The following is a 53,587-nucleotide window of genomic DNA, read 5'->3' on the forward strand; positions in this document are numbered from 1 at the left end:
CTGCCAGAGGATCACCGTGCTCCACGCGACCACCTGGACGAGGATGCTCGGCAGCACGAGGGCGAGCGAGCGTCGGGTCGGGATGCGTCGCGACAGCATGCCGAGCACCGGGCTCAGGGCCATGCTGACGAGCACGTTCACCGACAGGATGCCGGCGGCGCCTGCGGGGGAGAGCCCCTGCCCTGCGGTGAGGAACGGCATGCCCCACAGCAGCAGGAAGGCGGTGCTGGCGAACGGGGTGGTGAAGTGCGACCAGAACGCCAGTCGGGTGCCGGGATGCGCCCAGGCGGCGCGGATGCCGACGCCGGTGTCGATCGCCGAGGTGATCACCTGAACCACGCCCGTCTCGGTGTTGACCGTGACGTCCGCGCTGCGCTCGGGTGGGTGGTTGCGCACGAGCATCCAGACGAGGATGGCGAAGAGCAGACCGAGCCCGGCGACGCTGCCGAAAGTGATCGTCCAGTTCGTCGAGTGCAGCAGCGCGGCCAGCGGCGTGAGCGCGATGAGCTGGCCGGTCTGGCCGACGAGGCCCGTCAGCTGTCCCATCACGGGTCCGCGCTGGGCGGGGAACCACGTGGCGACGAGGCGCAGCACAGCGGGAAACACCGCCGCGTCTCCGGCGCCCAGCAGCACGCGCGCGATCAGAGCGATGCCGATGCTCGGGGACACCGCCATCACGAACTGCCCGAGGGCCATGAGCAGCATCCCGATCACCATGATCGGACGCGACCCGTACCGATCGAGCAGCACCCCGATGGGTATCTGCAGGCCGCCGTACACGGCGAGCTGCACGACCGCGAAGAGCGAGAGCGTCGCCGCGTCGGCCTGGAAGCGCTCGGCGGCGTCGACGCCCACCGCGCTGAGCGAGCTGCGGTTGGTGATCGCCAGGACGTATGCGGCAACGGCCACACCCCACACCAGCCAGCCTCTCCAGCCGGGAGTCGCGCGGGGGAGGGGAGTATGGCTCACCCGTCAAGGCTAGTCCTGGCGAGCGGGTGACACGACGCAGCTGTCAAGGCCATCAGCCCGCCGCTCCCGTCGACCTAGAGTGGTGTCGTCGCCGGGCACCGGACAGGCGACGGGAGGACTCGATGACCAACGATGATTCGCTGCCCACGTCGGGCATGCTCGACGCGCGGTACGAGATCCTCGAATGCGTCGGCCAGGGCGGCATGGCACGGGTGTACCGCGCAAAGGACACGCTTCTCGGACGGGTCGTGGCGATCAAGCTGCTTCGCGGCGAGCTCGACGGCGACGACGCGTCGGCCGGGCGTGCGCGGGGAGAGATGACCGCGCTCGCGTCGCTCAACCACCCCGCGCTCGTCACGCTCTACGACGCGCAGCTGCAGCCGGGGCGACCGGAATACCTGGTCATGGAGTTCGTCGACGGACCGACGCTCGCCGCCCGCATCGCCCAGGGGCCCCTCGCCCCCTCGGATGTCGCCGCGCTCACGGCCGACCTCGCTGAGGCACTGCACGTCGTGCACAGCGCGGGTATCGTGCACCGCGACATCAAGCCGTCGAACGTGCTGCTCTCCGACGCCGCGTTCCCCGCCAGCCGCTCGGGTGCGAAGCTCGCCGATTTCGGCATCGCCGCCCTGGTCGACGCGGCGCGCCTCACCTCGCCGGGGATCGTGATCGGCACCGCGGCTTACATCGCCCCCGAGCAGCTGCACGGGGCGATGCCCGCGCCTGCAGCTGACATCTACTCGCTGGGGCTGGTGATGCTCGAGGCGCTGACCGGCCGTCGCGCGTTCCCCCAGTCGGAGGGCATCGGCGCGGCGATGGCGAGACTGACGTCAGCGCCGGACGTGCCGGTCGAGTTCGGGCCGGCGTGGTCGAGCCTGCTGACCGCGATGACCGCCACCGACCCGGGCGAGCGGCCGAGCGCGTCGGACGTGTTCGACGCGGCATGGGCTCTGGCCGCCGCTCCCGCCTCGCCGCCGCGACCGACGGTACCGGCGGCCGTCGCCGCGGCCGCGCTGGCGGCAGGTGCTGTGCCGTCGGCCGCGGCCGAGGCTCAGACAGCCGCGATGACCGCTCCGACCCGCCTGCTCGCGGCGGAGACCGGGGCCCCTCCCGCCACCCCGGTGCCGCCGCCGGCGTCCGGCGAGACAGACGCTGCCGCCCCGGGTGTCAGGGGCCGCCGCCTCGGCGTCGTCGCAGCGGCAGCCGCGGTGACGGCTGCCGCTGCCGTCGTCGCCGGGGTGTGGATGACGGGTGGCGCCGTACCCGAGCCTGCGTCGACCAACCCGGCGGATACCCGGTCGTCCGCTCCGGCGACGCCGCCCGTGCCCGCGAGCACGCCCGACCAGGACGCCGAGCCGCAGCCCGACCAGGGCGCGAATCCAGATCGCAAGGCGCAGGAGAAGGCGGCGAAGGAGGCCGAGAAGGCCGCGGAAGAGCAGCGGAAGGCCGCAGAGAAGGCGGCCGAGGAGCAGCGCAAGGCTGCCGAGAAGGCCGCGGAGGACGCCGAGAAGGCACAGGAGGAAGCGGAGAAGGCGAAGGAGGATGCGGAGGATACGACGCAAGACGTCGAGGATACGACGGAGCAGCCGTCGCCCTCGCCTACCGCGTGACGAGCAGAAGCGCGTAGCTTCTCGTCATGAGAATCGTCGTCATCGGAGGCAGCGGCCACATCGGCTCCTACCTCGTTCCCCGTCTCGTCCGCGCCGGTCACCAGGTGGTGTCGATGAGCAGAGGCCAGGCCGGCCCCTACACCGACGGCCCGGAATGGGGTGAGGTGATCCCGGTCGCCGTCGACAGGGGAGCGGCGGAAGCCGACGGGTCGTTCGGACGAACGGTGCTCGCCCAGCGCGCCGACGTCGTCATCGATCTGATCTGCTTCACCGAAGAATCGGCGGCAGCTCTCGTCACCGCACTCCGGGGCGGCGTCGACCACCTGCTGCACTGCGGGTCCGTGTGGAGGTACGGCGCGAGCCGCAAGCTGCCGATCACAGAGGATTCGGCGTGCACCGATGAGCCGCACGATGAGTACGGCATCCACAAGGCGCGGATCGCCGATCTGCTGAAGCGGGAGAACGGGAACGGGGGACTGATCACCACCTCGATCCACCCTGGCCACATCGTGGGGCCCGGCTGGCATCCGATCGGCCCGGTCGGCAACGTGGACGAGACGCTGTGGACGGCGCTGTCATCGGGCCGGACGATCGACGTGCCCGGCAGCGGCACCGAGACGCTGCATCACGTGCATGCCGACGACGTCGCGCAGGCCTTCGAGCGAGCTGTCGCGAACCGGGACGCAGCCGCGGGGGAGGACTTCAACATCGTCGCGCCGACCGCGTTGAACGTCCGCGGATACATCCAGATCGCCTCGGGCTGGTTCGGGCACGCCTCGGCGCTGCGCAGCGTGAGCTGGGATCGCTTCCGCGAGCTGACGACGCCCGAGCACGCGGACGTCAGTCGCAGTCACCTGGAGCGCAGTCAGGTGTTCAGCATCGAGAAGGCGAGGGCGCGTCTCGGCTACGAGCCGCGCTACGAGCCGGAAGCAGCGATCCTGGAGTCGGTGCGCTGGCTCATCGAACAGAACCGGCTGCCCGTGCGGGCACCGTTGCGCTGACCCGCAAGCCCGGTACGCCGCACCTCTCTGCGGGACTACTCTCAGATCATGAAGGGGCACTCGCATCCGATCATCGCGCTGCGGCGCGTGCGCATCCTGCCGCGCTGGATACGGCACATCGACGCGCGGGCGGCGCATGCGGTGAATCGCCAACGCCACCTGCCCGCACTCGACCGCAGGCTCGCACGCCTGTCGCATCGCGCGGATCGCAGTCGCCTCTGGTTCGAGATCGCGGCTGCGCTCTACCTGCTCGGGGGCAAGCCGCGCCGAGGTGCCGTTCGCGGGATCGCATCGCTGATCGTCGGCAGTGCGCTGGCGAACCTCGTCGGCAAGCGGATCTTCGGCGGCGACCGGCCGCTGCTCAAGGACGTGCCGGTGCCTCGCCGGCTGAAGCGGACACCCACTTCCGGCTCGTTCCCGTCGGGGCATTCATCGTCGGCGGCGGCTTTCGTCACGGGTGTCGCCCTCGAATCGGGCCGCTCCGGTGCGGTGCTCGCGCCGCTCGGCGCAGCCGTCGCATACTCGCGTCTGCACACGGGGGCGCACTGGCTGTCGGACGTGATCGGGGGAGCGGCGCTGGGCTCCGCCGTCGCCGTCGTCGGGCGGATGCTCGTGCCGGCACCTGCTCGGTCTGAACCCGCGCATCTCGGTCCGACGATCGACCTGCCGTCACTGCCCGAGGGCGACGGCGCGCTGATCTTCGTGAACGTCGCATCCGGCATCGATCCGCTGCGCCCGGAGCCGCGTGACTTCATCTCCCGCGAGCTTCCCCGCGCACACATCCACGTTCTCGAGGAGGGCGAGCGCATCTCGAACCTCGCGCGCGATGCTCTGACGGGGACGAACCCGCCCCGGGTCGTCGGTGTCTGGGGTGGCGACGGCACGGTCGCCGCCGCGGCCGACGCGGCTCGCCGTGCCGGCCTTCCGCTGCTGATCTTCCCGGGCGGGACGTTCAACCACTTCGCGCGCACGGCCGGCGCGGAGACGATCGACGCCGCCGTGCAGGCAGTGCGTGACGGTGCGGGGCGGCGCGTCGATGTCGCCGAGCTGATCATCGACGACGAGCCGCCGGTGACCGTGATGAACGTGGCCTCGGTCGGGGTGTATCCCGGTTTCGTCGCGGAGCGCGAGGAGATGGAAGGGGCGCTGGGCAAGCCCGTGGCGGCGCTGATCGCCGCGGTGCGGGTGCTGGCACGGGCGCACACGCTGCACGTGCGCGCCGACGGGCGCGCAGCGCGGGTGTGGTCGATCGCGGTGGCCGCGGGGCAGAACTCGTCGGCGTCGATGGTGCCGCTCCAACGTCGCCGCCTCGACGACGGTGTTCTCGACGTCCGGGTGCTGCACGCGCGGGGTCGGATGCCGCGGCTGCGCGGACTCGTCGCACTGGCGTTCGGGGTGAAGGCATCCGCTCTTCTCGACCGGGTGCCTGGGCGTGCTGCCCTCGCGACGATCGAGGCGTTCACCGCCGAGCAGGTGCGGATCGAGGCACGATCGTCGACCGGCGAGGCGGTGAACGTGGCGCATGACGGTGAGGTGTCCGTGCTCGAACAGGGCAGCACGGTGGCGACGGTGCGCATCGTTCCCGGTGGACTAAACGTCTACGGCGCTCCCGCGTCGAGCGTGAATGCGTAGGGGTCTAGGACAGCGGGAGAGCGGCCGAATCAGATGTTCTGACATAATGTGCATTATCGGTTATTCCGTGCGAACGCCCCAGCAACGTCGATGCGGCCCGGCGGGCTCACGCGACGTACTCGGCGAGATGCTCGCCGGTGAGCGTCGACCGCGAGGCGACGAGATCACCCGGCGTCCCCTCGAAGACGACACGTCCGCCGTCGTGACCGGCGCCAGGTCCGATGTCGATGATCCAGTCGGCGTGCGCCATCACCGCCTGATGGTGCTCGATGACGATGACCGTCTTTCCCGAGTCGACGAGGCGATCGAGCAGACCGAGCAGGTTCTCGACATCGGCGAGATGCAGGCCGGTGGTCGGCTCGTCCAGCACATAGACGTCGGCGGCCTCACCCATCTGGATCGCCAGCTTCAGGCGCTGTCGCTCACCGCCGGACAGCGTCGACAGCGGCTGACCGAGGGTCAGGTACCCGAGGCCGACATCCGTCATCCGCGACAGCACAGAGACCACGGCGGGGATCTTCGTCTCGGATGCCGAGAAGAACTCCCGCGCCTCGGCGACCGGCAGGTCCAGCACCTCGGTGATGTCCAGCCCGCCCAGCTTGTACTCGAGAACGCCCAGCTGGAACCGCTTGCCGCCGCAGTCCTCGCACGGCGTCTCGATCGTGTCCATGAATCCGAGCTCGGTGACGATCACGCCCGAGCCCTTGCAGCTCGGGCAGGCGCCCTCGCTGTTCGCACTGAACAGGGCCGGTTTCACGCCGTTGGCCTTCGCGAACGCCTTGCGGATCGGCTCCAGCATCCCCGTGTAGGTGGCGGGATTGCTGCGGCGCGATCCCTTGATCGCCGTCTGGTCGATCGCGACCACGCCGTCCATCGGGCTGATCGAACCGTGCACCAGCGAGCTCTTGCCCGAACCCGCCACGCCTGTCACGACGGTCAGCACCCCGGTGGGCACATCCACGTCGACGTCCCTCAGGTTGTTGGCGTCGGCGCCGCGCACCTGGATCGCGCCGGCCGCCGGCCGCACGGCACTCTTCAGGGATGTGCGGTCGTGCAGATGACGACCGGTGAGCGTGTCGCTGCGGGTCAGCTCGTCGACGGTGCCCTCGAAGCAGACCTCTCCCCCGCCGCTGCCGGCTCCCGGTCCGAGGTCGACGACGCGATCCGCGATCGCGATCGTCTCGGGCTTGTGCTCGACGACGAGCACGGTGTTGCCCTTGTCGCGCAGCTGCAGCAGAAGCGTGTTCATGCGCTGGATGTCATGCGGATGCAGGCCGATCGTCGGCTCGTCGAACACGTAGGTCACATCGGTCAGCGACGAGCCGAGGTGACGCAGCAGCTTGATGCGCTGCGCCTCTCCCCCGCTGAGGGTGCCCGACGGACGCTCGAGGCTCAGGTAGCCCAACCCGAGCGTCACGAACGCATCGAGGTTCGCGCGCAGCGCGTCGAGCAGGGGACCCGCCCCGCTCAGAGACAGGCCGCGCACCCACGCCGCCAGATCCGTGACCTGCATGCGACAGGCGTCGGCGATGCTGATCCCGTCGATCCTCGATGATCGCGCTGCCTCGGTGAGCCGGGTGCCGTCGCACTCCGGGCACGTCGTGAAGGACGCCACCCGCTCCACGAACGCTCGGATGTGCGGCTGCAGGGCGTCGATGTCCTTCGAGAGCATCGATTTCGTGATCTTGGGGATCAGGCCCTCGTAGGTCATGTTGATCCCCGAGATCTTCACCTTGGTGACCTCGCCGTACAGGAACATGTGCCTCTGCTTCTCGGTGAACTCCGCGATGGGCTTGTCGGCGGGGTAGAAACCCGACTGCGAGAAGCCCTTCACCATCCATCCGTCCGCCGTGTACCCGGGCACCATGATGGCGCCGTCGTCGAGCGACTTCGACTCGTCGATCACCTGGGTCAGGTCGATGTCCGACACCGCTCCCCTGCCCTCGCACCTCGGGCACATGCCGCCGAGGTACACGGCATCCTTGACGATCTTCTTCTCACCTCTCGGACCGGTCATCACCCCGCTGGCCTTCTGGGTGGGGATGTTGAACGAGAACGCGGTGGGTCCACCGATGTGCGGCGTGCCGAACTTCGAGAACAGGATGCGCAGCATCGCGTTCGCGTCGGTGACCGTGCCCACCGTCGAGCGCGGATTGGCGCCCAGACGCTCCTGGTCGACGATGATCGCGGTGGTCAGCCCTTCGAGCACGTCGACGTCGGGGCGGGGAACGGACGGCATGAACCCCTGCACGAACGCACTGTACGTCTCGTCGATCAGCCGGCGCGACTCCGCGGCGATCGTGTCGAACACGAGCGAGCTCTTGCCCGACCCGGAGACGCCGGTGAACACCGTGAGGCGCCTCTTGGGCAGGCTGACCGAGACGTCCTTGAGATTGTTCTCGCGCGCGCCCTCGACGCGGATGACGTCGTGGCTGTCGGCGGGGTGGTCCTGCGGCACGGTGCTTCCTTCGTCGGAGGGGATCGGATGCCGGGCGGCGCACGCGTCAGGCGACGGCCTGGTTGATACGCACGAAGTTACCGGCAGGGTCACGGAATGCGCAGTCGCGCACGCCGTACGGCTGATCGATCGGCTCCTGCACGACGTCCGCGCCCTTCGCCTCGATCTCCGCGAAGGCGGCGTCGACGTCGTCGGCGGTGAGCACGATGCCGGCGTAGCTTCCCTTCGCCATGAGCTCGAGGATCGTCCGACGCTCGTCATCGCTGATGCCCGGGTCGACCGCGGGAGGGGTGAGCACGATCGACGTGTCGGGCTGACCGGCCGGCCCTACGGTGATCCACCGCATGTCCTCGTATCCCACGTCCTTGCGGACCTCGAAACCGAGCACGTCGCGATAGAAGGCGAGGGATGCCTCCGGATCGATGTGCGGGAGGAAGCTGACGCTGATGGTGATGCTGTTCATGACCTCGACGCTACTCACGCCCGTGCGACGCCGCTTCTCGATTCCTGATCGGTCTGGTCGCCTGCTTCTCGATCCACGACGGGATGCCGGGGCCGAGCCCTGGCTCGCGTCGGTAGGCGCTCGGTGAGAGGCCGACGAGTTCGCTGAAGCGGGTGCTGAACGTGCCGAGCGACGAGAAGCCGACGGCGAAGCAGGCATCCGTCACACTCACGTCACCGCGGCGCAGCAGCGCCATGGCCCGCTCGATGCGTCGCGTCATGAGATACGAATACGGTGATTCGCCGAACACCTGGCGGAACCGCCGGCTGAGATGACCGGCGGACATGTGCTCTCCGCGTGCCAGCGTCTCGACGTCCAGTGGGCGAGCGTACTCGCGATCGATCCGATCGCGCACCCGCCGCAGTCTGATCAGTTCGGCGAGTCGGTACTCGTCCTCCACATCGTGTGCCACATCCCGATCCTGGCATCCGATAGCGTGTGCGCGAAGGGCCCGTTGTACGAAAGGACCACCATGGACACGTTCCGCTTCACCGAGCCGGGTTTCCTGCGCTCCGTCCGTCTCTTTCTCGCCATCGCCGGTGCGATCACGCTCATCGCCGGGATCGTGCTGCTCATCTGGCCCGCGAAGTCGGCGGTGATCGTCACCGGCATCTTCGCGAGCTACCTCATCATCGGCGGGCTGGTCTATCTCGGTCTCGCCGTGTTCTCGGGCAGAGGGGGCGGCTGGGTGCGCGCCGGGCACGTCGTCCTGGGTCTGCTGTACGTGGTCACCGGCGTCGTCGCCTTCGCGAACCTCAGCGCCGCGACGGTCACGCTCGCGATCATCGTGGCGATCTTCATCGGCGTGAGCTGGATCGCCGACGGAGTCGTGGCCCTGAGCCTCATGGGCCACGATGCGTCGAGGGCATGGACGCTGCTGTACGCCCTGCTCGGCATCGTCGCGGGCATCGCCGTGCTGCTCTCGCCGCTCTACGCCGCGACGGTGCTCTGGCTGATCCTCGGGGTCTCCCTGGTCGCGCTGGGCGTCGTGCAGCTGGTGCGGGCATTCACCCTCACACAGGCCGAGGCCGTGCAGACGCCGGACGTGCTCATCTGAGCCGAACCCGCGACGCGAAGAGGGAGGCCACCGACGGATGGCCTCCCTCTTCGCCGGAGCGTCACTCGGCGGCGAAGTCCGAGGTGTCGCCGACGAGGCGCGTGTTGTCGGCGGGCACCGGCTCGACGGCGGCCTTGGCGACCTCGGCGGCGAACTCCGAGACGTTGTAGAGCTTTCCCGCCGATTCGCGACGCCCGGCGATCGCCCCGGGGTTCGCGCGCTCGAGCAGGGTCGCCGTGATGGTGCCCTCGATCATGTCGCCGGAGACGACGGTGAACCCGACACCCTTCTCCGCGAGACCGGGGATCAGCTCGCGCAGAGCGTCCTCGCCCGCGCGCTTCGAGCGAGCGACGGGCTCGTACTCCGGCATGGTAGGCGTGGTGCGGATGAAGTGCGCCTGGTGGCTGGTCACGAACACGACCCTCGCCCCGTCGCCCAGCAGCGGCTCAGCAGTCTGGAGCACGTTCACCTGCGCGTCGCGGTTGAGTTTCAGGGCGTAGTCCTCGGCCATCCCCGACTCCATGCCTCCGGAGGCGTTGAGCACGAGCACGTCCAGACGACCGAACTCCTCGCGCACGCGGTCGAACATCGCCGACACGGAATCAGGATCGGTGAGATCGGCGCCCACGACCAGAGCGCGACGGCCGAGGGCACGCAGCTCGTTCGCGAGCTTCTCGGCGCGCGGAGCCTTGTTGCGGAAGTTGATGACGACGTCGGCGCCCGCCTCGGCGAAGTAGCGGACGGTGTCGGCGCCGATGCCTCGCGACGATCCGGTGACCAGAGCCACCTTGCCGTCGAGGGATCCGGCGGGAAGGACCTGGGTCATCTCTGCTCCTCGGGATGCGCGAAATCGCCCGGATGGCGACATTCCACCCTACAACGGTGCGCTGTCCGGACCGGGTCGTGAGCCCCGTGGTAGGTTGACGCTCAGGAGGGCGCATGGACGGTCTGGCGACATTCTTAGCCGACATCGGGCAGTGGGCGTGGATCGCGTGGCTGGTGCTCATCGCCCTCTTCCTGGTGATCGAGATGCTCACCCTCGACTTCACGTTCCTCATGCTCGCGTTCGGCGGTCTCGTCGGACTCGTGGCAGGGCTCCTCGGGCTCCCCTGGTGGGCCCAGCTGATCGTCGCCGCCGTCGCCGCCGCGATGTTCATCTTCTTCCTGCGGCCTCCGCTGCTGCACCGCCTGCGCCGGGGCGAGGACCCGGCGAAATCGAACGTGGATGCGCTGATGGGCCTCCGCGGCACAGCGCTTCTCGACATCACCCAGATCACCGGCCAGGTCAAGCTCAGCAACGGCGACATCTGGACCGCGCGCAGTGTCGACGGCGCGCCCATCATCACCGGCACCCGCATCGCCGTGGTCGACATCAGCGGAGCCACCGCCATCGTCCGACCCGTCACCGAATAGGAGCATGATGAACGACTCCTCGTTCGTTCCGACCGCCATCGCGTGGATCCTCGCCATCGCGGTCATCATCTTCGTGCTGGTCACGATCGCTCGCGCGATCCGGATCATCCCGCAGGCGACGGCCGGCGTCGTGGAACGCCTCGGCCGGTATCACAAGACGCTCCAGCCGGGGCTGAACCTCCTCGTGCCGTTCATCGACCGGCTGCGTCCGCTCATCGACATGCGCGAGCAGGTCGTCTCGTTCCCGCCTCAGCCCGTGATCACCGAGGACAACCTGGTGGTGTCGATCGACACGGTGGTGTACTTCCAGGTGACGGATGCCCGTGCCGCGACCTACGAGATCGCGAACTACCTCGGTGCGGTCGAGCAGCTCACCACGACGACGCTGCGCAACGTCGTGGGTGGGCTGAACCTCGAGGAGGCGCTCACCAGCCGCGACAACATCAACGGCCAGCTGCGCGTCGTGCTCGACGAGGCGACCGGCAAGTGGGGCATCCGCGTCTCCCGCGTCGAGCTGAAGGCCATCGACCCGCCCGTGTCGATCCAGGACTCGATGGAGAAGCAGATGCGCGCCGAGCGCGAGCGTCGCGCCACGATCCTGACCGCGGAAGGGTCGAAGCAGTCCCAGATCCTGGAGGCGGAGGGTCAGCGCCAGGCGGCGATCCTCAAGGCGGAGGGCGACAAGCAGGCCGCCGTGCTGCGCGCCCAGGGTGAGGCGGAGGCGATCCAGAACGTGTTCGGGGCGATCCACCAGGGCCGGCCCGATGACAAGCTGCTCGCGTATCAGTACCTGCAGATGCTGCCCAAGATCAGCGAGAGCGAGTCGAGCAAGCTCTGGATCATCCCCAGCGAGCTGACCGAGGCTCTCAAGGGCATCGGGTCGGCGTTCACTCCCCGCGGTGAGGCGGCCGACGAGCCGCCGCGCGCCCAGTGACGCACCCGTTCTTCGCCGGCAGCAGGCACCCGCGGGTCTTCGCTCACCGCGGGCTGGTGCTCCCCGACACCCGGAGCACGGTCTGGGAGAACACGGCGGCGGCGTTCGCCGCAGCCCACGCAGCCGGTGCGGAGTACATCGAGACGGATTGCCGGGTGACGGCAGACGGTGATGTCGTGCTCTTCCACGACGAGACACTGCAGCGCGTCGCGGGCGACCCGCGCGCGGTGCGTTCGGTGAGGACGAGAGAGCTGGCGGACATGTTCGCCGGGCACGGCGGACTGCTCACCGTGGCGGACGCGCTCGACGCCTTTCCCGACACGAGGTTCAACATCGACGTGAAGACCGCCGAGGCGTCGGCCCCGCTCGGCGCGGTGCTCGCTCCGCACGCGCACCGCGTGCTGATGACGAGCTTCTCCGACCGGCACCGCCTGCACGCGCTGCGGGCGACCATGGACGCGGGAGCGGAGATCCGCCCCGCCACCTCGGGTGGCCGATCGGTGATCGCGCGTCTGCGCGCACTCTCCGCTGCCCGCCTCTCCCCCGCCCGCGCGCTGCGCGACATCGACGCGGTGCAGATCCCGGAGTCGCACCGCGGCATCCGCCTGTTCACCCCCGCCCTGCTGCGGGCCGCACGCCGCAGCGGAGCCGAAGTGCACGTCTGGACGGTCAACGACCCCGACGAGATGACGCGACTGGTCGCCGGCGGCGCTGACGGCATCGTGACCGACCGCGCCGACGTGGCCGTGCGCGTACTCTCCTGACGACCTGCCGCCGACGCGTGGCGGCCCTGGGATTACCCTGTGAGTTCGCACCGGTTGTCGCCGCTGTGGATGAAGCGCACAGGCGCGAGCGTTATACCTGACAGCGACGAGAGGACCACACAATGGCAGATCGCAGCCTTCGCGGCATCCGGCTGGGTGCCCAGAGCCTTCAGAGCGAGGAGGGCGTCGTGTTCATGGAGCGACGCGCCACCGAGTACAAGTGCGACACGTGCGGTCAGGAGACCACCCTGATGTTCGCGGCGGACGCCGAGGCACCGCAGACCTGGGAGTGCCGTCACTGCGGCGCCGAGGCGGTGCTGCAGGTCGACGGCGCGTCCGTCAAGCTCGAGGACAGCGACGAGAAGGTGGCGCGAACCCACTGGGACATGCTGCTCGAGCGCCGCACGCGTGACGAACTCGAGGAGCTGCTCGCAGAGCGGCTCGCCTATGTCCGCGCCCGTCGCGGTGCGGGAGACGACCCCACCCGCCACCGCATCGGCGCGTGACTCAGCGTCGCCGCCGAGACAGCAGTCCCGCGACGACGAGCACAGCCGGCGTGATCAGCATCCCCAGCTGAATCCACGGACCCAGCACGACCCCAGCCGTGAGGCCGGAGCGCAGTTCGACTTCCTCGAGCAGCGCTCCGGCCTCATCGGCGTCCAGGGTCGACACCGTCGACCCGTCCGGCCGGATGATCTGGCTCGTGCCCACGGTCGAGACGTTCACCACGCTGCGGCCGGTCTCCACGGCGCGCATGCGCGCGAACGCGAGCTGCTGCAGGTTCTCGTCCGTCCCGCGGAAGTCGGCGTTGTTGGTCTGGAAGACGAGCACCTCGGCGCCCTGCATCACGCTCTCGCGGATGACTTCGTCGTAGATCACGTCGAAGCAGATCGCGAGACCGACTCCGGTCCCGCCCACCTGCACGAGCGGCGGGTTGGTGCCCGGGGTGTATTCGCGGCCGATGAGCCCGATGAGGTCGGGGGCGAGCGCGTAGTAGAAGTCGCGGTCGGGCACGTACTCGCCGAAGGGCACCGGATGGCGTTTGTCGTGCAGCTGCGTGGCGTCGCCGTCCTTCGTCCACAGGAACGACGTGTTGAAGATCTGCTCACCGCGCTCGGTGGCGGTGTTGGCCAGCAGCGGTGCATCGAACTCGTTCACCAGGCGGGTGAGCCGCCGCGCCGTCGTCTCGTCCTGGAACGGGTCGTAGTCGATGCCGCCCTCGGGCCAGACGAGCAGGTCGACGTCCGCATCGTCGATCATCCTGGTGGCGTCCGTCTGAGCGCTGATCACCCCGTACGGCTCGCGTTCGTCGAAGTAGCCCGTGGCGCCGTTGCCCTGCACCGCGGCGATGCGCATCTCGCCGGATCGCGCGGTGGGGAACAGCGGAGTCAGCAGCAGCACGATCAGCGTCACGGCAGGAGCGACGAGGTGCATCGGACGGATCCGTCCGCGCATCCGGAACAGCTCGATCAGCAGCGCGACGAGCGCGACCATCAGGAACGTCAGCCCGCTCACGCCCAGCCATGAGGCGACCGGCGCGAACGGACCCTGCGCCTGGGTCATGCCCAGCCGCGACCACGGGAATCCGCCGTACGGCCAGTTGCCGAGGAAGAGCTCGTGCGTGGTCCAGAGACCCGCAACGACCACGGGCAGGACAACCGGTGCGCTGCGGGGCCAGACGCGCGGAAGCCAGCGGTACGCCAGCGTGATCGGCACGAGCGCCACCGCCGTGAGCACGCCCTCCACGACCGTCAGCGCGATCCACGGCACCGGGCCGAGATAGCGCGCCGTGAAGGACACCTGCAGGGCGAAGAACACCAGTCCGTAAGCCAGGCCGACCAGCAGAGCACCGCCGACGCGGCGTCCGCGCAGCATCGGCAGCAGCAGCGCCAACGCGACGAACACGAGAGGCCAGATGGCCGCCGCAGGAAACGCGAGCGCCATGAGCAGCCCCGCGACCGCGGCCACTCCGGCAGCCGCCCACAGCGGCACGGCGGGGCGTGCCGAAGGCGGGTCGGTGTCGTTCATCCGGTTCACACCGCGGTGTAGACGACGATGCCGCGACGCACCCCGTCGAGCGCTCGGCGGGCCGTGCGGGCCAGGTCGCCGTCCTCGGCGACGATCGAGAGCTGGTCGAGCAGATCGATCGTCTGCTTGGCCCAGCGCACGAAGTCGCCGGCCGCCATGTCGGCGTCGATCAGCACCCGATCGAGCGATCCGCCGCGGGCCCACGCGTGCATGGCTGCGGCAAGTCCCGGCGCCAGCGGCTCGGTGCGCGGCAGCGAGTAGTCGTGCTCGAGATCGTCGAGCTCTGCCCACAGCCTCGTCGTGGCGTCGTACGCGATGCGGAACGCGCCGCGCGGCAGGCCCCGCTCCCCCATGTTCTGCTCGTCGCGCCGCGGCTCGTAGACCAGGCAGCTGGCCATCGCGGCGAGCGACGGCGCGTCGAGGGTGCGCCACAGCCCCTGGCGCAGGGATTCGGCGACGAGCAGGTCGCGCTCACCGTAGATACGGCGCATGGTGCGGCCCGCGTCGGTGAGCGAGAGGCGATCGCCCTCGCCGTCGAGATAGCCGACGACCTGGAGCACGTCGATCACCCGGTCGAAGATCCGCGCAACCGTGCCGGTGCGCGTCTCGATCTGTCGGCGGATGCGGTCGGTGTCGCGCTTGAGCGAGAAGTACCGCTCCGCCCAGCGCGCATGCGCCTCACGGTCGGGGCAGCTGTGGCAGGCATGCCGACGCATGCGCGTGCGCAGCCCCTGGATCTTCTTGAGGCGCTTGTCACGCGCGGCACGCCCTCCGGCATCCCGTCGGTCCTTCTTCTCGAGATCGCTGAGCTCGCGCCGCATCGCGGCGTATTCGAGGAAGTCGCCGTGCTCGCACGTCATCGCGTCGCGGTAGCCGGAGAGGGATTCCTCCGCCTCGCGCACCTTGCGCGCGAGGCCCACGACAGACCTGTCGGCCTGGAACTGCGCGAACGACGACTCGAGGATCTCGCGTGCCCGTGCCCTGCCGAACCGATCGATGAGATTGACCGCCATGTTGTAGGTCGGGCGGAAACTGGAGTTGAGCGGATACGTGCGGCGGGATGCCAGGGCGGCGACCGCCTGAGGATCCATGCCCTCGGTCCATTGGACGACGGCGTGACCCTCGATGTCGATCCCACGGCGTCCCGCGCGGCCGGTGAGCTGGGTGTACTCCCCCGACGTGATGGCGACCCTGGCCTCGCCGTTGAACTTCTCCATCTTCTCGAGCACCACCGTGCGCGCCGGCATGTTGATGCCCAGAGCTAGCGTCTCGGTCGCGAAGACCGCCTTGACGAGCTTGCGCTGGAAGAGCTCCTCGACGACCTCCTTGAACGCGGGCAGCATGCCCGCATGATGGGCGGCGACGCCGCGCTCGAGGTCGTCGCGCCACTGCCAGAAGCCGAGCACGTCGAGGTCTTCGTCCTGCAATGCACGGGTGCGATCGGTGACGATCTCGCGGATCAGGGTGCGCTCCTCCTGCGTGGTCAGACGCACGCCGGAGCGGCGCACCTGCTGCACGGCCGCATCGCAGCCGACCCGGCTGAAGATGAAGAAGATGGCGGGCAGGAGATTCGCCCGCTCGAGCAGCCGCACCACCTCGGGTCGGTCCATCCGCTCGACGCGGCCCATGTTCGACGGCCGCACGGGGCGCTTGCCGCCCCGGGGCGCCCGGTGCGCCTCCCTGCCGGCGTGTCTGCTGCTGCGGTGCTCCTGCGCGCGGCGGTTGCTCTCGTGGCGGGAGCCGGTGAACGAGCGGATGCGCAGCAGCTCCTGGTTCACCTGGGCGGTCGCGATGCCCGCGCGCTCGTCGAAGAGGGGCAGCAGGTCATCGCGCACGAGGACGTGCTGCTCGAGGGGCACCGGACGGATCTCCGACACGATCACGTCGGTGTCGCCGCGGACGGTGTCGAGCCAGTCGCCGAACTCCTCGGCATTCGACACGGTCGCGCTGAGCGAGACGAGGCGCACCTGCTCGGGCAGATGCAGGATGACCTCCTCCCACACCGGACCGCGGAACCGGTCGGCGAGGTAGTGCACCTCGTCCATGATGACGTAGCGCAGCCCGCGCAGCGCGTCGGAGTCGGCGTACAGCATGTTGCGCAGCACCTCGGTGGTCATCACCACGATGCGCGCGTTGCCGTTGATGTTCGTGTCGCCTGTGAGCAGCCCCACCTGATCCGCGCCGTACACGTCGACCAGCTCGCGGAACTTCTGGTTCGACAGCGCCTTCATGGGCGTGGTGTAGAACGCCTTGTCGCCGGCCGTCTGCATCGCGAGGTGGATCGCGAACTCGCCGACGATCGTCTTGCCCGCACCCGTGGGAGCGGCCACCAGCACGCTGCGGCCGCGCTCGAGCGCATAGCAGGCGTCGACCTGGAACGGATCGAGCGCGAAGCGCTGCCGCGCGGCGAACGCCTGTGTGTGCGGGTGCTCGGCCGCGGCGCGGGCGGCCGCATAGCGCTCGGCGGGTGAACTCATGCTGTGCGCAGGTCCGGGTCGAGGCCTTCGGCGATCCGTCGCTTGCGCCGCCGTCTGTCGAGCAGGAGGGTGAGGCCCGCGGCCGCGAAGTACAGCACCGTGAGCATGCCGGCCAGCATCAGCATGCTCACGACATCTGCGGCGGGCGTCGCGAGTGCCGCGAATGTGGTCGCGATGAGCACGGCGACCCGCCATCCCTTGAGGATCGCCTTCCCGGACAGGACGCCGGCGAAGTTGAGCACCACGAGGAACACGGGCAGCACGAAGGCGACGCCGATGACCATCATCATCTTGAAGACGAAGTCGTAGTACTTCTTCGCCTCGTACAGGTTGGTGGCGCCCTCGGCTGTGAAGGATGCCATCAGCTCGATGACGTGCGGGACGACCAGCGTGCCGACGTAGCATCCGGCGAAGAAGAGCGGCAGGGCCGCGCCCAGGAAACCGACCGTGTACCTGATCTCCTTGCGTGTCAGCCCCGGCATGATGAACGCCCAGAGCTGCCACATCCAGATCGGTGCCGACAGGAAGATGCCGATGGAGAAGGCGATGCGCATCCGCAGATCGAACGGCGCCGTGACCGAATCGTAGGTGAGCGCGACGAGCGTGTCGCTCGTCTTCGCGACCTGGTTGATCGGCTCGGTGATGAAGGCGATGATCGGGTCGGTGATGAGGAACGCGACGATCATGCCGACCAGCAGGCCGGCAGCCGCGAGCATGAGCCGCTTGCGGAACTCGAGAAGGTGAGCTCCCAGCGACATGCGCCGTTCGCCGCGTGGCTGGCTGTCCTTCGCGGCGTGGGAATCTACCGCAGCCACGCTGATCAGACTGTGCGATCAGGCCCGGCGGGCGCGTCGGGGTCGACGTCGCTCACGGCGTCCTTCTTCTTGGCGGGGTCGGCGGCGTCTTCCTCGCGCATGGCCTTCATCTCGCCCTTGAAGACACGAGCCGACTGGCCCATGCTCTTGGCCAGCGCCGGCAGCTTCGCCGCACCGAACAGAAGAAGGATGACGACGAGGAGTATAACCAGGTGCCATCCGTTGAGGTTGCCGAGCATGAAGGACTCCTAGATCGAGGTTGCGGTCAGTCTACCTGGGCGTGCTGCCGCTCAGACGTCTTGTAGAGGTCGAGTCCCGCCGCGGCCCAGTCGCGGGTCGTCGTGCGCGCGAGGGGCGGGTCGAGCACCTCGAGGGCACCGCCGAAGCGTGCGGCGACGCGCTTGATGCCGCGCGGGTCGGCCATCCGGATGCGGAGTGTCACGAGGCCCGCGCCTCGATCGACCTCCTCCTGCGGGAACGATCCGATCAGCGGCACCAGCCGCTCCGGGATCCGCACGGTCACCTCACCCTCCGGGCCGTCGCCGTCGCCGAACTCGGCGGGGACGGCGGCGTCGCCGTGCGTGATCGGGATGTCGGTGAGCCGCGCGTCGCTGACCCGGTCGAGGTGGAATGTGCGCATCGCGGTGCGCAGGTGACACCAGCCCTGCAGGTACCACTGGCCGTTGTCGATGCGGATCTGAGCGGGATCGACGGTGCGTGTGGTGGGCTGCGCGTCGGGAGCCTGGTAGCGGAACGACACGGCGACACCGTCGTGCAGCGCCTGCGAGACCACGCGCTGCACCTCCGTCACCGCGGCCGGCGCCACGACGAGGTCGGGTGGGGCACCGGCCGAGCCGCGCGACAGCTTGGCCATGAGACCGGTGACCAGGCCCGATTCGGCGACCGCCGGCACGGATGCGACCATCTGCAGTCCCGCCAGCAGCGCAGCAGCCTCGCGCGCGGTCAGACGCGGCACGCGCCGCAGCGCGACGTCGTTGGTGATCTCGATGATGTCGTGCTCGTCGAGCAGCTCCCAATCGATGTCGAACATCTCCTGCGGCAGCTGCCAGTAGCCGGAGTCTCCGGGCAGGCCGATGACCGTCAGCTTCTCGACCATCCCCCGGAGAGCCTCGCGGGTCACCCCGAAATCGGCGGCGGCTTCGTCGAGCGTCACCTGCCCGCGCTCGAGCAGGTAGGGCACGAGGGTGAGATAGAGCCGAACCTGCTCGGCAGCGAGAAGCGGGGCGCCCTGGGTGCTCATGATTCCTCCCGATCGGCGCCGTCCAGGGCGGCGGCGTGGCGCTCGGCGATCGCCCGAAGCCGCTGGATCACGGCACCGCGCAGATCCTCGGGATCCACCACCCGCACCTCTGGCCCGTATGACGCCAGCTCGTCGGCGAAGATGTCGCGGTCGACGTATCCGACGGCGATGCCCTGTGCGCGCGGTGTGGCGCGCCGGCCGAGCCGCAGCGCGGCCTCGGTGCCCGGCGTGACCTCGAGCAGGGCGCGCTGGGCGGCCGCGACGTCCTCCAGACCCGCGAGTGCACGAGCCGCGGCGCCCTCACGCAGCGCGACGTCGAAGGTCTGCGCTGTCACCTTCACATCGCTGACGATGCGGCTGAGCAGGAAGGTGCGCTCGGCGTCCGCGTCGACGTCGATCCCGAACAGATGCCAGCGCGCCTCGTACTCCACCTGCGCGAGCGGACGGACGCGTCGGCGGGTGGGCGACTTCTCCCCCGGCTTGAGGTACTCGAAGACGACCACCCTGCTGCGCTCTATCCCCTCCTGCAGCGCGGGGAACGCAGCATCCCGGGCGGCGATGCGCGGTGCGAAGCCGATGATCGGCTCGTCGCCGTCGATGCCGAGTGCGCGGATCTTGCGCACTCCTGACCGGGCATCCATCGACACCGACTCGGTGCTCCACACGCTCCCGGCGAGACGCAGCACGGCGAGCTCGGCCGGTGTGAACTCGATGTCGGTGGGCAGGTCGTACTCGGCCTGCGGGATGCGGTAGCGGGCCTCGCGCAGATCGTGCGGATCGGCGGGATCGCCGATCGTCTCGATCGGAACGCCGAGCGAACGCAGCTCGTCCTTGTCGCGCTCGAACATCTTCTCCAGCGCATCGGTCTTCGCGCCTGCCTCGACGCGCTGCCGGTAGCCGGACACGTTCTCGATGATCTGCTGCTTGGTGAGCCCGATCTCCGTGGCCATCAGCGCCACGACGAGATTCGTCAGGCGCTCTTCGGCGGGGATCCGGGCAGGCGTCACCGGCCCATCAGCTCCTCGGGGATGACGCCCAGCACGTCGACGACGTACACGGTGGCGTCGTCACCGGACTCGGTCGGCACGATGACCATCAGCTGCGATCCCACCCGCGAGCTCGAGACCGCGTCGATGACCTCGGCAGGAAGACCGTCGGTGCCGGTGAGAGTGGCGTCCCAGGTGGTCTGGCCGACGCTGCGGCTCGTCCAGCCGACGGAGGTGGAGCGGATCAGGGCGGTGCCGTCGCCGACCTTCTCGTGCTCTCCCTGCAGCAGCGTCTCGGTGATCGTCTTCTTCGGCGCGGCCGTGTCGGGGATGATCACGCCGGGGCGACCGTCGGGTGCGCGCACCACCGAAGGGAGGCCGGGTGCGTCGTTGAACACCGCGGAGCCGTCCGCCTTGGCCAGGGCGGTGTAGCGCACGTCGTAGACGGCGACGAGGCTGTCGTTCGCATCGAGCCCGATCTGCTGCGCGGCGCCCTCGGGAAGCTCCGAAGCGGGGATCGATGCGACGATGCGGCTGCCTGCCGTCGCGCACGCCAACGCCTCGTCGACGCCCGACAGCTCGGCGCCGGCGGACTCCGGGCTCCACAGCTTCAGCTGGGCGTCCAGCGTCTGTCCGGTCGTGCCGTTCACCAGCACCCGGGTGAGGATCGCCTCCTGGCGGCTGTCGGTGATCGCGCGGCCGTCACCGGTGATGATGTCGGCGTATGCGGGCTTTCCGGTGTGCACGGGCAGCTCGATCTCGACCTGCGGAGCGCCGAGATCTCCGGTCACCGTCACCGATCTCTCCAGCGCCGCCGAGCTGTCGCGCTCGCACGCGGCTCCGTCGAAAGTCGGCGCCGCGGCCGAGCATCCGGTCAGGACGAGGGTGGAGAGGGCGAGGGCCGAGAGGGCAGCGGTCGTTTTACGCACGCGCCCCAGTCTATTCCGATGCCCGCTCGCCCTCGCGCGACGCCGCCGCGACCCGCGCGCCGCCCGCGGCCTTCTGCGCCTCCCGCACGCGCTTGCGCAGGTTCTTGTCGGTGATCTCACGGTCGCCGACCGCGCCTGGCGTCCACAGCTCGACGTCCTCGTCACCGTAGCTGGACTTCGACGCGCGACGACGCACCTCGGGGGGCACGGCCCCCGGCGCCAGGCGACGTGCGGTGAGCAGGAAGCCGGTGTGCGCGACCATGCGGTGATCGGGGCGCACGGCGAGGCCCTCGACGTGCCAGCCGCGCACCATCGTCTCGGACGCATCCGGATCGGTGAACAGCCCGGTGCCTCGGATGTACTCCGCGACGCGCGACAGCTGGGTGGCCGTGGCGATGTAGCAGATCACCACTCCCCCGGGGGTGAGCGCCTCAGCGACGACGTCCATGCACTCCCACGGAGCGAGCATGTCGAGCACCACGCGATCGACCGTGCCGGCCGGGTGGTGAGCGCCCAGCTCCTCGGCCAGGTCTCCGACCACGACCTGCCACGTCGCGGGGGTCTCGCCGAAGAAGGTCTCGACGTTCGCCTTCGCGACCTCGGCGAAGTCCTCACGGCGCTCGAACGAGGTGAGCGTGCCCTCGGAGCCGATCGCGCGCAGCAGCGCCAACGACAGCGCACCCGAGCCGACACCGGCCTCGACGACCACGGCGCCGGGGAAGATGTCCGCCTGCATCACGATCTGCGCGGCGTCCTTCGGGTACACGATCGCCGCGCCGCGCGGCATCGACATCGCGAAGTCGCGGAGCAGAGGGCGCAGCGCCAGGTAGTCGTGGCCCGAGCTGTTGGTCGCGACGGATCCGTCGGGCTGGCCGATCAGATCGGCATGACGCAGCACCCCATGATGCGTGTGCAGCTCGCCGTCGGCACGCAGCGTGATGGTGTGCAGGCGCCCCTTCGGGCCGGTGAGCTGAACGCGGTCGCCCTCCCGGAAGGGACCGCTGGGACGTGCGGCGCTCATCGGGCGCCCTCCCTCGCGAATCGGGCGTGCAGGTCTGCGAGGTCGGCCGTCGTGCGGCCCTCGAGGGTCGACCACAGCTCGTCGGCACCGCACCCGTCCAGCGCGACGATGTGCGGCACGCCGAGGGTGACCGCGCCCGATGCCGCGCCGGCGGCCACACCGGTCGGCGAGTCCTCGATGACGACGGTGTCGACGATGTCGATGCCCAGCTGGGCGGCCGCGGCCAGGTACGGATCGGGGAACGGCTTGGGCCTGTCGACCTCGTCGCCGGCGATGACGAGGTCGAACGCGGGGAAGTCGATCTGATCCAGGACGTCGAGCGCCATGCGACGAAGCGACATGGTCACCAGTGCCGTCGGGATGCCCTGCGCCCGCAGGTCGGCGAGAAGCTCGCGCGCGCCCGGTCGGAACGGCACCCCCTGCGTGCGCAGGAGCTCCGCGACACGATCGGTCATCAGGTCGACGATCTGCTGAGGTTCGAGGTCGACCCCCGCCTCCCGAAGCACGCGCCCGCTCTCGAGCAGACCGCTGCCGATCAGCTGCATCGCGTCGTCGTGCGTCCAGGTGCCCCCGTAGGACTCGACCAGCTCCGTCTCGACGGACATCCAGTAGGGCTCGGTGTTGACGAGGGTTCCGTCCATGTCCCACAGGACTGCGGCGGGCTTTCTGCTCATTGCACCCATGCTAGCCGGGTCGACGCGCCTCGCTTCACGGTGAGGTCTAGCCTGGAGGGATCGACTCGGCTTCCGGAAGGAGAGGGATGGACGTCCTCGGCTCTCGCATCATCGTCGCCGCGTTCGACGGCTGGAACGATGCCGGCGAGGCGGCCAGCGGTGCGATCGCGGCCCTGCGGGCGGCCGGCGAGTACGAACAGGTGCACGCCGTCGACCCCGAGCTGTACTTCGACTACCAGTACACGCGTCCCTCGACGCAGGTGAACGCCGACGGGCGTCGAGAGCTGCGATGGCCGGAGGCGACGCTGTGGCGGCCGACCCGACCCGTCGACGCCGGGCCCGAGCTCTGGCTGCTGACCGGCTCCGAGCCGGCGCGCGCGTGGCAGGCGTTCGTGAACGAGTTCCTGGATGTCGCACTGCGCGACGACGCCACGGGTCTGGTCACGATCGGGGCGATGCTCTCCGACGTGCCGCACACCCGCCCGATCTCGGTGTTCGCCTCGAGTCAGGATGCGCGGGTGCGCGAGGTGCACGGGCTGGACAAGTCCAGCTACGAGGGCCCGGTGGGCATCCTGAGCGTGTTCGACCAGTTCTTCAGCCAGGCGGAGATCCCGGCGGCGAGCCTGTGGGCGAGCGTGCCGCACTACGTCGCGACGGCCGCCCCGTCGCCGAAGGCGACGCTGGCGCTGCTGGATCGTCTGGAGGAGCTGACCGGTGTGGGCCCCGCGCGCGAGCACATGCGCACCGAGGCCGCGGCGTGGGAGGCATCCATCGACGCGGCGGCCGCGGAGGACGAGGACATGGCGGAGTACATCCGCCAGCTCGAGCGCACCCGCGACGCGTGGGATTCCCCCGAAGCGTCAGGCGACGCCATCGCGCAGGCGTTCGAGCGCTATCTGCGCCGCCGGGGCGACGGCTTCGACAAGCGCTGATCGATCAGACGGCGGGCACGACGCCGGTCGCGAGCAGCACGATGAGGACGACGCCGAGCAGCACGCGGTAGATCACGAAGGGCAGGAAGCTGCGCTTCGAGATCCAGTTCATGAAGAACGCGATCACCCCGAGCGCGACGACGAACGCGACGCCGGTGGCGGCGAAGGTCTCACCCAGCCCGAAATGCTGATCCGGGTCTCCCCCGTGCTTGAACAGCTGGTAGAAACCGCTGCCGAAGACGGCGGGGATCGCCAGCAGGAACGCGTACCGAGCGGCCGCGGCGCGCTCGTATCCGAGGAAGAGACCCATCGTGATGGTGCCGCCCGAGCGGGACACACCGGGCACCAGTGCGAGCGCCTGCGCGAAACCGAACGCCGCGCCGTGCCCGTAGGTGAGCTGGTCGAGCTTGCGGCGCTTCGCACCGACATGGTCGGCGACGCCGAGCAGCACACCGAACACGATCAGCATGATCGCGACGATCCACAGGGAGCGGAACACCGTCTCGATCGAGTCCTGGAACAGCAGCCCCAGCACGACGATCGGGATGCTGCCGAGGATGATCAGCCAGCCCATCCGCGCGTCGGGATCGTTGCGCGGCGCCTTCCCGGTGAGGGAGCGGAACCACTGGGTGATGATGCGCACGATGTCCCGCCAGAAGAACACGACGACCGCGGCCTCGGTGCCGATCTGTGTGATGGCGGTGAACGCGGCGCCCGGGTCCTCGCCGGACGGCAGGAAGGTGCCGACGATGCGCAGGTGCGCGCTCGAGGAGATGGGCAGGAACTCCGTGAGTCCCTGCACGATGCCGAGGATGAGCGCTTCGAGCAGGTTCATGCGTCGCTTTCTGACAGGGCTTGGTGGAGACGGGCCGCGAGCGTGGGCTGGTCAGCAGCCGCGCAGCAGATCGGCCAGAACGCGCTGGCCGAAGACAAGCGATTCTACGGGGACGCGCTCGTCGACTCCGTGGAACATCCCGGTGAAGTCCAGATCCGCGGGCAGACGCAGCGGCGCGAATCCGTATCCGGTGATGCCCAGCGATACGAGCGCCTTGTTGTCGGTGCCGGCACCCAGAAGATACGGGATCACGGGAACTCCGGGGTCGTGACGCCCGAGCGCTGCGACCATGGCGTCGACGAGGTCTCCCTCGAATGCGGTCTCCATGCCGATGTCGCGCACGACCGTCTGGATCTCGACGTCGTCCCCGACGATGCGCTGCAGCTCGGCGAGCACGTCGTCCTCGGTCCCCGGGATGACGCGGACGTCGATGAGCGCCTCTGCCGTCTCCGGGATCACATTGTGCTTGTACCCCGCGGTCAGCGCCGTCGGGTTGGTCGTGGTGCGGAACGTCGAGCGCAGGAACGCCTCGGCGGGACCGGCCGCGGCGGCCAGGGCATCCGGGTCGTCGGTCGACCGGCCCGTGAGGGCGCTCAGCCCGTCGAGCAGCGCCCGCGTCGTCGGGGTGAGTCGGATCGGCCAGCGGGTGCGCCCGATCGCTGCCACCGCCTCGGCGAGCCGCGTCACCGCGTTGTCGTCGTGATAGCGGCTGCCGTGCCCGGCACGCCCCTTCGCGACCAGCCGCAGCCAGAGCATCGCCTTCTCCCCCACCTGAAGCAGATAGGCGCGGTGATCGTCGACGGTGATCGAATATCCGCCGACCTCGCTGATCGCCTCGGTGGCGCCGGCGAACCAGTCCGGACGCTCCTGCACGACGAGGGCCGAGCCCTCGACGCCGCCGTTCTCCTCGTCGGCGAAGAACGCGAGGATCAGGTCGCGCTCGGGCTGCTCGCCGGCCCGCAGGATGTCTGCGACCGCGGTGAGGATCATCGCGTTCATGTTCTTCATGTCGACGGCGCCGCGCCCCCACAGCATCCCGTCGCGCACCAGGCCCTCGAACGGGTCGACGCTCCAGTCGGCGGCGACAGCCGGGACGACATCGAGGTGCCCGTGCACGACCAGCGCCGGACGCTCGGGATCGCGGCCGCGCACGCGTGCCATGACGTTGGTGCGCCGCTCGATCGGCTCGTAGTACTCCGGTTCGAGGCCCAGATCGGTCAGGTACGCGCCGACGTACTCGGCTGCCTCGCGCTCGCCGTTCGCCCGGCCTCCCCCGTAGTTCGAGGTGTCGATGCGGATCAGGTCGCGGGCGATGCGGACGACTTCGGGCAGCTCAGACTCGGGCATGTGCCCAGGCTACCCAACCCGGGTGGCGCGCCCGGGAGTCGGGCTGGTTCGAACAGGTGCGCGGGGCGTGCTAGAGTCGATCTTCGTTCGGCAGCGAACATCTGCGCGGGTGGCGGAATAGGTAGACGCGCTAGCTTGAGGTGCTAGTGCCCGCATAGGGCGTGGGGGTTCAAGTCCCCCCTCGCGCACAGAACGAAGAAGACCCGGGTCCTGAGGATCCGGGTCTTCTTCGTCTCAGCTCCGCTCCCGCAGACGCCGCCAGCGGTACGGCGGGAAGTCCTCCGGCCAGTGCATCCGCACGGTGCGGAATCCGCGCCTCACCCGGCGGCGGAAGCCGCGACCCCGCCACAGCGGACGCATCGAGATGCCCATCCGTCCTCCCCTGATCCGACCGATGCGCCCCACCTCGCCGAGGTGGTAGGACAGGTCGAGGTCGTCGTGGGTCTCGGCATCGTGGCGGTGCACGTCGGCGCGGACCGCGCGCCAGGCATCCTTCCGCATCGCCAGACTCGAGCCGAACAGCGGACGATGTCCGAGCGCCGCGCCGGCGGCGGCCGTGTACGCGCCGAGGTAGACCTCCGCCGTCCAGCGCAGGGCACGCGGTCCGTCGATGAATCGCGCACCGCCGGTCGCCGCGACGGTCGCCGTCGAGGACAACGATGCCACCGCGTCGTGCACCCACGTCGGCGGCGGCACGCAGTCGGCGTCCAGGCGGAGGATGAGGTCTCCGGCGGCTTCGTCGTACCCGGCTGCAGCCGCGGCAGGGATGCCGATCTCGGGACACGTCACCACACGCGCGCCGGCGGACGCGGCGATCGCCGCCGACGCATCCGAGGATGCATTGTCGACGACGATCACCTCATCGGCCTGTCGCGTCTGCTCGCGCAGGGCGTCGAGACAGCGCGTCAGCAGCTCCGCGTCATCCCGCACCGGGATGACGACCGACACTCGCAACGACGCTCAGGCTTCGACGTCGCCGCGCCACGCGCCGGTCTCGCCGCCCCGGCCCTCGATGAACTTCTTGAAGTTGTCGAGATCCTTCTTGACCGCGTGCGAACCGGCACCGACCAGTGCGCCCACCTTCTCGAGCAGACCCTGCGGGTCCCAGTCGATCTGCGCGGTCACTCGCGTGGTGCGGTCGTCGAGCTTGTGGAAGGTGACGACACCGGCGTGCTCGGTCTCGCCGCCCACGCTGCGCCAGGCGACGCGCTCATCGGGGTGCTGCTCGGTGATCTCGGCGTCGAACTCGCGCTGCGCACCGCCGACCTTGACGACCCAGTGGTTGTGCGTGTCATCGATCTGGGTGATCGAGACGACCTCGTCGAGGAAGTGCGGGAAGCTCTCGAACTGCGTCCACTGGTTGTAGGCGACGGTCACGGGGACGTTCACGTCGACGGTCTCGATGATCTGGGGCATCTTCAACTCCTCGCTTCGGGGATGGACCTCCCAGTCAGCCCGATCAGCGGGCGGCGCGGGAGGGGGTTGACGGCAGGGCCCGCGAGGGTCGACTCAGACCGCGCCGACGCCGAAGACGAGCCCCAGCGCGTAGGTGATCGCCGCCGCGCCCACGCCGATCGCCAGCTGGCGCAGGGCGCGCTTGAGGGGCGGCCCGCCGGAGAGGATGCCCACCATCGCGCCGGTGGCGAGCAGGGCGATCCCGACCAGCACGAGGGCGACGATGATCGCCGTCGTGCCGCTGAGGCCGAAGATCCACGGCAGCACGGGGATGATCGCCCCGGAGGAGAACAGCAGGAAGCTCGAGATCGCCGCGGCCCAGTCGCTGCCGATCACCTCGTGGTCGGAGTGCGTTCCGATCGGTCCTGTCGAGTCGCGGCGGATGCCCGCCTGCGCGGCCTGCACGACGCGCTGCGCGCGGATCAGCGACTCGTCCTGACCCATGCCGCGCGCGCGGTAGACGAGGGCCAGTTCGTTCGCGTCGATGTCGAGGTCGCCCGCGTTCGCATCGGCATCGCTGTTCTCCTCGGTGGATGCCAGCAGCTCGCGCTGCGATCTGACGGAGACGAACTCGCCGGCACCCATCGAGAGGGCACCCGCCAGGAGTCCGGCGATTCCGCTGAAGAGCACGAACGGGCCGCTCACGCCGGTGGCGCCGATGCCGAGCACCAGCGCGAGGTTGGAGACGAGACCGTCGTTCGCGCCGAACACGGCCGCGCGGAACGAGCCCGACAGTCGTCGGCGTCCGCGCGCGGCGAGCCCGCGGACCACCTCGTGGTGCACCTTCTCGTCGGCGCGCATCGCGGCCGTCGCGAACTTCTCGGTGTCGTACGGCGATCGGGCTTCCGCGCTCTGCGCGAGGGCGAGCACGAAGATCGATCCGAAGCGCGAGGCCATCCAGCCGAGCATCCGCGAGCGCAGGCCGGCCCTCGGCAGCCTCTGCGGCTCTCCCCCGAGAAGGTCGAGCCAGTGCTGCTCGTGACGGCGCTCCGCGTCGGCGAGCGAGAGCAGGATCTCGCGCTCCTCTCCGCGGCGACGTGCGGCGAGGTTCGTGTAGACGGCGCCTTCGGCGCGCTCTTCGACCAGATAGCGTGCCCACTGCCGGCGATCGGCGGGGGTGGGCTGTGCGGGCGCGTTCATGCATCCTCCGTGCTGTGGGGAACAGTCAACGGTATCGACGGCCACGCGCAGGAACCGCGTCAGGACAGCGATTGACAGGATTTCGGATGCCCGAAGCGCAGGCCGCTCAGGAGCGCACGCGCTTGCGCAGCACGTCGATCCGTGACTGCAGCTGAGTGACGGTCGCCTGCGCGACGGCGGGTCCGCCGCACACGCGCCGCAGCTCGGCATGCACCGCACCGTGCGGCTCGCCGGTCTGCCTGGCGTACAGTCCGACCAGGCTGTTGAGCAGCTGCCGCTGCTCGCGCAGGGTGCGGTGCAGCGGCGCCGGCAGGGTCGACTCCTGCTCGGGAGGAGCCGCCGCCTCACGCGCCTGGCGCAGCTTGCTTTGCCGAGCCTGACGCTGCATGAGGAGGTCGTGCACGTGCTCGGGCTCGAGCAGCCCAGGAAGCCCGATGAACTCCTCCTCCTCCGGGGTGCCGGGTTCGGCCAGCTGGCCGAAGTCCTTGCCGTCGAAGACGACGCGGTCGAAGTGCGCGAGCGAGGAGATCGCCTGGTAGCTGAACTCCTGCGTCAGGGCATCCGACGCATCGTCCTCGCGATTGGCGCTCTCCAGGAGCGAGTCCTCGAGGCCGTCGTCGTCCTTGGTCTGACGGTCCAACGCGTGATCGCGCTGCTTCTCCATCTCGTTCGCGAGCGTCATCAGCACGGGGACGTTCGGCAGGAACACGCTCGCCGCCTCACCACGCCGGCGGGCGCGCACGAAGCGCCCGATCGCCTGCGCGAAGAACAGCGGCGTCGAGGATGAGGTCGCGTACACGCCCACCGCGAGTCGGGGCACGTCCACACCCTCCGACACCATGCGCACCGCGACCATCCACCGCCGGTCGTCGGCGCTGAAGCGCTCGATCCGCTCCGACGCCGATGCGTCGTCGCTGAGCACGACGGTGGGCTGCTGCCCGGTGATGCTGTGCAGGATCTTCGCGTAGGCGCGGGCCACGGTCTGGTCCGTGGCGAGCACCAGCCCGCCGGCGTCGGGAACGTGGTGGCGGATCTCGGAGAGGCGCCGGTCGGCGGCGCGCAGCACCGCGGGCATCCACTCCCCCTCCGGGTCCAGCGCCGTGCGCCAGGCCTGCGAGGTGACGTCCTTGGTGTTGTCCTGGCCGAGGTGCGCCTCGAGCTCGTCGCCGGCGCTCGTGCGCCAGCGCATCTTCCCGGAATACATGTGGAAGAGCACGGGGCGCACGACGCCGTCTTCCAGGGCGCGCCCGTAGCCGTAGGCGTAGTCGGTGCTGGAGACCCGTGCTCCCGATTCGTCGGGCAGGTACTCGACGAACGGGATCGGCGCGGTGTCGCTGCGGAAGGGCGTGCCCGAGAGCAGCAGCCGCCGCTTCGCCGGACCGTAGGCGTCGCGGATCGCGTCGCCCCAGCTCAGCGCGTCACCGCCGTGGTGCACCTCGTCGAGGATCACGAGCGTGTTCGCGTCTTCGGTCAGATGGCGGTGCACCGACGACTTCGCGGCGACCTGCGCATAGGTCACGACCACTCCGTGGTACTGCCGTGACGGCGCCCAATGACTGTTGCGGAATCGCGGGTCGAGGCGGATGTGCACCCGTGCGGCGGCATCAGCCCACTGCGTCTTCAGGTGCTCGGTGGGCGCGACGACGATGATCCGGTTCACCTCGCCCATGCGCAGCAGCTCGACCGCCAGCGTCAGGGCGAAGGTGGTCTTTCCGGCGCCGGGGGTCGCGGCGACGAGAAAATCGCGCTGATCGGCCTGGAAGTACTGCTCGAGCGCCTCGCGCTGCCATGCTCTCAGCTTGTCGGCGGTACCCCACGGCGCGCGCTGAGGAAAGGACGGAGAGAGCATCGCATCTACGATAATCCAGCCCGCCGACAGTTCGGTTCGAGGCCGGGGGTAGGCTCGGATGCTGTGCTCGGGGCGCCCCCGGCACTTCCTGTCGAAGGAGGGACGATGCTCGATCAGGATTCGACGCGCACCCCGTACGTCGCCAACGAGGGTCCGCATCCGTGGCGACGATTCGTCGCGGTCGGCGACTCGTTCACCGAGGGCATCGGCGATCCGGACCACCGCGCGCCGGGCGGTCACCGGGGCTGGGCCGATCGGGTCGCGGAGGTGCTGTCCCAGGACGTCGACGACTTCGCGTACGCGAACCTCGCTGTGCGCGGCAAGCTCATCGCCCAGATCGCCGCGGAGCAGATCGAGCCGGCTGTCGCCCTGAAGCCCGACCTCGTGTCGATCTGCGCCGGAGGAAACGACGTGATCCGTCCGCGCACCGACCCCGATGACATCGCCGCTCAGCTCGAACGGGCCGTCGAGCGCCTGGCCTCCACCGGCGCCGCTGTCGTGCTGTTCACCGGCATCGACACGCACTTCACACCCGTGTTCCGGCCGTTCCGCGGCAAGGTCGCGATCTACAACGAGAACGTGCGCTCGATCGCCGAGCGCCACGACTGCATCGTGGCCGATCAGTGGGCGCTGAAGGTGATCCAGGACACCCGGTTCTTCGCCGACGACCGGCTGCACCTGAACGCGCTCGGCCATCACGAGGTCGCGCGCATGGTGCTGCGTGCGCTGAACGTGCCGAACGCCCTGCAGCCGATGCAGCCGGATCCGATGCCGGTGCGCACCTGGCGCGAGGCGCGCACCGAAGACATCGGCTGGGCACGCGAGCACCTCGTGCCGTGGGTGCTGCGGCGTCTGCGGCACCAGTCGTCTGGAGACACCATCGCCGCGAAGCGTCCCGACGCGATGCCGTACCTGCGCCGCGACCTCGACTGAGGGCGGGTCCGCTGCTCAGCGCGTCGCGTAGAACGCCACCGCCGACGCCGCTGCGACGTTGAGCGAGTCCACCCCTCCCATCATCGGGATCGTCACCCGTCGATCCAGCAGACGGTCGGTCTCGGGCCGGATGCCGTCGCCCTCGGTGCCGAAGATCAGCGCGAGCCGCTCGGGTGACTGCGCCACGAGATCGTCGAGCGTGATCGCGCCGTGTCCCAGGGTCATCCCGGCGACGAGGTACCCGGCTGAGCGCAGGTCGTCGATGCCGGCGGGCCAGCGGTCGATCCGCGTCCACGGCACCTGGAACACGGTGCCCATCGACACGCGCACCGCACGGCGATAGAGCGGGTCGGCGCAGGTGGGGCTGACGAGCACCGCGTCGACGCCGAGTGCCGCGGCGGATCGGAAGATCGCCCCGACGTTGGTGTGGTCGGTGAGCCCCTCCAGGACGGCGATCCGCGGGCGCTCCGTGTCGATCTGCGACAGCAGGTGCTGCAGGCGTGCCGGCTCGGGCCGGTGCATGGCCGCCATGACCCCACGGTGCACCGCGAATCCGGTGAGCAGCTCGGCGACCTCGTCGGTCACGACGTACACGGGCACGTCGCGCTGCCCGAGCAGTTCGGCGACGGCGTCCGTCCACTTCTGCTGCGTCAGCACCGACCGGGGGCGGTGCCCCGCCTGCAGAGCGCGCTCGATGACCTTCGCCGATTCGGCGATGTACAGTCCGCCGGCCGGCTCACGCACCCGGCGCAGGGCCGTGTCGGTGAGCGAGCGGTAGTCGTCGAGCACCGGGTCGTGCGCGTCGCGGAGGTGATGCAGCTGCATCCGTCCATGCTGTCAGGTCGAGACGGACCCGACGCGCCGTCCTCCGCATAGACTTTCGGGGTGCAGTCGCTCGAGCTCTCGGACACCGCCTCCGACGCCGTCGAGCGCACGGTCGGGCTGCTGCAGGACCGGCCGTTCGCCGTGCTGACCGGCGCGGGCGTCTCGACCGATTCCGGCATTCCCGCGTACCGCGGCGCGGGCGCACCACCGCGCTCGACCCCGATGACCATCCGGACGTATCTCTCCGATGAGGCCGCGCGTCGGCGGTACTGGCTCGGCGGTCATCTCGGCTATCGTGCCTTCACGGCGCCCGACCCGAACGGTGGCCACCGTGCCCTCGCGGCGCTGGAGCGCGCTGGCGCGGCGACCGGGGTCGTCACCCAGAACGTCGACGGACTGCACCTGCGCGCCGGCAGCCGCCGCGTGATCGAGCTGCACGGCACCATGCACCGTACGCTCTGCCTGCACTGCGGGCAGGTGTACGACCGCCGGGCGATCGCCGAGCGCATCGAACAGCTCAACCCGTGGGTCCTCGTTCCTGAGAACATCGTGCTGAACCCCGACGGCGACGTGTCGCCGGAGAGCACAGCAGGATTCGTCATCCCCACCTGCGAGATCTGCGGCGGAATGCTGAAGCCGGACGTGGTGTACTTCGGCGAGTTCGTGCCGACCGCGCGCTTCGCGCTCGCGGAATCGCTCGTGCACGCCTCGGCCGCGCTCGTCGTGGCAGGCACATCTCTCACGGTGAACTCCGGCATCCGCGTGATCGAGCGCGCACGACGGCGCGACATGCCGATCGTGATCGTCAACCACGAGCCGACGAGGGCGGATGCCTGGGCCGACGAGGTCATCGAGGGCGGCACGACCGAGGTGCTCACCGCGCTCGCCGCCCGTCTCGGAGCTCTCTGAGCGGTGCGCATCGGAGCGTCGCCTAGGCTCGAGTGGTGACCCTGCTGACACTCGTACGCCACGGACAGACCGACTGGAACCTCGCTCGCCGCATCCAGGGCACGACCGACATCCCGCTCAACGAGACCGGGCGCGACGATGCCCGCAGAGCTGCCGCCGCCCTCGCCGACGAGCGGTACGACGCGATCTATGCGAGTCCGCTGGTGCGCGCGCAGCAGACGGCTGAGATCATCGCCGACGAGCTCGGCCTCGGCTCGCCTGCGCTCACTCGCGGGCTGCGCGAGCGCACCTTCGGCGACGGCGAGGGCATGCTCGTCGAGGACTACCTGAAGACGTGGGGCGACTGGACCTCGGCCGTCCCCGGGGCGGAGACCCTCGAGGAGGTGCGTGAGCGCGCGCTGGATTCGCTCGAGCGGATCGTCCGCGCCTCGCGTCGACGGTCGGCACCGCGCGCGGAGTCGATCATCGTGGTCAGCCACGGCGGAGTCATCCGCTCGCTGCTCATGCACGTGTCTGGCGGGTCGCTGCCCCGGGTGGGCGATTCCCTGCACAACGGCTCGGTGCACCGCTTCGTCGCCGAGCCCGGCACGCTGCGCCTGCTCGAGACGATCCCGGTCTGAGTTCAGCGCCTCTCGATGACGGCTCTGGCGTGCCGCAGCACGGGCTCGTCGATCATCCGCCCCTCGAAGCGGAACACCCCCCGCTCCCCCTCGGCGGCGGCGAGCACGGCCTCCGCCCAGGCGATCGTCGCGTGGTCGGGCCGGTATGCGTCGCGGATCACCGGGACCTGCTTCGGGTGGATGCACGCGGTCGCCCCGAACCCGGATGCCACGGCATCCGCGGCCTCGGCGGCCAGACCGTCGACATCGTCGATGTCGAGGTGCACCGCGTCGACGGCCGCGCGGCCGTACGCCCCCGCCGCGAGCAGGATCTGAGACCGGGCGGCGCGGGCGACGTCGCGGTAGCGCCCGTCGGAGAAGCGGCTCGACAAGCCGCCGAGCGAGGCCACCAGGTCTTCGGCGCCCCACATCAGGCCGACGACGCGCTCGTGGGCGGCGATCTCGCCGGCGCGGTGCACCCCACGGGCGGTCTCGCACAGGGCGATCAGCCCGAACTCGGCGCCGAACGCATCGAACGCCGCCGGGTCGTCGCTCTTGGCCACCATCACCGTGCGAAACGGCGTGCGTCGCAGCGCACCGACGTCGCGGGCGAACTCCGCGGTCTCGGGTGCGTTCACACGCACGATGACGCGACCGGGGTCGAGGTCGGCGGCGACGATGTTCTCCCGCGCCTGCGCCTTGGCATCGGGAAGCACCGCATCCTCGAGATCGAGGATCACGGCATCCGCCTTCTGCAGCGCCCCCGCGAACCGCTCGGGGCGGTCGGCGGGGCAGAACAGCAGCGCAGGGCCCATGTCGAGGGTCATCGCTCGCCCTCCGGCAGACACAGCATCAGAGCGGTACGTGTCGCCGTCGCCACGACGACGCCGTCCTGGTTGCGCCCGGTGTGCTCGATCGTGCAGATGCCCTGACCGGGACGGGATGCCGAGAGTCGCTTGTCGACGATCACGCTCTCGGTGTACAGCGTTTCGCCGTGGAACAGGGGATGCGGGAAGGAGATGTCTCCCAATCCCAGCTGCGCGACCAGCGTGCCCTGGGTCAGCTGCGCCACCGACGCGCCCACCATCGTCGACAGGGTCCACATCGAGTTCATCAGACGCTGGCCGAACGGCTGCTGCGCATCGGCGAACGCAGCGTCCAGATGCAGCGCCTGCGTGTTCATGGTGAGGGTGGTGAAGAGCACGTTGTCGGCTTCGGTCGCCGTGCGACCCGGCCGGTGCAGATAACGCGCGCCGACCTCGAACTCCTCGAAGTACAGGCCGCGCTGGACGATATCGGTCATGCTCGCACGCTATCCGACCAGGCCGAGCGAGCGGGCGATGACGAGCAGCTGCACCTCGGTGGTGCCCTCGCCGATCTCGAGGATCTTCGAGTCGCGGTAGTGCCGCGCGACGGAGTACTCGTTCATGAAGCCGTTGCCGCCGAAGATCTGCGTCGCGTCGCGCGCGTTGTCCATCGCGGCCTCGCCCGAGACGAGCTTGGCGATCGCCGCCTCCTCGGCGAACGGGCGGCCCGCGTCGCGCAGGCGTGCGGCGTGATGCCAGGCGAGTCGTGCGGTGTGCACGCGGGCGCGCATGCGAGCCAGCGTGAACTGGGCGTTCTGCCTCGTGCTGAGGGCCGCGCCGAACACCGTGCGCTTGCTGGCGTAGTCGACGGCGGCCTCCAGGCATCCCTCGGCCGCACCCGTCGCGAGAGCCGCGATCGCGATGCGTCCCTCGTCGAGGATGCTGAGGAAGTTGCGGAACCCCTGGCCGCGCTCGCCGAGCAGATTCTCCGCGGGCACGCGCACGTCGTCCAGGGTGAGCGGATGCGTGTCGGATGCGTTCCAGCCGACCTTGTCGTACGCCGGTTCGACGGTGAACCCCGGGGTGCCGTTCGGGACGATGATCGTCGAGATCTCCTTGCGCTCGCCGCCGTCGGCGCGTGGCACGGTGCCGGTGACGGCGGTCATCGTGACGAAACGGGTGATGTCGGTGCCGGAGTTGGTGATGAACTGCTTGCTGCCGTTGAGCACCCACTCGCCGCCGTCGAGACGCGCCGTCGTGCGGGTGGCACCCGCATCGCTGCCCGCCTCCGGCTCGGTGAGACCGAAGCCCGCCAGCGCCTCGCCCGCCAGCAGCGCGGGCAAGTGCTCCTGCTTCTGCGCCTCGGTGCCGAAGCGGTAGACGGGCATGGCCCCCAGGCTGACGCCGGCCTCGAGGGTGATCGCCAGCGACTGGTCGACACGGGCGATGCCCTCGATCGCGAGGCCGAGCGCCAGGTAGTCGCCGCCCTGACCGCCGTACTCCTCCGAGAACGGCAGACCGAAGAGTCCCATCTCCCCCATCTGCCGTACGACGTCGAGGTTCAGGGTGTGCGTGCGATCGGCCTCGTACGCCTGCGGCGCGACGACCCCCTCCGCGAATTCGCGCACCATCGCGGCGAGCTCGCGCTGCTCCTCGGTGAGGTCGACACCGGTCAGTTCGGTCTGGGCGCTCATGCTGTCTCCTGTTCGCTGACTCGTGCCACGGGCTGGTCCCGTCGCACCTGATCGCCGAGGGCGACCAGCAGGTGCACCGTGCCGTCGTGGGGCGCGAGCACCGGATGCTCCATCTTCATCGCCTCGATGGAGACGAGCGGGTCTCCCGCTCGCACCATGTCGCCGTCCGCGACGTGGACCGCCACGATGCTGCCGGGCATCGGTGCCCGGCCCTCGGGCCGGCTGGGCGCTGATGCGCGTTCGCGCTCGGCGAGACGGCGTCGCATGCGCTCCCGACGCGAGAGCGGACGCAGGCGCGTCGTCATGCCGTCGGCGAAGACCCAGACGGCGCCGTCATCGTCGACGGCCGTCGGGATGCCGTGCGCGTACGCTGTCGGCGCCTCGACGATGGTGTCGTCATCGGTGACGAACGCGATCGGCGGCGGCGCCGCCGAGCCTCCGATGCGCCAGCCCGGCAGCTCGTGCCAGATGTCGGCGGCGGAGGGACGACGGCCGAGCGGGGCGGCCTGCGCGGCAGCCGCGAGCATCGCGGGTGTCGGCTGCGGAGCGGTGAACGGCAGCATCGTCTCGATCAGACCCGTGTCGAGGTCGCCGCGACGCACCCGGTCGTCGCGGATCAGAGCGCGCAGGAATGCGATGTTCGTCTCGACGCCAAGGACGACCGTGCGGGCCAGCGCGGCGTCCAGACGACGCAGCGCGGTCAACCGGTCAGCACCGTACGCGATGACCTTCGCGATCATCGGATCGTAGAAGCCGCTGATCTCCGAACCGGTCTCGATCGCGGCATCCACGCGCACATCGCGCGGAGGATCGAACAGCAGGACGCGTCCGGTGGACGGCAGGAACCCTCTCTCGGGCGATTCCGCGTACACCCTCGCCTCGACGGCGTGACCGCGCACGGCCGGGGGCGCCTCGATCGCGCCTCCGGCGGCGATGTGCAGCTGCAGGGCGACCAGGTCGAGGCCGGTCACCTCCTCGGTGACGGGATGCTCGACCTGGAGACGGGTGTTCATCTCGATGAAGAACACGTCGTCCACGGCATCCGCCTCGACGAGGAACTCCACCGTGCCCGCGCCGACGTACTCGACGCTCGTCGCCGCGGCCACCGCAGCGTCGAGCAGGCGACGGCGCACGGCGTCGGGGAGGGTGGCGGCCGGCGCCTCCTCGATGACCTTCTGATGGCGCCGCTGCAGCGTGCATTCGCGCTCGCCCAGGGCGATGACCGTGCCGTGCGTGTCGCCGAAGACCTGCACCTCGATATGCCGTGGTCGCTGCACGAGGCGCTCGAGCACCATCGCGTCGTCGCCGAAAGCCGCGGTCGCCACGCGGCGCGCGGTCGCGAGCGCTCCGGCGAGCTCGTCGCCCGAGCGGACGATCTCCATCCCCTTGCCGCCGCCGCCCGCACTGGGCTTCACGAGCAGCGGATAGCCGACCTCGTCGGCGCGAGCCCGGATCTCGTCGTCATCCATGCCCGCGGCGGTGAACCCCGGAACCACGGGCACGCCGTGGAGCGCGACGTGGTCGCGCGCGGTCGCCTTGTCGCCCATGATCTCGAGCGCGCGCTCGCCGGGGCCGACGAAGATCACACCGGCGGCGGCGCATGCGCGGGCCAGCTGAACGCTCTCGGAGAGGAAGCCGTACCCGGGGTGGATGGCCTGGGCCCCGGATGCCGCCGCGGCGGCCATGATGGCGGCGACGTTCAGGTACGAGTCCGACGCGGCGGAGCCGCCGATGTGCACGGCCTGGTCGGCCTCCTGCACGTGCGGTGCGTGCGCGTCGGCGTCGCTGTACACGGCGACGCTGCGCATTCCGAGCTCGCGCAGAGTGCGGATGATGCGGCGGGCGATCTCGCCACGGTTGGCGACGAGGACGGTGTCGATGGTCATGGCGATCACATCCGGAAGAGGCCGAAGCGCGGGGCGGGCAGGGGCGTGCGGGAGACGACGTCGAGCGCGAGTCCGAGCAGGTCGCGGGTCTGGTCGGGATCGACGATCCCGTCGTCCCACAGCCGCGCTGTGGCGTAGTAGGGCTCGCCCTGGGCCTCGTACTGGCTGCGGACGGGCATCTCGAAGTCGGCCCGCTGCTCGGGGGTCCACGGTGTCCCGGCCGCGGCGAGCTGATCCTCCTTCACCGTGGCGAGGACGGATGCCGCCTGCGCACCGCCCATCACCGAGATGCGGCTGGACGGCCAGCTCCACAGGAACCGCGGCGCGTACGCCCGGCCGCACATGGAGTAGTTGCCGGCCCCGAATGAGCCGCCGATGATGACGGTCAGCTTCGGCACGCGGGTGGTGGCGACCGCGGTCACCATCTTCGCCCCGTCCTTCGCTATTCCCCCTGCCTCCGCGTCCGTGCCGACCATGAACCCCGTGATGTTCTGCAGGAACAGCAGGGGGATGCCGCGCTGATCGCAGAGCTCGATGAAGTGCGCGCCCTTCTGCGCGGATTCGCTGAACAGCACACCGTTGTTCGCGATGATGCCGACGGGGTGGCCGTGCAGCCGGGCGAACGCGGTGACCAGGGTCGTGCCGTACTCGGGCTTGAACTCGCTGACGCTGTCGGCGTCGACGAGCCGGTCGATGACCTCGTGCACGTCGTAGGCGGCGTTGACGTCGACGGGCACGACGTCGTAGAGGCTTCCGGTCTCCGCCGGAGCGATGCTCGGCTCGACCTGCCAGGCCGGCTGCGCCGGCTGAGGCAGGGTGGCGACGATGTCACGGAGGATCTCGATGGCGTGCTCGTCGTCGTCGGCCAGGTGGTCGACGACCCCGGATCGACGGGCGTGCAGCTCTCCCCCGCCCAGCTCCTCCGCCGTGACGATCTCGCCGATCGCGGCCTTCACCAGCGGCGGACCGCCGAGGAAGATGGTGCCCTGGCCCCGCACGATCACGGTCTGGTCGCTCATGGCGGGCACGTACGCGCCGCCCGCGGTGCACGAGCCCAGCACCGCCGCCAGCTGCGGGATGCCGGCGGCGGACATGCGCGCCTGGTTGAAGAAGATGCGTCCGAAATGGTCGCGGTCGGGGAACACCTCGTCCTGTCTTGGAAGGAAGGCTCCGCCCGAGTCGACCAGGTAGAGGCACGGCAGGCGATTCTCGAGTGCGATCTCCTGAGCACGCAGGTGCTTCTTCACCGTCATCGGGAAGTAGGTGCCGCCCTTGACGGTCGCGTCGTTGCAGACCACCATCACGTGCCGCCCGTGCACGAGCCCGATGCCGGCGATCACCCCGGCCCCCGGCGCCTCGTCACCGTACAGTCCGTGCGCAGCCAGAGGGGCGACCTCGATGAAGGGGCTGCCCTCGTCGAGCAGCCGATCGACGCGATCACGCGGCAGCATCTTGCCTCGAGCGACATGCCGTTCGCGGGAGCGCTGCGGACCGCCGAGCGCCGCGGCGGCGAGGCGCTTGCGCAGCTCTTCGGCGAGAGCCTGCTGGGTGACCGGCATCGCGGGTCCTCCTTGACCGTTGCGGAAAAAATGCGCCAGACAGGTTAGTGTTCACTAACCCCGGCAATTCAGGTTAGCGAGGATTAACCGAAATGACAACGGCCGTCACGCCGCGCAACCGCGCCAAAGCCGAGCGCACCGATGCGATCCTCGTCGCGGCTGCCGAGCTGTTCGGCGCACGGGGGTACTCGTGCGTCAGTCTGGAAGACATCGGCGCCGCCGTGGGCGTCTCGGGCCCTGCCGTGTACCGTCACTTCGCGGGCAAGCAGGCGCTCCTGGGCGCCCTGCTCATCGGCGTGAGCGAAGACCTCGTCGCCGGTGGCACGGCTGTCGTGCGGGACCCGACCGACGAACGCACGCGCATGGCGATGCTCGTGGACTTCCACGTCGACTTCGCGCTGCGCAACGCCGCCGTCATCCGCGTGCAGGACCGCGACCTCTCGCACCTGTCCGAGGAGTCGCAGTCGGACGTGCGGCGGCTGCAGCGGGCGTACATCGGGCTGTGGATCGATGCGCTCGGCTCTCTCGTCGCGGGCGAGCGGGACCAGCTGCGTCTGCGCGTGCAGGCGTGCTTCGGGCTGCTGAACTCCACCCCGCACAGCACCTCGGCCGCCCTGCGCGAGCACGCCGACACCGCGCGCGTGCTCGCCTCGATGGCGTTGGCCGCCCTCACCGCCGGCGCGGACTGACCGCGCGCGCGTGGCCGTCTCGCGCCGACGGAGCAGGCCCCGCTCGATGCGTCAGTACAGCAGAGCCCTGCCCGGCTGCTCGAGGAAGTCGGCGACGTCCTTGAGGAAGCGCGCACCCTCGGCCCCGTCGACGAGTCGGTGGTCGAACGACAGGCTCAGCGTCATCATCTGACGCAGGGCGATCTCGCCACGGTGCTCCCACGGCTGACGGCGCACCGCGCCCACGGCGAGGATCCCGGACTGGCCTGGCGGGAGGATCGGCGTGCCCGCATCGATGCCGAAGACGCCGATGTTGGTGATCGAGAAGGTGCCGCCGGCGAGTTCGGCCGGGCTGGTCCGGCCGGCTCGTGCCGTCTGCGTGAGCTGGGCGAGGGCGTCGGCCATTCCGGTGAGCGAGAGCCGCTCGGCGTCGCGGATGATGGGCACGATCAGGCCTCGCTCGGTCGCTGCGGCGATGCCGAGGTCGACGAAGTGATTGTGCACGATCTCACCGGCGGCCTCATCCCACGTCGCGTTCAGCGACGGGTTGCGCCCGAGGGCGAGAGCCACCGCCTTCGCGATCACCACGAGCGGCCCGATGCGGTGCTCGGCGAGCGACCTGTCGCCCTTCAGCTGGTCGATCAGCTCCATCGTCGCCGTGACGTCGACGGTGTGGAAGGTGGTGACGTGCGGAGCCGTGAACGCGCTGTGCACCATCGCCTGAGCGGTGTGCTTGCGCACACCCTTGATCGGGATCCGGGTCTGGGCCCGCTCCCCCGACGCCGCAGCGGGCGGTGCAGGCGAGAAGACGGGCGCCGTCTCGACGGCGATCGCACCGGTCGCACCGGTCCGCTCGGCATAGGCATCCACGTCCGCACGGGTGATGACCCGGTCGCCGATCTCGGCGGCGACGAGCGCGAGATCGACGCCGAGACGCTTCGCGTGGGCGCGCACGGGAGGAGTCGAACGGGGCCGCTCCCCCACCACCGGCTCGGCGACGCTCGGCGGAAGCACATCGTGCGGGGCGGCCACGAGCACGTCGGCGTCGGCCGCGGCCGCGGGAGTCGCTCCGCCTCTGCGAGCCCGTCTGGCCGGACGCTGCCCGGATGCCGGAGCTGCGCCGTATCCCACCAGGTTGGGCTGCGCCTTCTCCTGAGCAGCGGCTTCGGCGGGCGCCGCGGGCGTCCGGGGCTCTTCGCCGGCGACGTCGAAGGCGATCAGCGGGGCGCCGACCGCGACGGTGTCGCCCGCGGCGGCGTGCAGCGTGGCGACGGTGCCCTCGTACGGCGAGGGCAGCTCGACGACGGCCTTGGCGGTCTCGACCTCGGCGAGTGTCTGATTCAGCGCGACGGCGTCACCCGGCTGCACGAGCCACTGCACCACCTCGGCCTCGGTCAGCCCTTCGCCCAGGTCGGGCAGGCGGAATTCGGCGTTCATCGCTCGTCTCCCTTCGCGTCGGCTGCGCTCAGGCTGTGCGGACGATCGAGCACGCGGTCGACGGCGTCGAGGATGCGGTCCAGGTCGGGCAGGTGGAACTGCTCGAGCTTCGCGGGCGGATAGGGGATGTCGTGCCCCGTGACGCGCACGGGTGCCGCCTCGAGGTACTCGAAGCAGTACTCCGTGATGCTCGCGATGACCTCCGCGGCCACACCCGCCTCACGGGATGCCTCGTGCGCCACCACCACGCGACCCGTGCGCCGCACGGAAGCGCAGACCGTCTCGTAGTCGACGGGCGAGAGCGAGCGCAGGTCGATGACCTCGAGCGACACACCCTCGTCCTCCGCTGCGGCGGCCGCGTCGAGGGCGGTGCCCACCATCGCGCCGTAGGTGATGATCGTGGCATCCGTTCCGTGACGCACGACGCGAGCCAGACCCATCGGAGGAGCGTCGGCGAGCGGTGCGGTGAGGTCGACCTCGCCCTTGTGGTGGTACAGCCGCTTCGGTTCGAAGAACAGCACCGGATCGTCGCAGGCGATCGCCTGCCGCAGGCAGCGGTACGCGTCCTGCGGGTCGGAGACCGCGATCACCCGCAGTCCTGCGGTGTGCACGAAGTACGCCTCGGGAGACTCCGAATGGTGCTCGGCCGCGCCGATGCCGCCCGCCCAGGGCACGCGGATCGTGATCGGCATCTTCACCCGGCCCTGGGTGCGGTAGTGCAGCTTCGCGACCTGCGAGACGATCTGGTCGAACGCGGGGTAGATGAATCCGTCGAACTGGATCTCGACCACCGGACGGTAGCCGCGGAACGCGAGCCCGACCGCGGTTCCGACGATGCCCGACTCCGCGAGCGGCGTGTCGATGACCCGCTTCGCGCCGAACTCGTCCTTCAGCCCGTCGGTGATGCGGAACACACCGCCCAGCGTGCCGATGTCCTCGCCCATCAGCACGACCTTCTCGTCGTCGAGCATCGCCTGCCGCAGGCCCGCGTTCAGCGCCTTGCCCATCGTCATCCGGCTCATCTCAGGCCTCCTCGAACGATGCCAGGTACGCGGCGTACTCGTCGCGCTGACGCTCGAGACCGGAGTGCGGCTCGGCGTACACGCGATCGAACACGGCGAGAGCGGGCCGGGTCTGCATCCCGATGCATGCGGCACGCATCTTCCGCGCGACGTCGTCGGCGGTCTGCTGCACGGACTCGAGGTGCTCGTGCGTCAGCTCCCCGACGGCGCGCAGATGCGCCTCCACACGCGCGATCGGGTCACGATCGCGCCACACGGCGAGCTCGGTGTCGTCGCGGTAGCGCTTCGGATCGTCTGCCGTCGTGTGCGGGCCCATGCGGTAGGTCACCGCCTCCAGATACGCGGGGCCCTTGCCGGAGCGCGCGTGATCGAGCGCCCAGCGCATCGCCGCCATGCAGGCGAGCACGTCGTTGCCGTCGACGCGCAGGCTGGGGATGCCGAATCCGGGCGCCCGGCCTGCCAGTGGATACTGCGACTGCAGTCCGACCGGTTCGGAGATCGCCCAGTGGTTGTTCTGGCAGACGAACACCACCGGAGCACGGTACGACGATGCGAAGATCATCGCCTCGTTGACGTCACCCTGGCTGGTGGCGCCGTCGCCGAAGTAGGTGACGGCGACCTCGTCGGCGCCGTCATGCAGGATCCCCATGCCGTAACCCACCGCGTGCAGGGTCTGGGCGCCGATGATGATCTGCAGCGGCGCGATGCCGAGCCGTGCGGGGTCGTACGCCGCGCCCTCCTCGCCGCGCCACATCCGCACGTAGTCGCCCGGCTCGGCGCCGCGGGTGTACATCACGCCGGTCTCGCGGTAGCTGGGGAACACGAAGTCGTTGGGCGCGAGCGCACGGCCGGTGCCGATCTGCGCCGCCTCCTGTCCGTTGCACGGCGCCCACAGCCCGAGCTGACCCTGACGCTGCAGCGCCACGCCCTCGGAGTCGATGCGCCGCAGCACCACCATGTCGCGGTGCAGCTCGCGCATCGCCACGTAGTCGATGTCGTCGATCCAGCGGTCGAGCTGGGGGTTCGGCACGCGGGTGCCGTCCGGAGCGATGATGCGCTCGGTGAGTTCGAGATCGTTCTGTGCGTCGACGATCGGGCTGGTGTTCGGTGACATCGGCGTCCTCCTGACGTGGCGGCCTTCGTGGGGCGTGCACGGCTTCCCGACTGCTGTGTCGGGCTTCCTCGAATGCTACGTCGGCCTGGCACCCCGCTCAAGCATGTTCACGATCCCTGAGCAGGTTGCCCAATCCGGGGGCGATCCGCCCTGCTATCGTGTGGCACTATGCCCGTCCTGGATCGCACAGACCTCGAACTGCTCACCGCCCTCGCGGAAGACCCCCGCACCACCGTGGTGAAGCTGGCCGACCGCCTCCGACTGTCTCGCAACACGATCCAGGCCCGGATGGCCCGGCTCGAGCAGACCGGTGTGTTCGAGTCGTATGAGCGCTCGTTCTCCACCGAGGTGCTGGGATTCCCCCTGCAGGCGTTCATCAGCATCGGCGTGCGGCAGACGGAGCTGCCGCGGATCATCGCCGAGCTGGCACGCGTTCCCGAGATCGTGCAGGCGCACGGCCTGAGCGGGTCGATCGATCTGCTCGCCCGCGTCGCGTGCCGCGACGCCCGTCACCTGTTCGACACCGACGCCAGGATCCTGTCGATCGACGGCGTCGAGCGCACCGAGACCTCGCTGGCCATGGGCGAGGTCATCCCCTTCCGGGTGGCCGGGCTCATCGGCCTCGCACGACGGGAAGTCTGAGAAAACGACGGATCGCCCCGGCCGCTTCGGCCGGGGCCTCGTAGTGGATGAGGTGGCCGACCTCGGCGATCTCCACGAGCTCGGCACGAGGGAACATCATCGCGAGGCGACGCTCGGCCTCGATGGGCGTGATGTCGTCGCGCTGAGCCGCGATCAGCAGAGTCGGCACGTCGATCACGCCCGCGAAGGCCCGCACGTCATGCGACGCGCTGGTCACGAAGGCGTCGTGCAGCACATCCCGATCGGCGAAGCGCGAGAAGTAGGTGTCGTGCTGATCGTGGATGAACCGGCGCAGCGCCGGGTCGCGGGTCTTGGCCATCGCCATGCTCATCACGCGCACCGTGAGCGGATGACGCAGCAGGGCCGTGCCCCACCGCTCGGGCAGACGAGCGCCGAGCACGTAGTACAGCACCGCGATCCGGGTGAGTACCCCCTTCGGGCCCTCCAGCGCGGGCGCCCCGATCGGGTTGATCAGGATGAGTCGCGGCGTCTCAAGGCCGCTCGCGACGGCCGCGGCCGCGACGATCGACCCGAACGAGTGCCCGAGGATGACAGCCCCCGGGGCCACGGCGCGGGCGAACTCGCACAGCCACCCGGCGTAGAGCCCGAGGTCGTGCTCGCGATTCCGGATCGGCGGTGTCTCGCCGAAGCCGGGCAGGTCGGGAGAGATGATCCGGATGTCGGGCAGGTACGCCACGACCGGCTCGAGCCCGTGGTGCTCGCCACGGAAACCGTGCACGGCGACGATCGTCGGCGCATCCTCCGCGGCCTCGCCGTACACCCAGTACGCCGTGGTCGATCCCAGCACCTCCACCTCACGGCGTTCGACCGGGATCTCGGCGAGGCGAGCGGCGTACGGGGAGGTCGCGGGCATGCCGCCGAGTCTACGGGACGGAATGTCGGTGGCCGTCCTTATGTTCGAATCGAGGAAGGAGACAGCATGACTTCGCTGACCGAGACGCACCCCGCTCTCCTGTGGGAGACACCATCCCTTCGCAGCCGTTCCGAGCACCTCGACCGGGCAGGCGACCACCTGTGGCGGGTGGTCGACGCGCGCGGCGCCATTCGCGGTCATCTCCGCGTGATCGCCGATCCCCTGGGTATCCGCTACCGCGCGGAGCGCCTGCACCTGGCATCCGGAGCGTTCCGCCTGGTCGGTGAGTTCTGGGATGCGGACGACGCGGTCGCGGCACTGCGGAACTGACGAGGTGCCCCCTGCAGGATTCGAACCTGCGACCAACGGATTAGAAAGCCGATGCTCTTCCTCTGAGCTAAGGAGGCGTGCGGTCTCCAGATTACCGTGTCGGGTCCCGTCGCTAGGATCGAACCATGGTTTCTGCGACTGAGAACGACCGGCTCGTCTGGATCGACTGCGAGATGACGGGCCTCGACCTCTCGGTCGACGAACTCGTCGAGATCGCCGTCGTGATCACCGACTTCGAGCTGAATCTGATCGACCCCGGCTTCCAGATCGTCATCAGACCGAGTGATGCCGCACTCGCGAACATGAACGCCTTCGTGACCGACATGCACCGCACCTCGGGCCTGATCGACGAGATCCCGAACGGTGTGAGCCTCGCCGAGGCCGAAGAGCAGACGCTCGCCTACATCAAGCGCTTCGTCCCGCTCGAGCGCAGGGCGCCGCTCGCCGGCAACACGATCGGCACCGACCGGATGTTCCTCGCCAGGTACATGCCGAACATCGACCAGTACCTGCACTACCGCAACGTCGACGTCTCGAGCATCAAAGAGCTCGCCCGCCGCTGGTACCCCCGCGTCTTCTTCCAGGCGCCCGAGAAGCACGGCGGTCACCGGGCTCTCGCCGACATCCTCGAGTCGATCCGCGAGCTGCGCTACTACCGCTCCGCGGTGTTCATCGACGCCCCCGGGCCCTCCTCCGATCAGGCGCGCGACATCGCCGCCCACACGGTGTCAGAGTTCACTCCGAACATGTAATAGACTTGTCGAGTCGCCAGCTCCGGCAGGCGCATGGTGGGTATAGCTCAGCTGGTAGAGCACCGCGTTGTGGTCGCGGGGGTCGCGGGTTCAAGCCCCGTTACTCACCCACAGACGGGTCAGGTGTGAACTTTCGACCAAGGGACCACCCTTGGAGGAAGTTCGCACCTGGCCCTATTTCTTTGCCTCGGCGGCCCACCAGGGAAAAGCATGGCGAGGGCCACACTTGCTCGGCGTGCTTACCGAGGCACGGAGACGCCCGCCGGAATCTCTAAGCGAGCGAGAGGAAGAGCTTCTCCAGCTCGTCGATGCGCTCGCCGTCGCCCGGCTCCTCGGCTAGGCACTCCTTCAGGGCACCGGCGACCACCAGGAAGCCAGCCCGGTCGACGGCCTTCGACACTGCGGAGAGCTGCTGCACGACGTCGCGGCAGTGGGCCTCGTCCTCGACCGCAGCGATGACGGCTGCCAGCTGGCCGTGCGCGCGCCGCAGCCGATTCACGATCTTGCGCTTCGCCTCCGGGTCGTGCGCCGCGACGATGTCTGGGCTGATGCTCATCGGATTCCTCCTGGGTTGACATCCACCATACTCCCCAGGGTATAGTTTGGATACCCCCCGGGGTATTCAACCTTCATCGACACCGCCAGGAGGGCGAGATGTGCAGAGCCGCGAAGTGCAACATCTGCGGGAAGACGACCTGGGCTGGCTGCGGCCAGCACGTGAACGACGTGCGCCGCACGGTCCCGGCATCCGACTGGTGCCCCGGCCGGCACACGCAGCGCGACATCGATGAGGCGAAGGCCTCGCGACCCGGCTTCCTCGCGCGCCTGTTCGGCCGCTGATCCACTGACGAGAGGACATCACCATGTGCGCACGCATCACCTGCGACCGCTGCGGCAAGCCGAGCTGGGCCGGATGCGGCCAGCACGTCGAGGAGGCCCTCGGGGGCGTCCCGGCGGCCGACCGCTGCCACTGCTGACGACTACAACGACGACGACGACGAACAAGGAGAGCATCATGCTGCTGGAGCGCATCTACGACGAGGACCTCGCACAGGCGAGTTACGTCATCGGTTGCCAGGCGACCGGCGAGGCGATCGTGATCGACCCCCGCCGCGACGTCGACGAGTACATGCGACTGGCCGACAAGCACGGCCTGCGCATCGCGCACGTCACCGAGACCCATATCCACGCCGACTACCTCTCAGGCACCCGCGAGTTCGCGGCGCGCACCGGTGCCCGCATGCACGTCTCCGACGAGGGCGGACCCGACTGGACCTACGGCACCGGCTTCGACGACGCCGACCGGATGCACGACGGCGACGAGATCGTCGTCGGCAACGTGACGCTGCGAGCGGTGCACACCCCCGGCCACACGCCCGAACACCTGTCGTTCCTCGTGACCGACGGCGCGCAGGCCCAGGAGCCGGGCTTCATGCTCACCGGCGACTTCGTGTTCGTCGGCGACGTCGGCCGACCGGACCTGCTCGACGAGGCGGCCGGCGGCGTCGACACCCGCTTCGAGGGCGCTCACCAACTCTTCGCGGGCCTGCGCGACCGCTTCCTGACATTGCCCGACTACGTCCAGGTGCTGCCAGCGCACGGTGCCGGCAGCGCGTGCGGCAAGTCGCTCGGCGCGATCGCGGCGACGACCGTCGGTTACGAGCGCGCCTTCTCGTGGTGGGCTCCCTACCTCGCCGCCGACGACGAGCAAGGCTTCGTCGACGAGCTACTCTCCGGCCAGCCCGACGCCCACGCGTACTTCGCCCGAATGAAGTCCCAGAACCGCACCGGCCCCGCGGTGCTCCACCCCCGCGCACCGCTCCCCGAGCGGTCCACTGCGGAGGTGCAGCACCTCCTGGAGCGCGACCTCGCGATCCTGGTGGACACTCGGGACCGCCGGCAGGTGCACGACGGCACCGTGGTCGGTTCCCTCAACATCCCGGGCGCAGCGAAGGCCGCGACCTACGGGGCGTGGGTCTACGATCCGGAGGCGGAGCACCGGCCGCTCGTTCTCCTCGCGGACGACCGCGAGGAGGCGGAGCGGATGCGCGACCACCTCGTGCGGGTCGGCATCGACGCCGTCGACGGTTTCATCCGCTCCCTCGACGGGCTCGAGCTGGTGCAGCCCCGACTGCTGCAGCCGGAGGAGCTCGACGGCCTCGCCGACGTGAACCTGGTCGACGTGCGCGGCAGCTCCGAGCACGCCGACGGGCACATCCCCGGCTCCGCGCACCTCAGCGGCGGCCGCGCGCTGTGGCACCTCGACGAGTTGCCCGCGGACGGCACCGTCGTGACGTACTGCCAGAGCGGCGTGCGCAACAGCGTCGTCGCCAGCGCACTGCGCCGGGCCGGCGTCGACGTCGTCGAGCTCGACGGCTCCTACCTCGGGTGGCTCCAGACAACCGGGCGCGAGCCGGCGACCAGCTGACCGCCGAGGATCGAGGCGCCCGATGACGCCGACCGCCACCATCGCCGTTCTTGCGCTCGCCCTGCTGGTCGGCATCAGCCTCGGCCTGCTGGGCGGCGGCGGCTCGATCCTCGCCGTGCCCATCCTGACCGCCGTCGGCGGCGTGGAGCCGCGAGCCGCCATCGCGTCGTCACTGCTCATCGTCGGCACGACGAGCGCCCTCGGACTGCTGCAGCACGCTCGCGCGGGCCGCGTGCGCTGGCGTGTCGGGGTAGTCTTCGGAGCGGCCGGTGTCGTCGGCGCGCTCGTCGGCGGGCTGCTCGGCCGCACGCTGCCCCCAGGCGTGCTCATGGTGCTGCTCGCCGGCACGATGATCGCCGCCGCGGTGGCGATGCTTCGCCGGCGCCCGCGTCACGACCGGGCGGAGCCCGCTCGGCCGCGCATCGCCCTCGTCCTCGTGCTCGGAACGGTTGTCGGCTCACTCGCCGGGCTGGTCGGCGCGGGGGGGCGCCCCTATGTGGTTAGTCAAGCGAAGTAGAAGCCCAGCGGGTGTCCGCGGTTGTGTCGAAGTCAGGGCAGTGGAGCGCGCCGAGGTCTGTGTAGGAATTTCTTGAAGTTGTCCCTTTCGCGGATAGTTGTCCGTTCGAGTCGCCTATACGAAGGTGCGCGTGCGTTCGCACGTGATTTTGACGATCTGTTTGGGGATAGCCGATCCCGCTCGCCAGCGGATTGCCGGCGGTGCTTTTCGGTCGCGACCCGGCGACCCGTCAGCGCATCTCGGCGTTTCTAGAGCAGCGATCCGAGGTCGGAGCCGAGGGAGGGGTAGGTGGCGGTGGCGGATTTTAGTTGCCGGGTGGTGAGGCCGAGCTTGATGGCGAGTCCGAAGGTGTTGATGAGTTCGGAGTAGTCCGGGCCGAGGAGGTGTGCGCCGAGGATCTGGTCGGAGGCCGTGTCGATGATGATCTTGGCGGCTGCGGTGGTTTCGGCGACTCGGTAGGTGGAGTACCAGTGGCTGGTGTCGGTGAAGTGGACCGCAATGTCGTGCCCGTTACCGACGGCTTCGTGCTCGAGGAGTCCGACACGGTTCAATTCGGGGATGGTGAACACAGTGGTGGGCACTCCGGTGTAGTCGGGCGTGGTCGTGGTGCCTTTGATCATGTTGGATGCGGCTACTTTGCCTTCGAACACGGCGACGGGGGTGAGAGGGTGGCCAGGCGTGTCTGCGGCGTCGCCGGCGGCGTATACGGCCGGGTTGGTGGTGCTCTGCAGGTGGGCGGCGACCGCGACACCGCGGGCGCCGCTGGCGATGCCGGCGGCGTCAAGATTAAGGCTGGCGAGGTTGGGAACCCTGCCTGCGCCGTGGACGACGAGGCCGGTGTCGATGCTGCCCGCGCTGCCGGTGGTGTCAATGTCGACTCGGTAGCCGGCCGGCGTGGCTTCTACTCCGGTGACGGTCGTGTTGCGAAGGACACGGATGCCGGCCTGCTCGGTTCGGCTGATGAGGAGTTCGACGAGGTCGGGATCGAACTGGCGCAGCGGGCGTGACCCTCGGTCGATGATCACGCAGTCGGCGCCCGCACGGGCGGCGATGTGGGCGAATTCGAACGAGATGAAGCCGCCGCCGATGAACACGATCTTCTGCGGTAGCTGATCGAGATCGAGGAACCCGGTGCTGTCGATGAGATTCCCGGCACCGCGGAAGTCCAGGGTGCGCGGGGTCGCACCGGAGGCAATAAGGAACCTGTCCGATCGATGGGCGGTGCCGTCGATGGTGAGCTCGTTGGTGCCGGTGAACTCGGCGTGCCCGTGGAAGGTGGTGACGCCATTGCCGGTGAGTTCGTTCTCCATCCGCTTCGGGACATGATCCGTGAAGCCGCGTTTCCGCGCCATCAGCGCTGGCCAATCCAGAGTCATCCCGTTCTGGTCGATACCGGTGCCGTTCATCAGCTGAGCTGCGTCGATGACCTCCGCGCCGCGGCGCAGGATCTTTTTCGGATCGCAGCCGCGCAGCGCGCATGTTCCGCCGTAGGGGAGCTCGTCGACGATCCCGACCTGCCATCCCTGCGCGGCGCACTTGTTGGCCGCAGCGATTCCCGCCATTCCCGCGCCGATCACGACCAGGTCGAACGTGTCCCTCATACCGCCGCTGCTTCCGCGTAGGCGATCGCGTCGCGCAACTGTTCCAGCGTCGGGGATCCGGCGAGACCGTTCGGGGTGAGGTAGACCCGGCAGGACAAGCCCGGCGGCGCATCTGGTGCCGGAAACAATGCAGCCCCCTCGAAGAGAAGTGTGGGGGAGCCACGGAAGTCCAGCGCTTCCGCGTCCGCCTGCGTGGCTACGCGCTGCCGTTTCACCGTGAGGTCGGAGCGCTCCGCGGCGATCATCGCCACGCGTTCCGCGGCGGTCTCCCAGTTGGGACACCCGTCGAAGTACTGCACCGTGATTTCCATGCACCGACCATAAACGTTGCAGTCAGATGCAAGGTCAAGTGGTGTGATGGAGACATGCGCATCGGAGACCTCGCCGAAATGACCGGCGTCAGCACACAGACCATCCGGTTCTACGAACGCGAAGGCTTGCTGCCGACCCCGCACCGAGAGAGCAACGGATACCGGGCGTACGAAGACCGTACGGTGGCACGAATCGGGTTCATCCGTGCCGCGCAGGCCGCTGGCCTCAAGCTGACCGATATCGCAGGAGTTCTCGAGCTGCGTGAGGCCGGACAAGCTCCCTGCTCACATGTGGAAGCCCTACTGGCTGGGAAACTCTCCGAGGTCCGTGCGCGACAGGAAGAGCTTGCCCGACTCGAAACGGAACTTGTCGGCATGATTGCGGCAAGCCGGATGCTTGACCCGGCGGAATGCTCCGCAGGCAGCGTCTGCAACCTGATCCCGCAGTAGCTGCCTGCGCCCATGCGACGCTCTCCGCGTCGCGGCCATAGACCTGGCGCCGCCTCAGCTGGCGTCTTCCCGGAGCGAGCAGCCCACACAGGTCGCGAAGGATGCTCGCCGATAGCATCTGGCTTGTGCAGGATTCCGATATCGACCCGAAGGCAGCGGTCGCACTAGGGTGCTCATGCTGCGGCCGAAGCTATCAGCGTTCGAAACTTCACGCACTGGGGGACTCGGGGGCCTTCATCTGTCGGCGCTGCGGTCTATACGTCGCGCTCCGACTTAGACACGATCCCGTCCCGCGAGCGGACGAGTAGCCCACCGCTAAGCCGGATGTCGTGACAACCATTGCATCTCACTGTAGGCCAGGCCCCAGCGGGCCGCCTGCAGTTGTTGTGCCTCAGGCGACCAGTCTCGTCGGAGACGGCTGGTAGAGGCTCCCGTCCCGGAGCATCGCGTAGAGGACGTCGGATCGTCGGCGGGCGAGAGCGAGCAGCGCTTGGTTGTGGCGTTTGCCCTGGCTGATCTTGCGGTCGTAGTAGGCGCGGGATTCGGGGTCGCGGAGCGCGGCGAATGCGGAGAGGAACATCGCGTTCTTGAGGATCTTGTTCCCGCGGCGCGATGAGTACTCGCCGCGGATCGAGGACCCGGATCGTCGGGTGACGGGGGCGAGGCCGGCGTAGGCGGCGAGGTGCCCGGCGGTCGGGAAGTGTTTGCCGGCGACTTCGGTGAGGAGTCGGGCTGCTGTCCTGACGCCGACTCCGGGCATGCTCGTCAGGACGGGCTGAAGAGGGTGCGCATCGACCATCTTCTCGACCTCCGCCGCAACCTCGTCTCGCTGCTTCCGCAAGCTCGCCAGCTGCGCGGCGAGGCGTGGGAGCACCAGGGCAGCGGCGTTCGTGCCGGTGACCACGACCGTCTGCTCGCCGAGCGCGGCGATGATCTCGTGCGCCCAGTCGCGACCTTTGCGGGGTGCGAGTTTCAGCATCCGCGTAGCGACCCGTTTCTCGCCGGCGGCGCGCACCGCGGCCGGTGAGGGGTATCGCTGTAGGAGGTCGAGGATCGCGGGGTGATCGAGCCGTGGCCCCATGGCGCGTTCCAGCGCGGGGTGGATCTGGGTGAGCAGCCCGCGGACGCGGTTGCCGACTTGGGTGATCTGGGCGGCGAGGTCGTCGTCGAATCCGCAGAGCATCGAGAGTTCCGCGACCTGTTCGTCGGTGACCTGGATCGACCGCAGGGTGTGCGGCATCGTCCGCGCGGTCTCCGCGATGATCGCCGCGTCCCTCGCGTCGGTCTTCGCTTCGCCTGGGTGAAGGTCTGCGATGCGTCGCATCGCCAGTCCCGGCAGATATCCGACCAGCGCGCCTGCGGCTTGCGCGACCGCTACCGGCAGCGCGCCGATCGTTGCCGGCTGATCCACGATCAGCAGCACACCGCCGTTCTTCTGAAGGTCGATGAGCACCGCGCGGAGCTTGCGCTCGTCGTTCGGGAGCGCCCGGTCGTAGAGCTTCTTCCCGGCCCGGTCGAGAGCGACCGCGTGGTGCTCGCCTTTGCCGACGTCGAGGCCGACGAACACGTCGACCTGGTCGTAATTTTCGATCTGGGTGACCACAGCTCCTCCGCTCGCTCGGGTTGACAGCTGCGACGGTGCGTCTCGGCATCCACGTTACGAACGACCTCGAGAGTGCTCGGGCCTGGCCCCTATCAGCGATCACCCACCGCCAACCAGGCTCGGTGACAACACCCCCCGGATCATGCGTACGACAGGGGGGACCAATCATGCCGAGCCCGGCAGGCTGCCACCGCCCGGCATGCTCACCAAGCGGCTACGAAGAAGGTAACGGGGGGCGGCTTCCTCATCGTCCCCGCGCTGATCCTGCTCGCCGGCCTGCCCGCGTCGGCCGCGATCGGCACATCCTTGCTCGTCATCGCGATGCAATCGCTCGCCGGGCTCGCGGCCCAACCAGCACTCCCCGACATCCCCTGGGCGCTGGTGCTGCCGTTCACCGCAATCGCCGTGGCGGGCTCCTTCCTCGGCTCGGCGCTCACCGGCCGCATCCCCGAACGGGCACTGCGCACCGGATTCGCGGTGCTCGTGCTCAGCGTGGCCGTCGCGCTGCTCGTGCAGCAGCTCGCGCTCCACCTCCCGC

54 protein-coding genes, 3 tRNA genes and 1 pseudogene (2 of these 58 only partly in view) are annotated in these 53,587 nt (G+C 69.5%); 23 read left to right on the forward strand and 35 right to left on the reverse strand.

The window, feature by feature from the left end:
* Window positions 1–969, reverse strand: partial view of an MFS transporter gene (locus AB0O65_RS07200; protein ID WP_071644459.1) — the 5' portion only. Its footprint begins 360 nt before the window's first position; the window shows 969 of its 1,329 coding nt (coding positions 1–969); the start codon lies at window positions 967–969; its stop codon lies off the left edge, out of view.
* A 122-nt stretch (window positions 970–1,091) separates the two neighbouring features.
* Between AB0O65_RS07200 and AB0O65_RS07205 the strand changes: the two genes are divergently transcribed.
* From AB0O65_RS07205 to AB0O65_RS07215, 3 genes are read left to right on the forward strand one after another with little or no spacing between them, the layout of a single operon-like run.
* Window positions 1,092–2,579: a serine/threonine-protein kinase gene (locus AB0O65_RS07205; RefSeq protein ID WP_071644458.1), complete on the forward strand. Its 1,488-nt coding sequence runs from the start codon at window positions 1,092–1,094 to the stop codon at window positions 2,577–2,579.
* A 26-nt stretch (window positions 2,580–2,605) separates the two neighbouring features.
* On the forward strand, window positions 2,606–3,580 hold the full coding sequence (locus AB0O65_RS07210) for an NAD(P)-dependent oxidoreductase (RefSeq protein WP_071644457.1): 975 nt from the start codon (window positions 2,606–2,608) through the stop codon (window positions 3,578–3,580).
* Window positions 3,581–3,628: 48 nt separating this feature from the next.
* Complete coding sequence (locus tag AB0O65_RS07215; protein WP_363383856.1) at window positions 3,629–5,212, forward strand: phosphatase PAP2 family protein; 1,584 nt, start codon at window positions 3,629–3,631, stop codon at window positions 5,210–5,212.
* 106 nt (window positions 5,213–5,318) lie between these two features.
* On the opposite strand, the gene AB0O65_RS07220 is transcribed toward AB0O65_RS07215, so the two are convergent.
* The 3 genes from AB0O65_RS07220 to AB0O65_RS07230 are packed head-to-tail and all read right to left on the reverse strand — an operon-like array spanning window position 5,319 to window position 8,584.
* The gene (locus AB0O65_RS07220) at window positions 5,319–7,670 is read right to left on the reverse strand and encodes an excinuclease ABC subunit UvrA (protein ID WP_363383858.1); all 2,352 of its coding nucleotides are present in this window, start codon (window positions 7,668–7,670) and stop codon (window positions 5,319–5,321) included.
* Between the two features lie 46 nt (window positions 7,671–7,716).
* A complete protein-coding gene (locus tag AB0O65_RS07225) occupies window positions 7,717–8,133 on the reverse strand; it encodes a VOC family protein (RefSeq protein WP_071644455.1) in 417 nt (138 codons plus the stop codon).
* A 10-nt stretch (window positions 8,134–8,143) separates the two neighbouring features.
* Window positions 8,144–8,584, reverse strand: coding sequence for a helix-turn-helix transcriptional regulator (locus AB0O65_RS07230; protein WP_071644454.1), 441 nt, complete (start codon window positions 8,582–8,584; stop codon window positions 8,144–8,146).
* 60 nt (window positions 8,585–8,644) lie between these two features.
* Here AB0O65_RS07230 and AB0O65_RS07235 point away from each other — a divergent pair, with 60 nt between their 5' ends.
* A complete protein-coding gene (locus AB0O65_RS07235; protein WP_071644453.1) occupies window positions 8,645–9,229 on the forward strand; it encodes a DUF308 domain-containing protein in 585 nt (194 codons plus the stop codon).
* Window positions 9,230–9,290: 61 nt separating this feature from the next.
* Here AB0O65_RS07235 and AB0O65_RS07240 read toward each other — a convergent pair whose 3' ends face one another.
* Window positions 9,291–10,055: an SDR family oxidoreductase gene (locus AB0O65_RS07240; RefSeq protein ID WP_191713034.1), complete on the reverse strand. Its 765-nt coding sequence runs from the start codon at window positions 10,053–10,055 to the stop codon at window positions 9,291–9,293.
* 113 nt (window positions 10,056–10,168) lie between these two features.
* Between AB0O65_RS07240 and AB0O65_RS07245 the strand changes: the two genes are divergently transcribed.
* The 4 genes from AB0O65_RS07245 (at window position 10,169) to AB0O65_RS07260 (ending at window position 12,846) form a co-directional block, all read left to right on the forward strand.
* Window positions 10,169–10,642 (forward strand): NfeD family protein, encoded by a 474-nt coding sequence (locus tag AB0O65_RS07245; RefSeq protein WP_071644451.1) that lies wholly within the window; start codon window positions 10,169–10,171, stop codon window positions 10,640–10,642.
* 7 nt (window positions 10,643–10,649) lie between these two features.
* Window positions 10,650–11,576, forward strand: coding sequence for an SPFH domain-containing protein (locus AB0O65_RS07250; RefSeq protein ID WP_083428789.1), 927 nt, complete (start codon window positions 10,650–10,652; stop codon window positions 11,574–11,576).
* Window positions 11,573–12,340 (forward strand): glycerophosphodiester phosphodiesterase family protein, encoded by a 768-nt coding sequence (locus AB0O65_RS07255; RefSeq protein ID WP_313478749.1) that lies wholly within the window; start codon window positions 11,573–11,575, stop codon window positions 12,338–12,340. Before AB0O65_RS07250 ends, AB0O65_RS07255 begins: the two co-directional genes overlap by 4 nt.
* Before the next feature lie 122 nt (window positions 12,341–12,462).
* Window positions 12,463–12,846, forward strand: a complete 384-nt coding sequence (locus AB0O65_RS07260) for an RNA polymerase-binding protein RbpA (RefSeq protein ID WP_071644449.1) — start codon at window positions 12,463–12,465, stop codon at window positions 12,844–12,846.
* A 1-nt stretch (window position 12,847) separates the two neighbouring features.
* On the opposite strand, the gene lnt is transcribed toward AB0O65_RS07260, so the two are convergent.
* The 9 genes from lnt to AB0O65_RS07305 form a co-directional block, all read right to left on the reverse strand.
* On the reverse strand, window positions 12,848–14,368 hold the full coding sequence (gene lnt, locus AB0O65_RS07265) for an apolipoprotein N-acyltransferase (RefSeq protein ID WP_313478753.1): 1,521 nt from the start codon (window positions 14,366–14,368) through the stop codon (window positions 12,848–12,850).
* 5 nt (window positions 14,369–14,373) lie between these two features.
* Window positions 14,374–16,845, reverse strand: a complete 2,472-nt coding sequence (locus tag AB0O65_RS07270; RefSeq protein ID WP_363383863.1) for a DEAD/DEAH box helicase — start codon at window positions 16,843–16,845, stop codon at window positions 14,374–14,376.
* Window positions 16,842–17,603 (reverse strand): twin-arginine translocase subunit TatC, encoded by a 762-nt coding sequence (gene tatC, locus AB0O65_RS07275; protein WP_071644447.1) that lies wholly within the window; start codon window positions 17,601–17,603, stop codon window positions 16,842–16,844. Before tatC ends, AB0O65_RS07270 begins: the two co-directional genes overlap by 4 nt.
* A gap of 62 nt (window positions 17,604–17,665) precedes the next feature.
* Window positions 17,666–17,899 carry a Sec-independent protein translocase subunit TatA gene (gene tatA / locus AB0O65_RS07280; protein WP_071644446.1) on the reverse strand — a complete coding sequence of 78 codons (234 nt, stop codon included), beginning with the start codon at window positions 17,897–17,899 and terminating at the stop codon, window positions 17,666–17,668.
* Window positions 17,900–17,925: 26 nt separating this feature from the next.
* Window positions 17,926–18,921, reverse strand: a complete 996-nt coding sequence (locus AB0O65_RS07285; protein ID WP_191713038.1) for a WYL domain-containing protein — start codon at window positions 18,919–18,921, stop codon at window positions 17,926–17,928.
* Entirely contained in the window at window positions 18,918–19,871 is a 954-nt protein-coding gene (locus AB0O65_RS07290) for a WYL domain-containing protein (RefSeq protein WP_313478845.1), read from the reverse strand. Before AB0O65_RS07290 ends, AB0O65_RS07285 begins: the two co-directional genes overlap by 4 nt.
* A gap of 53 nt (window positions 19,872–19,924) precedes the next feature.
* Window positions 19,925–20,836: a hypothetical protein gene (locus AB0O65_RS07295; RefSeq protein WP_313478760.1), complete on the reverse strand. Its 912-nt coding sequence runs from the start codon at window positions 20,834–20,836 to the stop codon at window positions 19,925–19,927.
* Between the two features lie 10 nt (window positions 20,837–20,846).
* Entirely contained in the window at window positions 20,847–21,857 is a 1,011-nt protein-coding gene (locus tag AB0O65_RS07300) for a tRNA (adenine-N1)-methyltransferase (RefSeq protein ID WP_191713039.1), read from the reverse strand.
* Window positions 21,854–22,531, reverse strand: coding sequence for an HAD family phosphatase (locus AB0O65_RS07305; protein WP_313478762.1), 678 nt, complete (start codon window positions 22,529–22,531; stop codon window positions 21,854–21,856). Before AB0O65_RS07305 ends, AB0O65_RS07300 begins: the two co-directional genes overlap by 4 nt.
* 86 nt (window positions 22,532–22,617) lie before the next feature.
* On the opposite strand from AB0O65_RS07305, the gene AB0O65_RS07310 reads away from it, so the two are divergent.
* Window positions 22,618–23,463, forward strand: a complete 846-nt coding sequence (locus tag AB0O65_RS07310; RefSeq protein WP_363383867.1) for a PAC2 family protein — start codon at window positions 22,618–22,620, stop codon at window positions 23,461–23,463.
* A 4-nt stretch (window positions 23,464–23,467) separates the two neighbouring features.
* On the opposite strand, the gene AB0O65_RS07315 is transcribed toward AB0O65_RS07310, so the two are convergent.
* Window positions 23,468–24,298: an undecaprenyl-diphosphate phosphatase gene (locus AB0O65_RS07315; protein ID WP_071644438.1), complete on the reverse strand. Its 831-nt coding sequence runs from the start codon at window positions 24,296–24,298 to the stop codon at window positions 23,468–23,470.
* A 51-nt stretch (window positions 24,299–24,349) separates the two neighbouring features.
* Entirely contained in the window at window positions 24,350–25,645 is a 1,296-nt protein-coding gene (locus AB0O65_RS07320; protein ID WP_363383869.1) for a M20/M25/M40 family metallo-hydrolase, read from the reverse strand.
* Between the two features lie 103 nt (window positions 25,646–25,748).
* Here AB0O65_RS07320 and AB0O65_RS07325 point away from each other — a divergent pair.
* Window positions 25,749–25,833, forward strand: a tRNA-Leu gene (locus AB0O65_RS07325).
* A 46-nt stretch (window positions 25,834–25,879) separates the two neighbouring features.
* On the opposite strand, the gene AB0O65_RS07330 is transcribed toward AB0O65_RS07325, so the two are convergent.
* The 4 genes from AB0O65_RS07330 to AB0O65_RS07345 form a co-directional block, all read right to left on the reverse strand.
* The gene (locus AB0O65_RS07330; protein WP_363383871.1) at window positions 25,880–26,593 is read right to left on the reverse strand and encodes a glycosyltransferase family A protein; all 714 of its coding nucleotides are present in this window, start codon (window positions 26,591–26,593) and stop codon (window positions 25,880–25,882) included.
* 12 nt (window positions 26,594–26,605) lie between these two features.
* Entirely contained in the window at window positions 26,606–27,061 is a 456-nt protein-coding gene (locus tag AB0O65_RS07335; protein ID WP_071644432.1) for an SRPBCC family protein, read from the reverse strand.
* Window positions 27,062–27,154: 93 nt separating this feature from the next.
* On the reverse strand, window positions 27,155–28,240 hold the full coding sequence (locus AB0O65_RS07340; protein WP_363383873.1) for a VIT1/CCC1 family protein: 1,086 nt from the start codon (window positions 28,238–28,240) through the stop codon (window positions 27,155–27,157).
* 106 nt (window positions 28,241–28,346) lie between these two features.
* The gene (locus tag AB0O65_RS07345; RefSeq protein ID WP_071644428.1) at window positions 28,347–30,089 is read right to left on the reverse strand and encodes a DEAD/DEAH box helicase; all 1,743 of its coding nucleotides are present in this window, start codon (window positions 30,087–30,089) and stop codon (window positions 28,347–28,349) included.
* 105 nt (window positions 30,090–30,194) lie between these two features.
* On the opposite strand from AB0O65_RS07345, the gene AB0O65_RS07350 reads away from it, so the two are divergent.
* Window positions 30,195–31,022 (forward strand): SGNH/GDSL hydrolase family protein, encoded by an 828-nt coding sequence (locus tag AB0O65_RS07350; RefSeq protein ID WP_071644426.1) that lies wholly within the window; start codon window positions 30,195–30,197, stop codon window positions 31,020–31,022.
* Between the two features lie 15 nt (window positions 31,023–31,037).
* Here AB0O65_RS07350 and AB0O65_RS07355 read toward each other — a convergent pair whose 3' ends face one another.
* Complete coding sequence (locus AB0O65_RS07355; protein ID WP_363383876.1) at window positions 31,038–31,847, reverse strand: RNA methyltransferase; 810 nt, start codon at window positions 31,845–31,847, stop codon at window positions 31,038–31,040.
* 60 nt (window positions 31,848–31,907) lie between these two features.
* On the opposite strand from AB0O65_RS07355, the gene AB0O65_RS07360 reads away from it, so the two are divergent.
* Window positions 31,908–32,756: a Sir2 family NAD-dependent protein deacetylase gene (locus tag AB0O65_RS07360; RefSeq protein WP_071644422.1), complete on the forward strand. Its 849-nt coding sequence runs from the start codon at window positions 31,908–31,910 to the stop codon at window positions 32,754–32,756.
* Window positions 32,757–32,791: 35 nt separating this feature from the next.
* Window positions 32,792–33,376 carry a histidine phosphatase family protein gene (locus tag AB0O65_RS07365; RefSeq protein ID WP_071644419.1) on the forward strand — a complete coding sequence of 195 codons (585 nt, stop codon included), beginning with the start codon at window positions 32,792–32,794 and terminating at the stop codon, window positions 33,374–33,376.
* 2 nt (window positions 33,377–33,378) lie between these two features.
* Here the strand turns inward: AB0O65_RS07365 and AB0O65_RS07370 are convergent, their stop codons facing one another.
* Genes AB0O65_RS07370 through AB0O65_RS07390 form a run of 5 tightly spaced genes read right to left on the reverse strand, consistent with a single transcriptional unit; the run spans window position 33,379 to window position 39,300 of the window.
* Window positions 33,379–34,182 carry a CoA ester lyase gene (locus AB0O65_RS07370; RefSeq protein ID WP_363383878.1) on the reverse strand — a complete coding sequence of 268 codons (804 nt, stop codon included), beginning with the start codon at window positions 34,180–34,182 and terminating at the stop codon, window positions 33,379–33,381.
* Complete coding sequence (locus AB0O65_RS07375) at window positions 34,179–34,658, reverse strand: MaoC family dehydratase (RefSeq protein ID WP_363383880.1); 480 nt, start codon at window positions 34,656–34,658, stop codon at window positions 34,179–34,181. The genes AB0O65_RS07370 and AB0O65_RS07375 overlap by 4 nt, the downstream gene beginning before the upstream one ends.
* A gap of 9 nt (window positions 34,659–34,667) precedes the next feature.
* Window positions 34,668–35,855, reverse strand: coding sequence for an acyl-CoA dehydrogenase family protein (locus AB0O65_RS07380; protein WP_191713048.1), 1,188 nt, complete (start codon window positions 35,853–35,855; stop codon window positions 34,668–34,670).
* Window positions 35,852–37,741: a biotin carboxylase N-terminal domain-containing protein gene (locus tag AB0O65_RS07385; protein WP_313478786.1), complete on the reverse strand. Its 1,890-nt coding sequence runs from the start codon at window positions 37,739–37,741 to the stop codon at window positions 35,852–35,854. Before AB0O65_RS07385 ends, AB0O65_RS07380 begins: the two co-directional genes overlap by 4 nt.
* A gap of 5 nt (window positions 37,742–37,746) precedes the next feature.
* Window positions 37,747–39,300 carry a carboxyl transferase domain-containing protein gene (locus AB0O65_RS07390; RefSeq protein WP_071644413.1) on the reverse strand — a complete coding sequence of 518 codons (1,554 nt, stop codon included), beginning with the start codon at window positions 39,298–39,300 and terminating at the stop codon, window positions 37,747–37,749.
* A gap of 92 nt (window positions 39,301–39,392) precedes the next feature.
* On the opposite strand from AB0O65_RS07390, the gene AB0O65_RS07395 reads away from it, so the two are divergent.
* Window positions 39,393–39,989 carry a TetR/AcrR family transcriptional regulator gene (locus AB0O65_RS07395; RefSeq protein WP_313478791.1) on the forward strand — a complete coding sequence of 199 codons (597 nt, stop codon included), beginning with the start codon at window positions 39,393–39,395 and terminating at the stop codon, window positions 39,987–39,989.
* Window positions 39,990–40,040: 51 nt separating this feature from the next.
* Here the strand turns inward: AB0O65_RS07395 and AB0O65_RS07400 are convergent, their stop codons facing one another.
* Genes AB0O65_RS07400 through AB0O65_RS07410 form a run of 3 tightly spaced genes read right to left on the reverse strand, consistent with a single transcriptional unit; the run spans window position 40,041 to window position 43,541 of the window.
* Entirely contained in the window at window positions 40,041–41,405 is a 1,365-nt protein-coding gene (locus AB0O65_RS07400) for a dihydrolipoamide acetyltransferase family protein (RefSeq protein WP_363383883.1), read from the reverse strand.
* Window positions 41,402–42,427: an alpha-ketoacid dehydrogenase subunit beta gene (locus AB0O65_RS07405; RefSeq protein ID WP_225211369.1), complete on the reverse strand. Its 1,026-nt coding sequence runs from the start codon at window positions 42,425–42,427 to the stop codon at window positions 41,402–41,404. The genes AB0O65_RS07400 and AB0O65_RS07405 overlap by 4 nt, the downstream gene beginning before the upstream one ends.
* Before the next feature lies 1 nt (window position 42,428).
* Entirely contained in the window at window positions 42,429–43,541 is a 1,113-nt protein-coding gene (locus AB0O65_RS07410) for a thiamine pyrophosphate-dependent enzyme (protein WP_313478797.1), read from the reverse strand.
* A gap of 168 nt (window positions 43,542–43,709) precedes the next feature.
* Here AB0O65_RS07410 and AB0O65_RS07415 point away from each other — a divergent pair, with 168 nt between their 5' ends.
* The gene (locus tag AB0O65_RS07415; RefSeq protein WP_071644405.1) at window positions 43,710–44,183 is read left to right on the forward strand and encodes an Lrp/AsnC family transcriptional regulator; all 474 of its coding nucleotides are present in this window, start codon (window positions 43,710–43,712) and stop codon (window positions 44,181–44,183) included.
* Here AB0O65_RS07415 and AB0O65_RS07420 read toward each other — a convergent pair.
* Window positions 44,155–45,057, reverse strand: coding sequence for an alpha/beta hydrolase (locus AB0O65_RS07420; protein WP_363383886.1), 903 nt, complete (start codon window positions 45,055–45,057; stop codon window positions 44,155–44,157). The genes AB0O65_RS07415 and AB0O65_RS07420 overlap by 29 nt on opposite strands.
* A gap of 66 nt (window positions 45,058–45,123) precedes the next feature.
* On the opposite strand from AB0O65_RS07420, the gene AB0O65_RS07425 reads away from it, so the two are divergent.
* Complete coding sequence (locus tag AB0O65_RS07425; RefSeq protein WP_071644401.1) at window positions 45,124–45,387, forward strand: hypothetical protein; 264 nt, start codon at window positions 45,124–45,126, stop codon at window positions 45,385–45,387.
* Between the two features lie 5 nt (window positions 45,388–45,392).
* Here AB0O65_RS07425 and AB0O65_RS07430 read toward each other — a convergent pair.
* Window positions 45,393–45,464: transfer RNA gene (locus tag AB0O65_RS07430), tRNA-Arg, on the reverse strand.
* A gap of 48 nt (window positions 45,465–45,512) precedes the next feature.
* Here AB0O65_RS07430 and orn point away from each other — a divergent pair.
* Entirely contained in the window at window positions 45,513–46,139 is a 627-nt protein-coding gene (gene orn, locus AB0O65_RS07435; RefSeq protein WP_071644399.1) for an oligoribonuclease, read from the forward strand.
* Between the two features lie 36 nt (window positions 46,140–46,175).
* Window positions 46,176–46,248 (forward strand) — tRNA-His (locus AB0O65_RS07440).
* A 162-nt stretch (window positions 46,249–46,410) separates the two neighbouring features.
* Here the strand turns inward: AB0O65_RS07440 and AB0O65_RS07445 are convergent.
* Window positions 46,411–46,695: a metal-sensitive transcriptional regulator gene (locus tag AB0O65_RS07445; RefSeq protein WP_016465089.1), complete on the reverse strand. Its 285-nt coding sequence runs from the start codon at window positions 46,693–46,695 to the stop codon at window positions 46,411–46,413.
* Window positions 46,696–46,793: 98 nt separating this feature from the next.
* On the opposite strand from AB0O65_RS07445, the gene AB0O65_RS07450 reads away from it, so the two are divergent.
* The 3 genes from AB0O65_RS07450 (at window position 46,794) to AB0O65_RS07460 (ending at window position 49,084) form a co-directional block, all read left to right on the forward strand.
* Window positions 46,794–46,979: a hypothetical protein gene (locus tag AB0O65_RS07450; RefSeq protein ID WP_016465088.1), complete on the forward strand. Its 186-nt coding sequence runs from the start codon at window positions 46,794–46,796 to the stop codon at window positions 46,977–46,979.
* A 175-nt stretch (window positions 46,980–47,154) separates the two neighbouring features.
* A complete protein-coding gene (locus AB0O65_RS07455) occupies window positions 47,155–48,567 on the forward strand; it encodes an MBL fold metallo-hydrolase (protein WP_363383889.1) in 1,413 nt (470 codons plus the stop codon).
* A 22-nt stretch (window positions 48,568–48,589) separates the two neighbouring features.
* On the forward strand, window positions 48,590–49,084 hold the full coding sequence (locus AB0O65_RS07460; protein WP_363383891.1) for a sulfite exporter TauE/SafE family protein: 495 nt from the start codon (window positions 48,590–48,592) through the stop codon (window positions 49,082–49,084).
* Window positions 49,085–49,332: 248 nt separating this feature from the next.
* Here AB0O65_RS07460 and AB0O65_RS07465 read toward each other — a convergent pair whose 3' ends face one another.
* Together AB0O65_RS07465 and AB0O65_RS07470 are read right to left on the reverse strand one after the other, a co-directional pair.
* Window positions 49,333–50,685 carry an NAD(P)/FAD-dependent oxidoreductase gene (locus tag AB0O65_RS07465; protein ID WP_313477963.1) on the reverse strand — a complete coding sequence of 451 codons (1,353 nt, stop codon included), beginning with the start codon at window positions 50,683–50,685 and terminating at the stop codon, window positions 49,333–49,335.
* On the reverse strand, window positions 50,682–50,996 hold the full coding sequence (locus AB0O65_RS07470; protein ID WP_313477964.1) for a thioredoxin family protein: 315 nt from the start codon (window positions 50,994–50,996) through the stop codon (window positions 50,682–50,684). Before AB0O65_RS07470 ends, AB0O65_RS07465 begins: the two co-directional genes overlap by 4 nt.
* Window positions 50,997–51,050: 54 nt before the next feature.
* On the opposite strand from AB0O65_RS07470, the gene AB0O65_RS07475 reads away from it, so the two are divergent.
* Entirely contained in the window at window positions 51,051–51,446 is a 396-nt protein-coding gene (locus tag AB0O65_RS07475) for a heavy metal-responsive transcriptional regulator (protein WP_053546316.1), read from the forward strand.
* A 391-nt stretch (window positions 51,447–51,837) separates the two neighbouring features.
* Here the strand turns inward: AB0O65_RS07475 and AB0O65_RS07480 are convergent, their stop codons facing one another.
* Window positions 51,838–53,037, reverse strand: a complete 1,200-nt coding sequence (locus AB0O65_RS07480; RefSeq protein WP_363384050.1) for an IS110 family transposase — start codon at window positions 53,035–53,037, stop codon at window positions 51,838–51,840.
* Between the two features lie 252 nt (window positions 53,038–53,289).
* Here AB0O65_RS07480 and AB0O65_RS07485 point away from each other — a divergent pair.
* A pseudogene (locus AB0O65_RS07485) lies at window positions 53,290–53,587 on the forward strand (sulfite exporter TauE/SafE family protein); its annotated part runs 8 nt beyond the window's last position; the annotation flags it as partial.

Source organism: Microbacterium sp. NPDC077391 (assembly GCF_040686955.1).
Lineage (GTDB): Bacteria > Actinomycetota > Actinomycetes > Actinomycetales > Microbacteriaceae > Microbacterium > Microbacterium commune.

Coding starts and splice junctions, on each gene's coding strand:
- AB0O65_RS07320 (WP_363383869.1), bottom strand. CDS start 25,645: ATGCCCGAGTCTGAGCTGCCCGAAGTCGTCCGCATCGCCCGCGACCTG.
- AB0O65_RS07290 (WP_313478845.1), bottom strand. CDS start 19,871: ATGGCCACGGAGATCGGGCTCACCAAGCAGCAGATCATCGAGAACGTG.
- AB0O65_RS07335 (WP_071644432.1), bottom strand. CDS start 27,061: ATGCCCCAGATCATCGAGACCGTCGACGTGAACGTCCCCGTGACCGTC.
- AB0O65_RS07370 (WP_363383878.1), bottom strand. CDS start 34,182: ATGACCCTCGACATGGGCCCTGCGCTGCTGTTCTGCCCCGCCGACCGC.
- tatC (WP_071644447.1), bottom strand. CDS start 17,603: ATGTCGCTGGGAGCTCACCTTCTCGAGTTCCGCAAGCGGCTCATGCTC.
- AB0O65_RS07425 (WP_071644401.1), top strand. CDS start 45,124: ATGACTTCGCTGACCGAGACGCACCCCGCTCTCCTGTGGGAGACACCA.
- AB0O65_RS07345 (WP_071644428.1), bottom strand. CDS start 30,089: ATGCTCTCTCCGTCCTTTCCTCAGCGCGCGCCGTGGGGTACCGCCGAC.
- AB0O65_RS07310 (WP_363383867.1), top strand. CDS start 22,618: ATGGACGTCCTCGGCTCTCGCATCATCGTCGCCGCGTTCGACGGCTGG.
- AB0O65_RS07390 (WP_071644413.1), bottom strand. CDS start 39,300: ATGCCGGTCACCCAGCAGGCTCTCGCCGAAGAGCTGCGCAAGCGCCTC.
- AB0O65_RS07385 (WP_313478786.1), bottom strand. CDS start 37,741: ATGACCATCGACACCGTCCTCGTCGCCAACCGTGGCGAGATCGCCCGC.
- AB0O65_RS07250 (WP_083428789.1), top strand. CDS start 10,650: ATGAACGACTCCTCGTTCGTTCCGACCGCCATCGCGTGGATCCTCGCC.
- AB0O65_RS07240 (WP_191713034.1), bottom strand. CDS start 10,055: ATGACCCAGGTCCTTCCCGCCGGATCCCTCGACGGCAAGGTGGCTCTG.
- AB0O65_RS07285 (WP_191713038.1), bottom strand. CDS start 18,921: ATGAGCACCCAGGGCGCCCCGCTTCTCGCTGCCGAGCAGGTTCGGCTC.
- AB0O65_RS07405 (WP_225211369.1), bottom strand. CDS start 42,427: ATGAGCCGGATGACGATGGGCAAGGCGCTGAACGCGGGCCTGCGGCAG.
- AB0O65_RS07315 (WP_071644438.1), bottom strand. CDS start 24,298: ATGAACCTGCTCGAAGCGCTCATCCTCGGCATCGTGCAGGGACTCACG.
- AB0O65_RS07380 (WP_191713048.1), bottom strand. CDS start 35,855: ATGAGCGCCCAGACCGAACTGACCGGTGTCGACCTCACCGAGGAGCAG.
- AB0O65_RS07205 (WP_071644458.1), top strand. CDS start 1,092: ATGACCAACGATGATTCGCTGCCCACGTCGGGCATGCTCGACGCGCGG.
- AB0O65_RS07300 (WP_191713039.1), bottom strand. CDS start 21,857: ATGAGCGCCGCACGTCCCAGCGGTCCCTTCCGGGAGGGCGACCGCGTT.
- lnt (WP_313478753.1), bottom strand. CDS start 14,368: ATGAACGACACCGACCCGCCTTCGGCACGCCCCGCCGTGCCGCTGTGG.
- AB0O65_RS07465 (WP_313477963.1), bottom strand. CDS start 50,685: ATGAGGGACACGTTCGACCTGGTCGTGATCGGCGCGGGAATGGCGGGA.
- AB0O65_RS07355 (WP_363383876.1), bottom strand. CDS start 31,847: ATGCAGCTGCATCACCTCCGCGACGCGCACGACCCGGTGCTCGACGAC.
- AB0O65_RS07420 (WP_363383886.1), bottom strand. CDS start 45,057: ATGCCCGCGACCTCCCCGTACGCCGCTCGCCTCGCCGAGATCCCGGTC.
- AB0O65_RS07395 (WP_313478791.1), top strand. CDS start 39,393: ATGACAACGGCCGTCACGCCGCGCAACCGCGCCAAAGCCGAGCGCACC.
- AB0O65_RS07415 (WP_071644405.1), top strand. CDS start 43,710: ATGCCCGTCCTGGATCGCACAGACCTCGAACTGCTCACCGCCCTCGCG.
- AB0O65_RS07260 (WP_071644449.1), top strand. CDS start 12,463: ATGGCAGATCGCAGCCTTCGCGGCATCCGGCTGGGTGCCCAGAGCCTT.
- AB0O65_RS07245 (WP_071644451.1), top strand. CDS start 10,169: ATGGACGGTCTGGCGACATTCTTAGCCGACATCGGGCAGTGGGCGTGG.
- AB0O65_RS07400 (WP_363383883.1), bottom strand. CDS start 41,405: ATGAACGCCGAATTCCGCCTGCCCGACCTGGGCGAAGGGCTGACCGAG.
- AB0O65_RS07475 (WP_053546316.1), top strand. CDS start 51,051: ATGCGCATCGGAGACCTCGCCGAAATGACCGGCGTCAGCACACAGACC.
- AB0O65_RS07215 (WP_363383856.1), top strand. CDS start 3,629: ATGAAGGGGCACTCGCATCCGATCATCGCGCTGCGGCGCGTGCGCATC.
- AB0O65_RS07410 (WP_313478797.1), bottom strand. CDS start 43,541: ATGTCACCGAACACCAGCCCGATCGTCGACGCACAGAACGATCTCGAA.
- AB0O65_RS07235 (WP_071644453.1), top strand. CDS start 8,645: ATGGACACGTTCCGCTTCACCGAGCCGGGTTTCCTGCGCTCCGTCCGT.
- AB0O65_RS07210 (WP_071644457.1), top strand. CDS start 2,606: ATGAGAATCGTCGTCATCGGAGGCAGCGGCCACATCGGCTCCTACCTC.
- orn (WP_071644399.1), top strand. CDS start 45,513: ATGGTTTCTGCGACTGAGAACGACCGGCTCGTCTGGATCGACTGCGAG.
- AB0O65_RS07450 (WP_016465088.1), top strand. CDS start 46,794: ATGTGCAGAGCCGCGAAGTGCAACATCTGCGGGAAGACGACCTGGGCT.
- AB0O65_RS07225 (WP_071644455.1), bottom strand. CDS start 8,133: ATGAACAGCATCACCATCAGCGTCAGCTTCCTCCCGCACATCGATCCG.
- AB0O65_RS07470 (WP_313477964.1), bottom strand. CDS start 50,996: ATGGAAATCACGGTGCAGTACTTCGACGGGTGTCCCAACTGGGAGACC.
- AB0O65_RS07445 (WP_016465089.1), bottom strand. CDS start 46,695: ATGAGCATCAGCCCAGACATCGTCGCGGCGCACGACCCGGAGGCGAAG.
- AB0O65_RS07340 (WP_363383873.1), bottom strand. CDS start 28,240: ATGAACGCGCCCGCACAGCCCACCCCCGCCGATCGCCGGCAGTGGGCA.
- tatA (WP_071644446.1), bottom strand. CDS start 17,899: ATGCTCGGCAACCTCAACGGATGGCACCTGGTTATACTCCTCGTCGTC.
- AB0O65_RS07270 (WP_363383863.1), bottom strand. CDS start 16,845: ATGAGTTCACCCGCCGAGCGCTATGCGGCCGCCCGCGCCGCGGCCGAG.
- AB0O65_RS07375 (WP_363383880.1), bottom strand. CDS start 34,658: ATGACCGATATCGTCCAGCGCGGCCTGTACTTCGAGGAGTTCGAGGTC.
- AB0O65_RS07455 (WP_363383889.1), top strand. CDS start 47,155: ATGCTGCTGGAGCGCATCTACGACGAGGACCTCGCACAGGCGAGTTAC.
- AB0O65_RS07460 (WP_363383891.1), top strand. CDS start 48,590: ATGACGCCGACCGCCACCATCGCCGTTCTTGCGCTCGCCCTGCTGGTC.
- AB0O65_RS07305 (WP_313478762.1), bottom strand. CDS start 22,531: ATGAGCAGAAAGCCCGCCGCAGTCCTGTGGGACATGGACGGAACCCTC.
- AB0O65_RS07350 (WP_071644426.1), top strand. CDS start 30,195: ATGCTCGATCAGGATTCGACGCGCACCCCGTACGTCGCCAACGAGGGT.